Source organism: Xanthomonas prunicola, assembly GCF_002846205.1.
In the GTDB taxonomy this organism is placed as follows: domain Bacteria; phylum Pseudomonadota; class Gammaproteobacteria; order Xanthomonadales; family Xanthomonadaceae; genus Xanthomonas; species Xanthomonas prunicola.
This window is the reverse complement of record NZ_PHKV01000009.1, coordinates 56,858-113,284: the sequence shown is the minus strand read 5'-3', so window position 1 is coordinate 113,284 and position 56,427 is coordinate 56,858. Positions and strand designations below refer to the sequence as shown.

53 protein-coding genes and 3 tRNA genes (2 of these 56 only partly in view) are annotated in these 56,427 nt (G+C 64.1%); 21 read left to right on the top strand and 35 right to left on the bottom strand.

The features are described from left to right. The 3 genes from XpruCFBP8353_RS19695 to XpruCFBP8353_RS19685 all read right to left on the bottom strand — a co-directional run. On the bottom strand, positions 1-2,497 hold the 5' portion of the coding sequence (locus XpruCFBP8353_RS19695; RefSeq protein ID WP_101364733.1) for a TonB-dependent receptor. The gene continues 224 nt to the left of window position 1, outside the view; 2,497 of the gene's 2,721 nt are visible here — the first part of the coding sequence; the start codon lies at positions 2,495-2,497; its stop codon lies off the left edge, out of view. A 339-nt stretch (positions 2,498-2,836) separates the two neighbouring features. Beyond that, positions 2,837-5,773: a TonB-dependent receptor gene (locus tag XpruCFBP8353_RS19690; protein ID WP_101364732.1), complete on the bottom strand. Its 2,937-nt coding sequence runs from the start codon at positions 5,771-5,773 to the stop codon at positions 2,837-2,839. Between the two features lie 255 nt (positions 5,774-6,028). Further along, positions 6,029-7,000, bottom strand: a complete 972-nt coding sequence (locus tag XpruCFBP8353_RS19685; RefSeq protein WP_101364731.1) for a LysR family transcriptional regulator — start codon at positions 6,998-7,000, stop codon at positions 6,029-6,031. A gap of 409 nt (positions 7,001-7,409) precedes the next feature. Between XpruCFBP8353_RS19685 and XpruCFBP8353_RS19670 the strand changes: the two genes are divergently transcribed. The 5 genes from XpruCFBP8353_RS19670 (at position 7,410) to fdxA (ending at position 11,374) form a co-directional block, all read left to right on the top strand. Further along, positions 7,410-8,042, top strand: a complete 633-nt coding sequence (locus tag XpruCFBP8353_RS19670) for a 2-dehydro-3-deoxy-6-phosphogalactonate aldolase (protein ID WP_101364729.1) — start codon at positions 7,410-7,412, stop codon at positions 8,040-8,042. Continuing rightward, positions 8,039-9,187 (top strand): galactonate dehydratase, encoded by a 1,149-nt coding sequence (dgoD, locus tag XpruCFBP8353_RS19665; RefSeq protein WP_101364728.1) that lies wholly within the window; start codon positions 8,039-8,041, stop codon positions 9,185-9,187. Before XpruCFBP8353_RS19670 ends, dgoD begins: the two co-directional genes overlap by 4 nt. Further along, complete coding sequence (locus XpruCFBP8353_RS19660) at positions 9,181-10,092, top strand: SMP-30/gluconolactonase/LRE family protein (protein ID WP_101364727.1); 912 nt, start codon at positions 9,181-9,183, stop codon at positions 10,090-10,092. Before dgoD ends, XpruCFBP8353_RS19660 begins: the two co-directional genes overlap by 7 nt. After that, positions 10,089-10,967 (top strand): 2-dehydro-3-deoxygalactonokinase, encoded by an 879-nt coding sequence (locus tag XpruCFBP8353_RS19655; RefSeq protein ID WP_101364726.1) that lies wholly within the window; start codon positions 10,089-10,091, stop codon positions 10,965-10,967. The genes XpruCFBP8353_RS19660 and XpruCFBP8353_RS19655 overlap by 4 nt, the downstream gene beginning before the upstream one ends. Before the next feature lie 83 nt (positions 10,968-11,050). Beyond that, on the top strand, positions 11,051-11,374 hold the full coding sequence (gene fdxA / locus XpruCFBP8353_RS19650) for a ferredoxin FdxA (RefSeq protein WP_006453280.1): 324 nt from the start codon (positions 11,051-11,053) through the stop codon (positions 11,372-11,374). Positions 11,375-11,508: 134 nt separating this feature from the next. Here fdxA and XpruCFBP8353_RS19645 read toward each other — a convergent pair whose 3' ends face one another. Both XpruCFBP8353_RS19645 and dapA read right to left on the bottom strand, forming a co-directional pair. After that, on the bottom strand, positions 11,509-12,027 hold the full coding sequence (locus XpruCFBP8353_RS19645) for a hypothetical protein (RefSeq protein WP_101364725.1): 519 nt from the start codon (positions 12,025-12,027) through the stop codon (positions 11,509-11,511). Positions 12,028-12,043: 16 nt separating this feature from the next. After that, positions 12,044-12,952 carry a 4-hydroxy-tetrahydrodipicolinate synthase gene (dapA, locus tag XpruCFBP8353_RS19640; protein ID WP_101364724.1) on the bottom strand — a complete coding sequence of 303 codons (909 nt, stop codon included), beginning with the start codon at positions 12,950-12,952 and terminating at the stop codon, positions 12,044-12,046. Between the two features lie 93 nt (positions 12,953-13,045). Here dapA and XpruCFBP8353_RS19635 point away from each other — a divergent pair, with 93 nt between their 5' ends. From XpruCFBP8353_RS19635 to XpruCFBP8353_RS19590, 10 genes are all read left to right on the top strand, one after another. Beyond that, on the top strand, positions 13,046-13,672 hold the full coding sequence (locus XpruCFBP8353_RS19635; RefSeq protein ID WP_002813792.1) for a glycine cleavage system protein R: 627 nt from the start codon (positions 13,046-13,048) through the stop codon (positions 13,670-13,672). A gap of 11 nt (positions 13,673-13,683) precedes the next feature. After that, entirely contained in the window at positions 13,684-14,034 is a 351-nt protein-coding gene (locus XpruCFBP8353_RS19630; RefSeq protein WP_101364723.1) for a ribonuclease E inhibitor RraB, read from the top strand. Between the two features lie 37 nt (positions 14,035-14,071). Further along, the gene (locus tag XpruCFBP8353_RS19625; protein ID WP_101364722.1) at positions 14,072-14,554 is read left to right on the top strand and encodes a peroxiredoxin; all 483 of its coding nucleotides are present in this window, start codon (positions 14,072-14,074) and stop codon (positions 14,552-14,554) included. A gap of 82 nt (positions 14,555-14,636) precedes the next feature. Continuing rightward, positions 14,637-16,034 carry a PhoH family protein gene (locus XpruCFBP8353_RS19620; protein WP_101364721.1) on the top strand — a complete coding sequence of 466 codons (1,398 nt, stop codon included), beginning with the start codon at positions 14,637-14,639 and terminating at the stop codon, positions 16,032-16,034. After that, positions 16,034-16,516 carry a hypothetical protein gene (locus XpruCFBP8353_RS19615; RefSeq protein ID WP_101364720.1) on the top strand — a complete coding sequence of 161 codons (483 nt, stop codon included), beginning with the start codon at positions 16,034-16,036 and terminating at the stop codon, positions 16,514-16,516. Before XpruCFBP8353_RS19620 ends, XpruCFBP8353_RS19615 begins: the two co-directional genes overlap by 1 nt. 6 nt (positions 16,517-16,522) lie before the next feature. After that, a complete protein-coding gene (locus tag XpruCFBP8353_RS19610; protein ID WP_101364719.1) occupies positions 16,523-17,194 on the top strand; it encodes a YoaK family protein in 672 nt (223 codons plus the stop codon). Positions 17,195-17,231: 37 nt separating this feature from the next. Then, complete coding sequence (thiD, locus tag XpruCFBP8353_RS19605) at positions 17,232-18,041, top strand: bifunctional hydroxymethylpyrimidine kinase/phosphomethylpyrimidine kinase (protein ID WP_162301126.1); 810 nt, start codon at positions 17,232-17,234, stop codon at positions 18,039-18,041. Next, complete coding sequence (locus XpruCFBP8353_RS19600) at positions 18,038-18,919, top strand: alpha/beta hydrolase family protein (protein ID WP_101364718.1); 882 nt, start codon at positions 18,038-18,040, stop codon at positions 18,917-18,919. The genes thiD and XpruCFBP8353_RS19600 overlap by 4 nt, the downstream gene beginning before the upstream one ends. Before the next feature lie 40 nt (positions 18,920-18,959). After that, positions 18,960-19,036: transfer RNA gene (locus tag XpruCFBP8353_RS19595), tRNA-Arg, on the top strand. A gap of 95 nt (positions 19,037-19,131) precedes the next feature. Continuing rightward, positions 19,132-19,208: transfer RNA gene (locus XpruCFBP8353_RS19590), tRNA-Arg, on the top strand. Positions 19,209-19,373: 165 nt separating this feature from the next. Here the strand turns inward: XpruCFBP8353_RS19590 and XpruCFBP8353_RS19585 are convergent. Both XpruCFBP8353_RS19585 and XpruCFBP8353_RS19580 read right to left on the bottom strand, forming a co-directional pair. Beyond that, complete coding sequence (locus XpruCFBP8353_RS19585; protein ID WP_101364717.1) at positions 19,374-20,363, bottom strand: DedA family protein/thiosulfate sulfurtransferase GlpE; 990 nt, start codon at positions 20,361-20,363, stop codon at positions 19,374-19,376. Positions 20,364-20,407: 44 nt separating this feature from the next. Continuing rightward, entirely contained in the window at positions 20,408-21,352 is a 945-nt protein-coding gene (locus XpruCFBP8353_RS19580; protein WP_101364716.1) for a LysR family transcriptional regulator, read from the bottom strand. Between the two features lie 136 nt (positions 21,353-21,488). On the opposite strand from XpruCFBP8353_RS19580, the gene XpruCFBP8353_RS19575 reads away from it, so the two are divergent. Further along, positions 21,489-22,190 carry a pirin family protein gene (locus XpruCFBP8353_RS19575; protein ID WP_101364715.1) on the top strand — a complete coding sequence of 234 codons (702 nt, stop codon included), beginning with the start codon at positions 21,489-21,491 and terminating at the stop codon, positions 22,188-22,190. A 363-nt stretch (positions 22,191-22,553) separates the two neighbouring features. Here the strand turns inward: XpruCFBP8353_RS19575 and XpruCFBP8353_RS19570 are convergent, their stop codons facing one another. The 15 genes from XpruCFBP8353_RS19570 to rlmE form a co-directional block, all read right to left on the bottom strand. Then, a complete protein-coding gene (locus XpruCFBP8353_RS19570; RefSeq protein WP_207759692.1) occupies positions 22,554-24,512 on the bottom strand; it encodes a methyl-accepting chemotaxis protein in 1,959 nt (652 codons plus the stop codon). 936 nt (positions 24,513-25,448) lie between these two features. Beyond that, a tRNA-Ser gene (locus XpruCFBP8353_RS19565) sits at positions 25,449-25,541 on the bottom strand. A gap of 83 nt (positions 25,542-25,624) precedes the next feature. After that, positions 25,625-25,837, bottom strand: coding sequence for a carbon storage regulator CsrA (gene csrA / locus XpruCFBP8353_RS19560; protein WP_003481884.1), 213 nt, complete (start codon positions 25,835-25,837; stop codon positions 25,625-25,627). 139 nt (positions 25,838-25,976) lie between these two features. After that, positions 25,977-28,625, bottom strand: a complete 2,649-nt coding sequence (gene alaS / locus XpruCFBP8353_RS19555; protein ID WP_101364713.1) for an alanine--tRNA ligase — start codon at positions 28,623-28,625, stop codon at positions 25,977-25,979. A 101-nt stretch (positions 28,626-28,726) separates the two neighbouring features. After that, entirely contained in the window at positions 28,727-29,215 is a 489-nt protein-coding gene (recX, locus tag XpruCFBP8353_RS19550; RefSeq protein WP_101364712.1) for a recombination regulator RecX, read from the bottom strand. A 286-nt stretch (positions 29,216-29,501) separates the two neighbouring features. After that, positions 29,502-30,536: a recombinase RecA gene (recA, locus tag XpruCFBP8353_RS19540; protein ID WP_101364710.1), complete on the bottom strand. Its 1,035-nt coding sequence runs from the start codon at positions 30,534-30,536 to the stop codon at positions 29,502-29,504. Between the two features lie 172 nt (positions 30,537-30,708). After that, a complete protein-coding gene (lexA, locus tag XpruCFBP8353_RS19535) occupies positions 30,709-31,350 on the bottom strand; it encodes a transcriptional repressor LexA (RefSeq protein ID WP_101364709.1) in 642 nt (213 codons plus the stop codon). A 91-nt stretch (positions 31,351-31,441) separates the two neighbouring features. Further along, on the bottom strand, positions 31,442-33,118 hold the full coding sequence (gene ubiB / locus XpruCFBP8353_RS19530; RefSeq protein ID WP_101364748.1) for a 2-polyprenylphenol 6-hydroxylase: 1,677 nt from the start codon (positions 33,116-33,118) through the stop codon (positions 31,442-31,444). Between the two features lie 474 nt (positions 33,119-33,592). After that, positions 33,593-34,087 (bottom strand): CinA family protein, encoded by a 495-nt coding sequence (locus tag XpruCFBP8353_RS19525; protein WP_162301125.1) that lies wholly within the window; start codon positions 34,085-34,087, stop codon positions 33,593-33,595. 409 nt (positions 34,088-34,496) lie between these two features. Continuing rightward, the gene (hflX, locus tag XpruCFBP8353_RS19520; RefSeq protein ID WP_101364708.1) at positions 34,497-35,816 is read right to left on the bottom strand and encodes a ribosome rescue GTPase HflX; all 1,320 of its coding nucleotides are present in this window, start codon (positions 35,814-35,816) and stop codon (positions 34,497-34,499) included. Positions 35,817-35,830: 14 nt separating this feature from the next. Beyond that, the gene (gene hfq, locus XpruCFBP8353_RS19515; protein ID WP_101364746.1) at positions 35,831-36,106 is read right to left on the bottom strand and encodes an RNA chaperone Hfq; all 276 of its coding nucleotides are present in this window, start codon (positions 36,104-36,106) and stop codon (positions 35,831-35,833) included. Between the two features lie 77 nt (positions 36,107-36,183). Then, positions 36,184-37,167, bottom strand: coding sequence for a tRNA (adenosine(37)-N6)-dimethylallyltransferase MiaA (gene miaA / locus XpruCFBP8353_RS19510; RefSeq protein ID WP_101364707.1), 984 nt, complete (start codon positions 37,165-37,167; stop codon positions 36,184-36,186). Beyond that, positions 37,167-38,069 carry a dihydropteroate synthase gene (gene folP, locus XpruCFBP8353_RS19505; protein ID WP_101364706.1) on the bottom strand — a complete coding sequence of 301 codons (903 nt, stop codon included), beginning with the start codon at positions 38,067-38,069 and terminating at the stop codon, positions 37,167-37,169. The genes miaA and folP overlap by 1 nt, the downstream gene beginning before the upstream one ends. A 420-nt stretch (positions 38,070-38,489) precedes the next feature. Next, the gene (gene ftsH, locus XpruCFBP8353_RS19500; RefSeq protein ID WP_162301124.1) at positions 38,490-40,430 is read right to left on the bottom strand and encodes an ATP-dependent zinc metalloprotease FtsH; all 1,941 of its coding nucleotides are present in this window, start codon (positions 40,428-40,430) and stop codon (positions 38,490-38,492) included. 60 nt (positions 40,431-40,490) lie between these two features. After that, the gene (gene rlmE / locus XpruCFBP8353_RS19495) at positions 40,491-41,123 is read right to left on the bottom strand and encodes a 23S rRNA (uridine(2552)-2'-O)-methyltransferase RlmE (RefSeq protein ID WP_101364704.1); all 633 of its coding nucleotides are present in this window, start codon (positions 41,121-41,123) and stop codon (positions 40,491-40,493) included. Positions 41,124-41,189: 66 nt separating this feature from the next. Here rlmE and yhbY point away from each other — a divergent pair, with 66 nt between their 5' ends. Next, entirely contained in the window at positions 41,190-41,495 is a 306-nt protein-coding gene (gene yhbY / locus XpruCFBP8353_RS19490) for a ribosome assembly RNA-binding protein YhbY (RefSeq protein ID WP_010365692.1), read from the top strand. Between the two features lie 15 nt (positions 41,496-41,510). After that, positions 41,511-41,885, top strand: coding sequence for an Mth938-like domain-containing protein (locus XpruCFBP8353_RS19485; protein WP_101364703.1), 375 nt, complete (start codon positions 41,511-41,513; stop codon positions 41,883-41,885). A 226-nt stretch (positions 41,886-42,111) separates the two neighbouring features. Here the strand turns inward: XpruCFBP8353_RS19485 and XpruCFBP8353_RS19480 are convergent, their stop codons facing one another. The 4 genes from XpruCFBP8353_RS19480 to surE are packed head-to-tail and all read right to left on the bottom strand — an operon-like array spanning position 42,112 to position 44,968. Continuing rightward, a complete protein-coding gene (locus XpruCFBP8353_RS19480) occupies positions 42,112-42,885 on the bottom strand; it encodes a peptidoglycan DD-metalloendopeptidase family protein (RefSeq protein ID WP_162301123.1) in 774 nt (257 codons plus the stop codon). Then, positions 42,882-43,496, bottom strand: coding sequence for a YqaA family protein (locus XpruCFBP8353_RS19475; RefSeq protein WP_101364702.1), 615 nt, complete (start codon positions 43,494-43,496; stop codon positions 42,882-42,884). The genes XpruCFBP8353_RS19480 and XpruCFBP8353_RS19475 overlap by 4 nt, the downstream gene beginning before the upstream one ends. A gap of 18 nt (positions 43,497-43,514) precedes the next feature. Then, a complete protein-coding gene (locus XpruCFBP8353_RS19470; RefSeq protein WP_101364701.1) occupies positions 43,515-44,192 on the bottom strand; it encodes a protein-L-isoaspartate(D-aspartate) O-methyltransferase in 678 nt (225 codons plus the stop codon). After that, a complete protein-coding gene (surE, locus tag XpruCFBP8353_RS19465; protein WP_101364700.1) occupies positions 44,189-44,968 on the bottom strand; it encodes a 5'/3'-nucleotidase SurE in 780 nt (259 codons plus the stop codon). The genes XpruCFBP8353_RS19470 and surE overlap by 4 nt, the downstream gene beginning before the upstream one ends. 99 nt (positions 44,969-45,067) lie before the next feature. Here surE and XpruCFBP8353_RS19460 point away from each other — a divergent pair, with 99 nt between their 5' ends. Then, a complete protein-coding gene (locus tag XpruCFBP8353_RS19460; protein WP_162301122.1) occupies positions 45,068-45,607 on the top strand; it encodes a Smr/MutS family protein in 540 nt (179 codons plus the stop codon). A gap of 270 nt (positions 45,608-45,877) precedes the next feature. Here the strand turns inward: XpruCFBP8353_RS19460 and truD are convergent, their stop codons facing one another. From truD to XpruCFBP8353_RS19415, 9 genes are all read right to left on the bottom strand, one after another. Next, positions 45,878-46,987 carry a tRNA pseudouridine(13) synthase TruD gene (gene truD / locus XpruCFBP8353_RS19455; RefSeq protein ID WP_101364698.1) on the bottom strand — a complete coding sequence of 370 codons (1,110 nt, stop codon included), beginning with the start codon at positions 46,985-46,987 and terminating at the stop codon, positions 45,878-45,880. A gap of 120 nt (positions 46,988-47,107) precedes the next feature. Next, positions 47,108-47,599, bottom strand: a complete 492-nt coding sequence (gene ispF, locus XpruCFBP8353_RS19450) for a 2-C-methyl-D-erythritol 2,4-cyclodiphosphate synthase (protein ID WP_101364697.1) — start codon at positions 47,597-47,599, stop codon at positions 47,108-47,110. 15 nt (positions 47,600-47,614) lie between these two features. Then, a complete protein-coding gene (gene ispD / locus XpruCFBP8353_RS19445) occupies positions 47,615-48,418 on the bottom strand; it encodes a 2-C-methyl-D-erythritol 4-phosphate cytidylyltransferase (protein ID WP_101364696.1) in 804 nt (267 codons plus the stop codon). Continuing rightward, complete coding sequence (gene ftsB / locus XpruCFBP8353_RS19440) at positions 48,415-48,780, bottom strand: cell division protein FtsB (protein WP_101364695.1); 366 nt, start codon at positions 48,778-48,780, stop codon at positions 48,415-48,417. The genes ispD and ftsB overlap by 4 nt, the downstream gene beginning before the upstream one ends. A 3-nt stretch (positions 48,781-48,783) precedes the next feature. Beyond that, entirely contained in the window at positions 48,784-50,076 is a 1,293-nt protein-coding gene (eno, locus tag XpruCFBP8353_RS19435; RefSeq protein WP_101364694.1) for a phosphopyruvate hydratase, read from the bottom strand. Between the two features lie 52 nt (positions 50,077-50,128). Next, the gene (locus XpruCFBP8353_RS19430) at positions 50,129-50,488 is read right to left on the bottom strand and encodes a hypothetical protein (protein WP_341475819.1); all 360 of its coding nucleotides are present in this window, start codon (positions 50,486-50,488) and stop codon (positions 50,129-50,131) included. 71 nt (positions 50,489-50,559) lie between these two features. Continuing rightward, on the bottom strand, positions 50,560-51,390 hold the full coding sequence (gene kdsA, locus XpruCFBP8353_RS19425) for a 3-deoxy-8-phosphooctulonate synthase (RefSeq protein ID WP_101364693.1): 831 nt from the start codon (positions 51,388-51,390) through the stop codon (positions 50,560-50,562). Positions 51,391-51,596: 206 nt separating this feature from the next. Next, on the bottom strand, positions 51,597-53,261 hold the full coding sequence (locus XpruCFBP8353_RS19420) for a CTP synthase (protein ID WP_101364692.1): 1,665 nt from the start codon (positions 53,259-53,261) through the stop codon (positions 51,597-51,599). Between the two features lie 176 nt (positions 53,262-53,437). After that, complete coding sequence (locus XpruCFBP8353_RS19415; protein WP_101364691.1) at positions 53,438-53,680, bottom strand: hypothetical protein; 243 nt, start codon at positions 53,678-53,680, stop codon at positions 53,438-53,440. 164 nt (positions 53,681-53,844) lie between these two features. On the opposite strand from XpruCFBP8353_RS19415, the gene parE reads away from it, so the two are divergent. Together parE and XpruCFBP8353_RS19405 are read left to right on the top strand one after the other, a co-directional pair. Continuing rightward, positions 53,845-55,734 (top strand): DNA topoisomerase IV subunit B, encoded by a 1,890-nt coding sequence (gene parE, locus XpruCFBP8353_RS19410; RefSeq protein ID WP_101364690.1) that lies wholly within the window; start codon positions 53,845-53,847, stop codon positions 55,732-55,734. Between the two features lie 374 nt (positions 55,735-56,108). Then, positions 56,109-56,427: the start of a S10 family peptidase gene (locus tag XpruCFBP8353_RS19405; RefSeq protein WP_101364689.1), read on the top strand. The gene runs 1,181 nt beyond the window's last position; only the first 319 of its 1,500 coding nucleotides appear in the window; its start codon is at positions 56,109-56,111; its stop codon lies off the right edge, out of view.

Below are 56,427 nucleotides of genomic sequence, written 5' to 3'. Positions count from 1 at the left end.
TCACCAGCCAGTCGCTACGCCAGTTGTAGGCCACACGGCCCTGGAAGCGCGAGGTTTCGTAGCTGAGGATCGCGTTGTAGCTGTTCTTGGACAGCCCTTCCAGCGGCACCGTCAACGACTGGCCATTGGTGTCGGTGGCAGTGGGGCTCGGCGCCTCGCTGTCGACATAGGTGTAGTTGGTCTGCAGACCGAAGCCGCTCAGCCAGGCTGGCAGGAAGTCGAAGAACTGCGTGTAGCCCAGTTCCGCACCGCGGATCTTGCCGGCATCGCCGTTGACCGGACGGGTGATCTGCCACACCTGGCCGTCGTACACCTCGTTGAAGACGGCGTTGGCGATGAAGCCTTCCACCTTCTTGTAGAACAGGGTGCCGTACATCATCGACCCCTGGCCGAAGTACCACTCCAGCGCGGTATCGAACTGGTCGGCCTTGACCGCTTCCAGGCCCGGGTTACCGGCGGTGCCGGTAAAGGTCGAGGCGCCGTTCGAGCTACCGGTGCTCAGGCTCAGGTTCGGGTTGAGCTTGTCGAAGGTCGGGCGCGAAATACCGCGCGAGGCGGCAAAACGCCACTGCAACTGATCGCTCAGCATCCAACGCAGGTTCAAGCTGGGCAGCACGTCGGTGTAGGTCTGCTGCGCATCCACCGGAATCAGGCCGCCACCTTCGGCATCGGTGCCGGTGCGCACGCCCTGCGAGCCCACTTCGGTCCGTACCACGCGCACGCCGATGTTGCCATCGAACGGAATGTTGCCATCCACGCCGAAGCGCAGCACGCCGTATGCCGCGTAGGTCTTCTCGTTCTGCGTATTGATGTTGTTGGGCGCAAAGTCCAGCGGGCTGGCACCGAAGGCCGCCAAGGTCTGCCGATAGTTCGCCACTGCGGCATCCGATGCCGTCAGGGTCGGCCCGAAGGCATGACCTTCACCGCGGAAGAAGTCGGTGATCGGATTGGTCACCACGCCGACGCTGGGGTACTGCGAAAACGGTGCGCCCGCGCAGTTGTTGATGCACATGAAGCGGTAGATGTTGCCCTTGGTTTCGGCATCACGGTCGGTGTAACGCACACCGGCCTTGAAGCTGCGCACGAAGTCGCTATCGAAGGCCAGATCCATATCGGCACGCCAGGCGAATTCGGTGCCCGTGTTGTCGTCCTTATTGTCCAGGTGATAACGCCAACCGCTGTAGTTGTTGACGTCGGCCAGATAGCCTTCCGCGCCGCTGGCATCGGTCACCGACAGGCGTGGCAGATCGCCACGGAAATCGACATTGAACTGCGGGCTGGTGGTCTGACCGGTGGACAGGATGTAGCGCGTGCCGGTGGTGGTGGCATCCACGTACTGGAAGTCGGTACTCAGGGTCAGCTTTTCGTTGACCGTCCACTTGGCGCCCAGCGCGTAATCGGTGGTCACCGAATGCCGCTCGGTCAGGCTGGTGTTGGATTCGGTCGGCACATTCTGGAACGAGCCGTTGACGAACTCGTTGCGGTTGTTGACCTGGATGCCGGGCAAGCCCTGCATCGGGTTGGCACCGGTGAGCGCGAAGAACGAGTAATCGTGCCAGCTGAAGTCGTAGTCCGAACGCAGCACCTGCGTATACACCTCAACTGCATCGTTCGGCCGCCACTGCATCGCAAACGCACCGGTCTTGCGCTCGCGCTCGCCGACGGTGGTGTTGATGCCGGCGCCGTGCGGCACCGACACGCCCTGGCCTTCATAGCCCGGCAGATCGGTCTGCGTGTACCACGGCTCGATCGAGATGGTGTCCTGGCGGAACGGGCTCTTTTGCTGCGAGTAGTTGACCAGGATGCCGATCTCGCCGATGCCGGTCTGCCAGCGATCGCTGAACAAGCCCGAGAACGCCGGCTTGCCGTCGTCGGCGAGGTCGTAATCGTTGTACTGCACGCTGCCGGCGATCTTGCGGCCGTCGTAATCGAACGGCAGACGCGTGCGCAGGTCGACGGTGCCGCCCAGGCCACCTTCGATCATGTCGGCCGACGGATTCTTGTAGACGTTGACGCCGCCGAGCAATTCGGCAGAGACGTCTTCGAAGCTCAGGCCACGGCCGTCGTTGGCGGTAAAGATGTCGCGGCCATTGAGTTCGGTGCGCACCTGGGTCAGGCCGCGGATCGCGATCGAGCTGCCTTCGCCATAGTTGCGCGAAATCTGGATGCCGGAGATGCGCTGCAGCGCCTCGGCCACGTTGTTGTCGGGCAGTTTGCCGATGTCTTCGGCAACGATGGAATCGACAATCTGCTCGGCATTCTGCTTGACCAGCTGTGCTTTGGTGACGCTGCTGCGGGTACCGGTGACCTGCACGGCGTCCAGCTGTTGTGTCGTCGAATCCGATGCCGGCGTAGCAGTGGTGGTCGCATCCTGCGCATGGGCCTGCGCGCTCAGCAGCGTGGCCACACTGATGGCCATCACGGAGCGGCGGAAATCACGGATCGAACGCTGGCCCACAATCCGGCCTGCCGGAATGTGGCGATGTTGCACTGACATGGTGCTCCCTCCCAGGACGCATGTACTTCTAGTTTTTAGCGGGCCTGTGCGTGAACGCACTCCCCGTCGTTGGTGCTGGCTTGGCATCCGCCTCCGACAAGGGCCGGGGCTGCGTGGATGCGATGTAATCCCGAGTGGGCTTACCTGGTAGCAACGGCCGGAGCATAGGGCGCGGCCGTCATGCCAGACCAATGAAATATTCCTGGAAAGGTATTCGCTAAACCTATAACAACACTAGAAAACCCGGTAACTCTGGCATCGCAAGGCCAGAGCGCCGGGTTAGGCGTGGCGGGCTCAACTCTGGGAGCCCGCGCACGTTGACTGCGTGATTGCGCACACTTACCAGTTCATGCGCAGCACCAACGAGTAGCGCCGGTCGTTGACGAGCCAGCTGCGTGTGTACAGATGGTTGTCCACCTCGCCTCCGGTATAGGACGTCGGCCCCATCAACACCTTGGTCACTGTGTTGGTCAGATTGTTGGCCTGCACGCCGAGCTGCACATGCGGAGTGAACCGATAGAATGCCGAGGCATCGAGTTGGCCGTAATCGTCCGACCAGGTCGGCAACTTGGTCGAGACGTCGCTGGCGGTCAGCAGGTAACGCGAACGCCAGTTGTAGGCCAGGCGCAGAGAGAGCGGTCCCTTCTCGTAGATGCCGGCAAGGTTGTAACTGCGCCGCGACAGACCCTCCAGCGGCAGGCTCACACCCGTGACGGTGGTCTGCGTGTACGGGTCGGTGGCCGTGTTTACGCCGCCGCTGCTGTCGACGAAGGTGAAGTTGGCATTGACGCCGAAGCCGCTCAACCAACCTGGCCAAGAATCAAAGAACTGCGTATAGCCGTATTCGAAACCGCGGATACGCCCCTTGTCCATGTTGTACGGACGCGTCACCAGCCAGTCCTGCCCACCGTAGTTTTCGGTGACCGTCTGATTGGAGAAGTAATCCTTGACGCTCTTGTAGAACAGCGTCAGGTACATCATGTCGCTGGTGTCGAAGTACCACTCGAGCGCGGTGTCGTACTGGTTGGCCTTCATCGGCTGCAGATTCGGATTACCGGCCGTACCGGTCCACCTGGAGACTGTGCCATTGGACTCGGTGTTTGCCGCCAGCAGCAGGTAAGGCTGCAACTGGGTGTAGTCCGGACGTGCCATCGCCTTGGACGCGGCGATGCGCCACTGCAGTGCATCGGAGAATTTGAAGCGCATGTTGAAGCTCGGCAGCACGTTGGTATAACTGCCCTTGGCATTGTTGGCGAAATACTGCCCGGTGTACTGCTCCCGCAGCTCTTCCGAACCCGCGCTTCCCGACAGGTCGGGGAACTGGCCGTAGCCATTGGCCTCGGTCCTGGTCTGCACGATGCGCACGCCGATGTTGCCGTCTACCGGCACGCCCAGCGCGTCGTCATTGCCGAAGTACAACACCGCATAGGCGGCTTGAGTGCGTTCGAACTGGCGATTGATGTCCTGCAACTGATACTTGTCCGGCGCCCAGCCCGATCCGCGCAGCGCCACGATCTGCTCGATCATCTTCGAGGTGCCGGCGTAATCCTTGACCGCAGCAGTGCTCGGAAAGTACAGGCTGTTGGGCACATCGATCTTGCCGCGGAACAGATTGGAATACGAATACAGCTGCGAGGAGCTGGTCATGTAGGTGGCCAGATCGGCCAGGCCGGTCCCATTGGCGGTACCGGGAATCTGCGCCCAGTTATCGCTGATCACGCCCCAGTTGTAGCCGGAGTTCTTGTTGATCTGGGTGCGGTCGGTGGCGCGGATGCCGGCACGGAACGTGCGCAGCCAGGAACTGTCGTCGAACGCGTATTCCAGGTCGAAGCGCGTGGCCAGCTCGCGGCCGCGATTCTTCGCCAGATGGTCCATCGCCGCACTCCAGAAATAGTTGGAGGGGTTGGTGATGTAGGTGCTGTCGGCAATCGCCACCGACGGATATTTGCCGCTCAGATCGACATTCAGGCCCGGCAGATAGATCGAATCGAACAGGGTGAAGTCCAGCGAATCACTCTCCGAGCGCACCAACTGCATATCGCCGCGCACGGTGAGGTTGCTGGTGAGCTTATGGGTGAAGCCGCCAGACAAGTCCGAGGTGGTCGTGCTCTGCTGCGAGTAGCGGTTGTTGGTATAGAAGCGCACGCCATCGTTGCCGGTGACGTTGCCACGCCAGGAACTGGACGTCGGCGCGCCGCTGACGAAGCGGCCGTCGGCATCGTAGCTAAACTGGGTACCGGGCGCCGGCGCAATCGCGTTGGTGTCGTCGTTGAAAAACGCTGCGCGCTCCTGCCAGTTCATGTCGTAGCTGGAGCGCATGTATTGCACATAGATCTCGGTGTCGTCGCTGGGACGCCACTGGAACGCGCCCGCCACGCCGTTGCGCTTGCGCTCGAAATCGAGCTGGCGCCAGTTGACGCCACCGGGCACATAGACCTTGTCGAAGTTGGTGCCCTCCAGCAGCGCCGCATCGGTGCGACGCACGAACGGCTCGACCTGGATGCCATCGCTGCGGGTGGCCAGTTCCGAATGCGCCACGTCCACCATCACGCCCATCTCGCCGAGGCCGGTATTCCAGCGATCGCTGAATAGAAACGAGCCCGACGGCTTGTAGGTCTTGCTGAAATCGCCGTAGTTCTCGTCGGCGGTAACGCCGATCACTCGCCCCGGCTGGTCGAACGGCATACGCGTGCGCAGGTTGACCGTGCCGCCAAGACCGCCTTCGATGATCTCGGCCGACGGATTCTTGTAGACGTCCACGCCCGCCATCAGTTCGGCAGGGACATCCTCGAAACTCAGACCACGGCCACTGGCGGCGCTGAAGCTGTCGCGGCCATTGAGTTCGCCGCGCACCTGGGTCATGCCGCGAATCATCACGCCGCTGCCTTCGGCAGAAAAATGGTCCGGATCGTTACGCGCCATGAAGTGATCGATGGTCACGCCGCTCACCCGTTGCAGGGTTTCGGTGACGCTGCGGTCCGGCAACGCGCCGATATCCTCGGCGCTGACCGAATCGACGATCTGTTCGGCATCGTGCTTGATCGACTGCGACTTGATCAGGCTGGCGCGCACGCCGCGCACTTCGACCGCATCCAGGTCGGTGGCGTTGCCCGCACTGCGCGAGGAGGCATTCTGGGACGACTGCGTCTGCTGCGCATAGACCGGCGCAGCGAGCAAGAGCCCGATGCTGACGGCCATGGCGGAATAACGCAACGAAGGCAAACGACGGGCGAGCACGCCCGTACCTGCCGAGGCATGGCTAGAACACTGGTACATCTGAATCCCTCCCAGGACGCAAGACGATTGAAACGGGTTGTCGCGGCACAGACGCGCCGCGTGATCACGCAAAAAACGGGCGATGTCGCCCGTGATTTCCCTATGGCAAGCGGCTTGGCCGCCGATCGCGTGCCCGACGTTACGTGCGCTTCAGCGTGCGATCTCGCTCAGAGATATAGGCGTGCAGCGCACCGCCAGCCAATGAAAAATTCACAAGCTGCTATTCCAAGGAGGAATAGCAATGGAAGAGCTTGGTCAGACAGGGGATTCTGGGCCGCGCAGAGCGGGATACAAACGTCGGGCAGTGGTACGCAACGCCTGCAAAATGCGCTCGGCACCCGGCGGCAGGATGTAATCGCGCCGACGGATGATGCCGAACGACTCCATCCGCACACCCAGTTCGATCGGCAGCACGGTGAGCAATTTGGCCTGGATCAGCGGCGCCACCGATTCCACCGGCAAGGCGGTCAGCATGTCGGTGCCGCGCAGCAAGGTCGAGGTCACCGGCAGCGAGGAGGTTTCGATGGCATTGGTCGGCGTCTGCACGCCATGCTCCATGAACATCGAATCCAGCCGCGCACGCAGCACGCTGTCGGCTGGCGGCAAGATCCAGCCATACCGCACCAGATCGGCATGCTGCAGGCCGGCGCGGCTGGCCAGTGGGTGGCCGGCGCGCGCAATCACCGAATGCGGCTCGTCGGCGAGTGGTTCGAACTCCAGTTCGCCCACCCCTTCCGGCCCCAGGATGCGGCCGATCACGATGTCCAACTGCCCATCCAACAACTTGGCCACCAGCGGGCGGCTGTAGTCCATTTCCACCCGCACCAGGATGTCCGGGAACTCGCGCTTGACCTCGGCGATCGCTTGCGGAACCAGGTTGGTGCCCGGATTGACCACCGTGCCGATCGAGGCCTGGCCCATGCGCCCGGCGCGCAAAGCGGCGATTTCTTCCTGCGCCCGGCCGATCTCCGACATCGCTGCGCGCGCGCGCCGAATCAACACGTGGCCATACCAGGTCGGCTCCACGCCGCGGGCGTGCCGCTCGAATAATTTCACGCCCAGCATGTCTTCCATTTCCGCCAGCAGCTTGGACGCCGCCGGTTGCGTCATGCTAGCGGCCTCAGCCGCGCGCAACACCGAGCGCTGTTCGTGCAAATGCAGCAGTAGCAAGAGCTGGCGGGTCTTGAGCCGGGCGGCGTTGAACCAGGGAGTACTGGAATTTGCCATAGCGTGCGGTTGCGGCCGTGTATTCGTCGGAGGAATAGAATATGCCGAAAATTTCATTTGCAGCACATATCTCCCCGCGCGAGGCTATCGAACGCCGCAGCAGGAGTTCCTACCTCCCGGGCGCGGTGAGAACAGACGTGACCTGCCCGTCCTCGGGCGGCAACACGCACGCCAATATGCGGAGGTGGACGACGATGACGGCATCTTGCCCGCCAGATGCAGGCCGTGAGACAGCGCACGCGGATTCATGCGGCACACCCGAGGGCCGGACTCCATGACCTTTGCCGCCTACCGTGCTCATCTCGACCTGCGCGTCAGGCGTGTGACCGCCACGCAATTGCGCCCTCCCCGTCGGTTGCTGCCCACCCGGTCGCCAACCGCCGCTTTCCGCTCTACCGCGAGTAACCGCATGACGTCAGATACCACCGCCAGCCCGTTCGCCCTGCCCCTGATCGCCATCCTGCGCGGCATCACGCCGGAAGAGACACTCGACCATGTCGGCGCGCTGATCGAGGCTGGTTTCGATGCGATCGAAATCCCGCTCAACTCACCGCGCTGGGCCGAGAGCATCGCGCTGGCCCAGCAGACCTTCGGCGAACGCGCCTGGATCGGTGCCGGCACCGTGCTGCGCAACGAAGACGTCGATACCCTGGGCGAGATCGGTGCGCGCTTCATCGTCACCCCCAACACGCGCCCGTCGCTGATCCGTCATGCAGTGTCGCGCGGCTTGACCGTCGTGGCCGGTTTCGCCACCGCCAGCGAGGCGTTCGACGCCATCGACGCTGGCGCGACGATTCTCAAGCTGTTCCCGGCCGCCACCTATGGCGCGGCGCATGTGCGCGCCCTGCGCTCGGTGCTGCCCGCCCACATCCCGGTCTACGTGGTCGGTGGCGTCAGCCCGCAGACCCTGGCCGGCTTCCTCGCCCAGGGCGCCGCCGGCGCCGGTATCGGTGGCGAACTGTACAAACCGGCGCAATCGCTCGAAACAACCCAGACGCATGCACGCGCCTTCGTGCAGGCCTACCAGGAACTGCAAGGATGAAGATCACCCACCTCACTACCTACCACGCTGCGCCGCGCTGGTTGTTCCTCAAGGTCGAGACCGACGAGGGCATCACCGGCTGGGGCGAGCCGGTCATCGAAGGCCGCGCGCGTTCGGTGGAGGCCGCCGTGCACGAACTGGCCGGTTATGTCGTCGGCAAGGATCCGGCGCGCATCAACGACCTGTGGCAGACCATGTACCGCGCCGGTTTCTACCGTGGCGGCGCCATCCTGATGAGCGCCATCGCCGGTATCGACCAGGCGTTGTGGGACATCAAGGGCAAGGCACTGGGCGTGCCGGTGTACCAGTTGCTGGGCGGGCTGGTGCGCGACCGCATGAAGACCTATCGCTGGGTTGGCGGCGATCGCCCGGGCGCCATCATCCAGCAGATCACCGACTACCGCGCGCTGGGCTTTGACACCTTCAAGTTCAACGGCACCGAAGAAATGAAGCTGATCGACAGCGCGCGCGCCGTCGACGCTGCGGTGGTCAAGGTCGCTGAAATCCGCGAAGCCTTCGGCAACACCATCGACTTCGGCATCGACTTCCATGGCCGCGTCGGCGCGCCGATGGCCAAGGCACTGCTGCGCGAACTCGAGCCGTTCAAGCCGCTGTTCGTCGAAGAACCGGTGCTGGCCGAACAGGCCGAGTATTACCCGCGCCTGGCCGCCAGCACCTCGATCCCGCTGGCGGCCGGCGAGCGCATGTTCTCGCGCTTCGAATTCAAGAACGTGCTGTGCGCCGGCGGTATCGGCATGGTGCAGCCGGACCTGTCGCATGCCGGCGGCATCACCGAATGCGTCAAGATCGCCGCGATGGCCGAAGCCTACGATGTCGGCTTCGCCCCGCACTGCCCGCTCGGCCCGATTGCGCTGGCTGCATGCCTGCACGTGGACTTCGTCTCGCACAATGCCGTGCTGCAGGAACAGAGCATCGGCATTCATTACAACGAAGGCGCCGACCTGCTCGATTACGTCATCAACAAAGACGATTTTCACTGCGTGGATGGCAGCATTGCCGCCCTGCCCAAACCCGGACTCGGTGTGGAGATCGACGAAGAGATGCTCAAGCGCGCAAACGAAAACCCGCCCGACTGGCGCAACCCGGTGTGGCGTCATAGCGATGGCAGCATCGCCGAATGGTGAACACGCCCGAACACACCGCCGTGCTGGCGGTCGACAGCCGCTGCACACATGGCGAGGGCGTGCTGTGGTGCGCACAGCGCCAGGCGCTGTATTGGGTCGACATCAGCGAAAAACGCCTGTGGCGGCATCATCCGGCCACTGCACACACACACTACTGGACACTGCCCGACCGCCCCGGCTGCATCGGTCTGATGGACGATGGTCGCATCCTGATCGCACTGGCCAAGGCGATCGGCATCGTCAATCCGGACAACGTCAAGGAAGACGTGCTGCCATTCGAAAAGCTGGCCGATGTGGAAGCGGACAACCCGCTCACCCGCAGCAACGATGGCCGCGCAGATCGCAACGGCAACTTCGTGTTCGGCACCATGGATGAGCACGACACCAAGGCCGCGCGCGGGGCGATGTATCAGTTCTCGCTAAAACACGGCTTGCGTGCATTGCCGCTACCGGGCGTGTCCATCCCCAACTCGATCTGCTTCAGCCTCGACGGCCGTACGCTCTATTACTGCGATTCGGTGCGCCCGCACATCCTGTGTTGCGATTACGACGCGCAAACCGCGCAGACCAGCAACACGCGCGTGTTCGCCACGCTGGACCGCGACGATGCCGAACCGGACGGTTCGATCATCGATGCCGAAGGTCATCTGTGGAATGCGCAATGGCGCGCGTGGCGCGTGGTGCGCTATAGCCCCGATGGCAGCATGGAGCGCATCGTGCAACTGCCGGTCAAGCACCCCACCTGCAGCGCCTTCGGTGGCGTGGCTCTGGATCGCCTGCATGTGATCTCGTCACGCCTGGACCATAGCGCCGAAGAACTCGCGGGCATGCCCCAAGCCGGCAGCCTGTTTGTCTGCGACGTCGCCATCGCAGGCCTGCCAGAGAGCCTGGTGGCCAGCGCGTGATCGCCATCGACTGGGGCACCAGCAGTCTGCGCGGCTATCTGCTCGATGCCGACGGCAAGGTGCTTGCGCAGCGCCGCGGCAGCGACGGCATCCTGGCCTGCCAGGGACGCTTCGCCGAAGTGCTGGCTGGCTTGGTCGACGGCTGGGACGGCCCGCTGTTGCTCTCGGGCATGATCGGTAGCCGCAATGGCTGGAGTGAACAAGCCTATCTGCCCTGCCCCGCAGACATTGACGCGCTCGCCCAGGCGATGCGCCGCCATGACGACCTGCTGCCCGGTCGCACGCTGTGGTTCGTGCCCGGCATCAGCACCGACGAACAGGCCGGCGTGCCGGATGTGATGCGCGGCGAAGAAACCCAGTTGGTCGGCCTGATGAGCGCACTCGGCGATGGCGCGCATGTCGCCTGCCTGCCTGGCACGCACAGCAAATGGGCGCGGATCGACAACGGTCAACTGACCGGTTTCGCCACCGTCATGACCGGCGAGCTGTACGCCGTGCTGCGTCAACACAGCATCCTGGGCAAGCTGATGGATGACACTCGCGCCGAGCTGGACAGTGCAGCATTCCTGCAAGGTGTCGACCGCAGCAGCGAGCCCGGTGGACTGAGTCACCACCTGTTCGGCGCCCGCACGCTCGGCCTGTTCGAACGGCTGTCTTCCGCAGCGCTGCCGTCTTACCTCTCGGGCCTGCTCATCGGCCACGAACTGCGCGAGCACCGCGGCGACCACGCTACCGTGCACCTGGTCGGCAGCCCTGGTCTTGCGCAACGCTACGCATTGGCGCTGCAGCACGTGGGCGTCGAACGCCAGCTGCATCCGGAAGATCTGGCTGCGACGGGGCTGTTCGCATTGGCCAGGCAGCGCGGGCTGGCCTGACAAGCCAGCAGCAAAAACATCGACAACCCCACACCCATCACGCGACTGCTTTAGAATTGGAAGGCTAAACGCCGGATTCCGCCATGCCTTTTGTTGTCACTGAAAACTGCATCAAGTGCAAATACACCGACTGCGTCGAGGTCTGCCCGGTGGATTGCTTCCACGTCGGCCCGAACTTTCTGGTCATCGACCCGGACGAGTGCATCGACTGCACCCTGTGCGAACCGGAATGCCCGGCCAACGCGATCTACCCGGAAGACGACGTACCGGCAGGCCAGGAAGGCTTCGTAGCACTCAACGCTGAACTCGCCAAGGCCTGGCCAGTGCTGACCGTGCGCCAAGAACCGCTGCCCGATGCCGCCGAATGGGATGGCAAGCCGAACAAGTTGCCATTGCTGCAGCGCTGAACTGAGCTGCACACCCAGACCCGGCGCGTTTACACCGCCGCGCGCGTCCTGCAGCGCAATTGCAAGCAGTGCCGTACGAACGCGAAACGGGCGCCCCAAGCGCCCGTTTTGCTATCCAGCAAAGTGAACCGGCCTCAGCCGCCCAGCTTGCCCTTGAGCGCGGTGATCACGGCCACCGGCGCTGCCGCCGTCGCCGGCATGCCACGCGGATCCACTGCCGAGACATAGCTGCCCGCCTCGACCTTGACCACACGCACCAGGAAGCTGGAACCCTCGTAGCTCACGTCATAGGAACCGAGCATCTGCGCCTTGCTGGCGATGGTCAGGCCGGGGATGTCGGCCAGTGCCGTGCCGACTTTGCCGAACACCTCATCGCGCTCGCCTGGCACGGTGAACCCGCTGTTGGCGCTCGCCGATGGCGGCGTGTTGGCCTGCCGCTGCGTGGTCGACGCCAGCGTCGGCACCTTCATTGCACCGGAGGTGTCGGGCAGATTCAGATCCGGCGGTACTTCCAGCGGACGGGCTTCCGGGGCCAGCGCATAGTCGCCGCGCGCGCCCTTGTGAAACCAGCTGCAACCGCTCGTGGCAGCGACAGTGGCGGTCGCCAGCAACGCGAGCGACAGCACGCGGACGGGGGAAACGGAATGACGCATCGATAGATCTCCTGGGTCAGGCCGCGAGCATTTCGCGGCTGGAAAGCGCTTCCAACGCAATGGCGTCGGCGGCAAGGCGGTCGGCGGCAGGCTGGTGCGCCGCAGAAAGGGGTAACAGCGGCAAGCGCAGGCCATGGCCGATCCCGGCGCGCTGCAGCAGCGCCTTGACCGGGATGGGATTGGATTCGATCCCGCAGAAGCTGTGGTATTCGCTCAGACGTGCGTCCCACGCAGTGGCAGCGTCACGCTGGCCATCGCGGGCCAGATCGCACAGGCGCCGATACGCCGCCGGCAAGGCATTGGAGGCCACCGAAATCAGCCCGGCAGCGCCGGACAGCATCGATTGCGCAGCGCTGCCATCGTCGCCACTCAGCACCACAAAGCGATCGCTGCGCAGCGCCACCAGTGCGGCCACGCGCTCGGGCTCGCTACGCGCTTCCTTGATGCCGACAATATTCGGATGACCCGCCAGCTCGGCGACCGTCTCCGGCAACAGGTCGCAGCCGGTACGGCCCGGCACGTTGTACAGCACCACCGGCAGGCCACCGTTATCGGCGACCGCCAGAAAGTGCGCCTTTAATCCGGCTTGGGTCGGACGCACATACGGCGGCGTCACTACCAGCGCGTACTGCGCGCCCAGCGCCGCGGCGCGACGGGTCTGCGCAATGGTCTTTGCAGTGCCGGACAAGCCGGTGCCGGCCAGCACCGGCACGCGGCCGGCTACCTGTGCCACCGCAGCACGCAACAGCGTGTCGTATTCGTCATCGCTCAGGGCGGCGGCTTCGCCGGTGGAGCCGGCGACCACGATTCCCTGAACGCCACCGTGCAACTGCTGCTCCAGCAGCCGCCGCCAGGCATCCAGGTCGAGTGCGCCGTCTGGCCCGAAGGGGGTCGCCAGCGCGGTGATGATGCCGGAAAGGGACAAGATTCTGCTGCTCTTACGTGACAGGAAAAGGCCCGCACGGGCGCGGGTTGAAACCACCTGCATGTTACTTGCGGCGCGAAACCACGGGCAAGTATGCTGGTCACCGCCAGGGCGCCTGCCCGGGCGGCCATTCAGCCTGATGCAATGCCGGAAGCCCCTTTGACTGACTCTACACCCCGGCCTTCGCCGACCGAAAATCACCTCCTGATCAACGCCTATACGACGCATCCGGAGTCCCCCCTGTTGCCCGTCACCCGCCGCATCGCCGATAGCGGCTGCAATCTCGTGGACGCTCGCCTGGCCACGGTGGGGCGCGATGTCTCGGTCACCGCGCTGGCGACCGGCTCCTGGGATTCGGTCGCCAAGCTCGAAGCCATGCTGACCCGGCTCGAACGCGAGGAAGGCCTCAAGCTGGTGTGGTACCGCACCGGCCCCAAACAGACCCAATCCAACCTGCTGCCCTACATCGTCGAGGTCATCGCCGCCGACAAGCCGGGCATCCTGTTCCAGCTGGCCGATTTCTTCGACCGCCAGGGCATCACCATCGAAAACCTGCAGAGCACGCGCTACCGCGCCATGCAGACCGGCGCGGAGATGTTCTCTGCGCAGGTGACCATCGGGGTGCCGGCCAACATGCACATCGCCGCCTTGCGCGATGATTTCCTGGAATTCTGTGATCACCTCAATCTCGACGCGATCATGGACCCGATGAAGTTCTAAGGCACCCATCAATGGCCATCGCGATCTCCGCGCTGAAACAGATGTTCGACCACATCCGCTCCGAGACCGACTGGAATCTCGACGGCCCCTTGCGCTGGGAATATTTCTTCGCCGACCCTGCGCAGGAACCGCTGCAGAAACTCGCCGAGCAACTCACCCAGGACGGCTACCGCGTCATCGACATCTTTCTCGGCGAACGCGACGAAGACGATGGCGACGATGAAGCGTCGTACTTCCTGCATGTGGACAAGAAAGAGCATCACACCATCGAGTCGCTGAATCAGCGCAATGCGCAATTCGACGCACTTGCCAAACGTTTCCATGTGGCTGCTTATGATGGGATGGACGTCGGCCCGGCATGACCGCGCCGTACGCCCCTCCACTTTGGGCTGAGCAACGATGACCGACGCTGTACTGGAACTACCCGCTGCAACATTCGACCTGCCGCTAGCGCTGTCCGGCGGCACCCAGACCACGCTGCGCAGCTATGCCGGCAAGTGGGTGGTGTTGTACTTCTACCCGAAGGACAGCACGCCCGGCTGCACCACCGAAGGCCTGGACTTCAACGCATTGCTGCCGCAATTCAAAAAAGCGGGTGCAGCCGTGCTGGGCGTCTCGCGCGATTCGGTGAAATCGCACGACAACTTCTGCGCCAAGCAAGGCTTCACCTTCCCGTTGATCAGCGATGGTGATGAAGCGCTATGCCGCGCCTTCGACGTGATCAAGGAAAAGAACATGTACGGCAAGCAGGTGCTCGGCATCGAGCGCAGCACCTTCCTGCTCTCGCCCGAAGGGCATGTCGTGCAGGCCTGGCGCAAGGTCAAGGTCGCCGGCCATGCCGAGGCCGTGCTGGCCGCAGTCAAGGCGCACGCCAAACAGTGACGCCCCTGAGTTCCCGTGTCCTCCATCACCCTGCAGTTGCAGGCGTGATGGCTCGCCCCTGCTCCATCACTTGGAAGACCCAATGACCCGAGGCAAGCGCATCTACGTGCTGGACACCAACGTGCTGATGCACGATCCCACCGCGCTGTTCAAGTTCGAGGAACACGATGTGTTCCTGCCGATGCAGGTGATCGAGGAGCTCGACAACGCCAAGAAAGGCACCTCCGAAGTCAGTCGCAATGCACGCCAGGTCAGCCGTTTCCTGGACGAATTGCTGGAAAACACCAACGCCGAGCAGATCCAGGCCGGCATCCTGCTCAGCCATCCGCAGGGCATCCAGCTCAAGGGCCAGGCGGCGATCGGCCGGCTGTATTTCCAGATCCACCCGATCGATCCGGGCCGCACCTTCGGCGCGATGCTGCCGGACAACAAGATCCTGGCCTCGGTGCTGGCGCTGCGCGAAGAAAATCCGGACGTGCCGGTCATCCTGGTGTCCAAGGACATCAACCTGCGCATCAAGGCCTACATCAGCGGCCTGGTCGCCGAGGACTACCAGAACGACCGCGCGCTGGACGATTTCAGCCTGCTGTTCACCGGCGCCATCGAGCTGCCGGAAGACTTCTGGGAAAAGCACAACGAGGACCTGCGCAGCTGGAACGAGCGCGGCCGCACCCATTACGAAATCGTGCTGGCCGACGATGAAGATTGGTACCCGAATCAGTACCTGTACCTGCCCGGCGAAGATGAGGTCGAGCTGCGCGTGGCCAAGGTCGGCGGCGGCAAGGCCACGCTGTGTCTGGTCGACGACTTCCGCAACACGCAGCACGCGGTGTGGGGCATTGCCGCACGTAACCGCGAGCAGAATTTCGCGCTCAACGCCCTGATGGACCCGGAAATCGACTTCGTCACCCTGCTCGGCACCGCCGGCACCGGCAAGACCTTGCTCGCACTGGCCGCCGGCCTGGCGCAGACGATGGACCAGCAGCGCTACCGCGAAATCATCATGACCCGCGCCACCGTCAGCGTGGGCGAAGACATCGGCTTCCTGCCCGGTACCGAAGAAGAAAAGATGACCCCATGGATGGGCGCGCTGACCGACAACCTGGAAGTGCTCACGCACAACCAGGAAGGCGGCTCGTGGGGCCGTGCGGCCACCAACGACCTGCTCGCCAGCCGCATCAAGATCCGCTCGATGAACTTCATGCGCGGCCGCACCTTCCTGTCGCGGTATCTGATTCTGGACGAGGCGCAAAATCTCACCCCCAAGCAGATGAAAACGCTGATCACCCGCGCCGGTCCCGGCACCAAGATCGTGTGCCTGGGCAACGTCGAGCAGATCGACACGCCCTACCTCACCGAAACCACCTCGGGCCTGACCTACGCGGTGGATCGCTTCAAGGCGTGGCCGCATAGCGCGCACATCACGCTGCGTCGCGGCGAGCGTTCGCGTCTGGCCGACTTCGCCTCAGAGGTGTTGTGATGCGCGCCCGTCGCGGCGCGGTGGCGCTTGCCGTGATCGCACTGGCTGGCTGCGCCACCACACGGGGGCCAGCCAGCGTGCCCACCAACCTCAAGAACGGGCAGTCGTGGATCATCACCCGGCAAGGCGTCGCCGAGCAGGTGCTGCAAACCTGTTCGCGCGACAGCCCGGCCAAGCATCCAGGCCAGATCAGCGGCTATTGGGCACCGAGCCATCAGCAGGTCGAACAACTCGAAGCGTGGCAGGACGCGTTGACGCCCACCATTGCCGAGCCCCGCGAGTTCGACCGCCAATACGTGGGTGTGGTGATCCAGGGCCAGCAGTTGATCTACATCAATGCCTTCAGGCTGCCGAATACGCCGGAAGTGAAACCGGCCACCGAGGCGATCCAGGTCTGCGGCGGTGGCGGCATGTTCTGGGGCGCGCTGTACGACCCGCAGACCGGTGCGTTCTCGCAGATTGCCGTCAACGGCAACCCCTGACCCACGATGGGCCTGCTGCTGCCGCGCTGGGTCTGGATTGGCGCGGTGGCATTGTCGAGCGTGGCGGGCATGGTCAACGTGGTCGGCTACCTGGGCTCGGAGCACCAGGTGGTCAGCCACCTCACCGGCACGACCAGCCTGCTCGGCGTGGCACTAGTGCAAGACAGCGCGCCGGAGATCGGCTTTCTCTGGGGAATCCTGATCGCGTTCTGCGCAGGCGCCACGCTCAGCGGCCTGATCATCCAGGACGATGCCTTGCGGCTTGGACAGCGCTACGGTGCGGCGCTGCTGATCGAGGCACTGCTGTTGCTGGCCGCGATTCCGCTGTTCAAGCTGCATCATGTCGGCGGCGCACTGTTCGCCGCTGGCGCCTGCGGCCTGCAGAATGCGATGGCGACCACCCTCAGTGGCGCAGCGGTCCGCACCACGCATTTGAGCGGCATGTTCACCGATCTGGGGATCGGCCTGGGGCACCTGTTGCGCGGTCGCCCGCTGCAAGTGCGCCGACTCACACTGAGCGGGCTGATCATCGGCGGCTTTCTTGGCGGCAGCATCCTCGGCACTGTGCTGTTCCAGCGCTGGCAGTACGACGCGCTCTACCTGCCGGCCATCCTCACAGGATTGGCCGGTGCCGGCTATATCGCCTATGTGCAATGGCGTCACTGGCGCGCAGCATGATGCGCACATCCTGCAGGTAGCAGTGCAGAATCGGCACATGACCACGCCCAGCACGCTGTCTGCATTGACCATCGCCGGCTCGGACTCCGGCGGTGGCGCCGGTATCCAGGCCGACCTCAAGACCTTCGCCGCACACCGGGTGCACGGGTTGTCGGCGATCACCGCATTGACCGCACAACACACCCGCGCCGTCACCGCCGTGCACATCCCCCCCCTGCACTTTCTGCAGGCACAGGTGGATGCCTGCTTCGCCGATTTCCAGATCCAGGCGGTCAAACTCGGGATGCTGGCCAATGCCGACGTCATCCAGTGCGTGGCCGATCTGCTCGAACGGCATCGCCCACCATTCGTCGTCCTCGATCCGGTGATGGTGTCCACCAGTGGCGCACGCCTGCTCGAAGATGCGGCACTGGAGGCGCTGCGCACGCGTCTGCTACCGCTGGCGACGCTGATCACGCCCAATACGCCCGAAGCCGAATTATTGATCGGCCGCCGCATCGACAGCGCCGATGCCGCCGAACGCGCCACCGCTGCCCTGCTCGATCTGGGCGCGAACGCGGTGCTGCTCAAGGGCGGTCATCTGCCTGAAGGCGCACGTGTACTCGATCGCTTCGATGATGGCGTGACCCAGGATGTGTTCATGCATCCTCGCCTGCAGGTGGATGCGCATGGCACCGGCTGCAGCCTGTCGGCGGCGATTGCCGCGCAGTTGTGTCAGGGCCTGTCGTTGCTCAATGCCTGCGAAGCGGCGATCGATTACGTTGCACGCGCCATCCGTCTGGGCCAATGCCCCGGCCATAGCGATGTGCTGGTGCTCGACCACTTCGGCGCCGCGACCAGCGCATGAGCGTGCAGACCGATACCTTGCTCGCCAGCGTTGCAGATGGACATCGCTGGCAAGTGCTCCGCTGCGCGCCACCGCAACCAGCTGTCAGCCTGCTGTGGCTACCCGCGTTGGGCGTGGCAGCGCGGCATTACCAACCCTTCGCACAGGCACTCGCGTCCACCGGCGTGGCGGTATATCTGCACGAATGGCGAGGTAATGGCAGCAGCACGCTGCGCCCGTCGCGTGAGCACGACTGGGGCTATCGCACGCTGCTTGCCGACGATCTCCCGGCCAGCCAAGCCTTGCTCGATCTGCACGACCGGCAGCGACCTCGCGTCATCGGCGGATACAGCCTTGGCGGTCAGCTCGCGTGTTGCCATGCCGCACTGCATCCGGCGCAATTCGCCCAGCTCTGGCTCGTAGCCAGCGGCTCGCCGTACTGGCGCACGTTTCCCCCGCCGATGCGCTACGGCCTGCCCGTGGCATTGCGGTTGTTGCCGTGGCTGGCGCGCCTGCAAGGCGTGCTGCACGGGCGCAAGCTCGGCTTCGGCGGCACCGAAGCACGCAGCCTGATTGCCGATTGGGCGCAGGTCGGCCGCAGCAATCGCTATCGCGCGGCGGGCGCGCCATGGGATCTGGAACGGGCACTGGGCCAACTGCGCGTGCCGATCCGCGCGGTGACGCTTGCACGCGACAAATTGGGTCCGGCAGGTGCGCTGCGTGCATTGCTCGAGAAAATGCCGCAGGCACGCGCGCAGCAGGTGACGTTGGACGATAGGCAACTGGGGACGCGTAGCGATCATTTCGCCTGGATGAAAACTCCTGCGGCCGTGGTCGCTGCGCTGCGCAGTGCGCCTGACGATGCCATCAATGACGATCGAATTTCACAAAGGGATTGACGGGCCCGTCGCTCATCCGCATAATTCCGCTCCTGACGAGGCGCCCGTAGCTCAGTTGGATAGAGTACCTGGCTACGAACCAGGCGGTCGGGAGTTCGAATCTCTCCGGGCGCACCATCTTCAGAACAATAAAAAGACAGCATTCAACCGCTGTTTTTTCAGTTAAAAAGATCCGATCGCACTGCGTAAGATCTGCAAGTTAAACAAGATATGCGCCCGTAGCTCAGTTGGATAGAGTACCTGGCTACGAACCAGGCGGTCGGGAGTTCGAATCTCTCCGGGCGCACCAATCTTGAAGAAAATGGCCAGCTCGCTGGTCTTTTTTTTGCCTGTCGTTTTTGCGGATGCAGATGATGGCGCGCATCGCGCTGCATCCCAGTGTCGCTCCATCGGGCGATGACGATCGCTCAGCGCAACGCTCGCCGACGCCACCGCTGGCACCGCACACGTGCAATCAGGCCGTGGCGGCAACGCTGGCGTCAGCAGCCACGACCACCGGCACCAGCGATGTCACAGGATGCCCTGCATCGCGCCATGCATCCAGGCCGCCCAGCAGTGGCCGCACATCGCGATATCCGCGCTCGCGCATCCGCGCGGCCAACCACGCTGCAGACACTTCGTCCGGACACGCGCAGTAGATCACCACGCTGCGATCGCGTGGCACGCTGGCAAGAATCTGCGCCAGCTGGCGCTCGTCGGCGAATACGGCGCCAGGAATCGTGTAGGGCTGCAGATCGCGATGGCCAGGCGCACGGATATCCAGCACGGTCGGGCGCAGGCTCTGCTCGCCATCCAGCAACGGCACCAGCTCGTCCACCGCGATGCGCGCATGCTCCAGCGATCGCAACAGGCTGTGCCGCCGCCACCAGCGCCAACCGACATAGCCGGCCAGCAACGCCGCCAAGACCACGGCAGCGCCCGAGCCAAGTTCGGACAGAAAGGCGAGCACGTCCCGCACTTGATGCGCGAACACGGCCCCCACACTCAAGCCGACCAGCGCCCACAGTGATGCACCGAAGGCGTCGTAACGCAGGAACGCTGCAGGGCGCACCCGCATCGCGCCGGCCATCGGCACCGACACCATCGACAAACCCGGGACGAACTTGGCGACTGCCAGCACTCGCACGCCCCAGCGCGAAAAAAAGCGCTCGGTCTGCTTCATGCAGCTATCGCGCGACAGCGACAGTCGACACAGCGACTGCAAGGTGCGATTGCCGAAGCGGCGACCAGCCAGATACCACGCCAGATCACCCAACAAACTCGCCGATACAGACACTGCCAGCGCCGCAAGCCCGGCCAGCCAGGTATCGCTACCGCCCTGCAACGCGTAGCTGGCACCGACCAGCACCAGGGTCGGCAACGCCGGCACCGGCAGCCCGAGCGACAACGCCAGCACATTGGCGAACACCAGCGCCAATCCGTACTGTTCGATCAAGCCTTGCATGCGACGACCCTGCGCGACGGCGAGCGGCCATTATCCGCCTTCGGTCACAGCGGCGACTGCCCGGCAGCGACGGAACGATACGTTGCGGCCAAGGCGTGCAACCAGCTGTCGAACAGGCCTTCGCTGCGCAAGGCACGTCGCCACCAGCCCAATGCCTCACCCTCCTCGCCTGGCCGCCACGCCAGGTAGAAGGTTTCGTCGGGCTTGTGCGTTTCCACCTGCACCTCGCGCAAGCGGCCGTCCTGCAGCGCCCCGCGTGCGTATGGCTCGGGCAGGAAGCCGTAGCCGGCGCCGGTCAGTTGCAGCAGCAGCTTGGTGCGCATATCGGGCACAGTCAGGACATCGCGGCCGGACAGCAGCCCAACCGTGCGCGGCAGCAAGCGCCGCGCCGAGTCCGCCACGGCGATCGCACGGTGGTCGGCCAGTTCGGCGACGCCCAGCAGGCCCGCCGTCGCCAGTGGATGCGTGGATGCCACCGCAAACACGAAGCGCAGGGTACCGATGGGCTCGGCCACGTATCCACCGCCACTGGGTCCCTCGCCAGCCGCCACGATCAGGTCCACGCGCCTGTCGAGCAGCGCCTCCCAACTGCCTGACAACGACTCGCTGAGTACGCGCAGCCGGGTGCTGTCGGCCACGGTGTAGAAGTCCAGGATCTGCGGCTGCAGCAAGGCCGCAGGCAGCACCGCATCCAGCCCGATCGCAAAGTCCGACTCCCAGCCCGAGGCCACGCGCCGCACGCGCACCTCCAGCTCTTGTGCGGCACGCAGCAGATGGCGCCCTTCGCGCAGCAGTTCGCGGCCCGCCTGCGTGGGCGTGGCCTTCGGCCCGACCCGCTCGAACAGCTGCACGCCCAGATCCTCCTCAAGCTTGGCGACCGTGTAGGAAATCGTAGACGGCACCTTGAACAGCAGCTTCGCGGCGCCAGCGAACGAGCCACGGCGGTCGATGGCATCGAGAATCTGTAGCGCTTCCAGGCTGATCTTCATTGTTCGAAATTTTCGATGGTAGCGTCCGAATCTACTCGCTTTTTCTTGCGAACGCAGAGGTGGAGACTACGCATCAAGCCGCTGGGACACCGATTCAACCCCAAGCGCCAATTCGAATCTTTTAGGGAGAAGCAGCATGTTGAATGTCCGCAAGAGCGAAACCCGTGGCCGCGCCGAGCATGGCTGGCTGTCCTCGCGCCATACCTTCTCCTTCGCCAGCTACCACGACCCGCGCCATATGGGCATCGGCCCGCTGCGGGTGATCAACGAAGACAAGGTGACCCCGGGCGAAGGCTTCGGCACCCACGCCCACCGCGACATGGAGATCATTTCCTACGTTCTGGGCGGCGCGCTGGAGCACAAGGACAGCATGGGCACCGGCTCGGTGCTGCATTACGGCGATGTGCAGCGCATGAGCGCCGGCAGCGGCGTGACCCATAGCGAGTTCAATCATTCGTCCAGCGAGCCGGTGCACTTCCTGCAGATCTGGGTGATGCCCGAGCGCGCCGGCATCGAGCCGAGCTACGAAGAAAAACACTTCGATGCCGACAGCAAGCGTAACCAGTTGCGCCTGATCGCCTCGCCGGGTGGTGAGAATGGCTCGCTGCGCCTGCACCAGGATGCTCGCCTGTACGCCTCGATCCTCGATGGCGAGGTGCGCCTGCAGCAGCCGCTGGCCGAAGGCCGCATCGGCTATGTGCAGGTGGCCCGCGGCAGCCTGAGCGTCAACGGCCAGACGCTGTCAGCCGGCGACGCGGTGCAGGTCATTGGCGAGCCGGACATCGTCCTGGCCGATGCACGCGATGCCGAAGTGCTGGTATTCGACCTGCCGAAGTAATCGCCAAAAGCTGGATGGATGGCGTACAGCGCAGCACTGGTGCGCAATGCGCTAGCTAGCGCAGACACAGACAAAGCCCGCTCACGCGGGCTTTGTCTGTGTGCGAACTTTTCAGAGGACTGGGCAGCGGCGACGTCGCGGCGAGTTGTCGCTGATGGCTTTCGGCTTTCGGCTGACAACTGACGACCTGCTGCATGCGGTAGCGATTAGCATCGCCTTGCCGCCCTGCGTGTCATCCCGAGCGGCACTGATAAGCGACTGCATCTCCCTGCACGCCAGGCAGGTCAGAGCAGCTTTCACCCGCAGGCAACCACGCGATCAACCGGACGTTACTGCACCACGCACGATGTTCGTGCAATCCAGTCACGCCACCTGCGCTGGAGCGTGCCGCGCAGCCTGCGCATCGACCTGCGCGACAGCGCGATCCGACGCGCCATTGGCGTCACCATTGACCAACGCGAACAGCGCATCCGCATCGCCTTCCAGCACGCGCGCCGAGCGCGCCAGGTCGTCGACCATCCGCGCCTGGTCGCGCGCCTGCACACCGATCGACTGCAATGCGACATTGGCGGTGGAAATATCCTGGTCCTGGTCGTGGCTGGCAGCGGCGATCTGCTCCACGGTGGCAGTCACGCGCAGCACCGAGGTCACCATGTCCTGCATCACCACGCCAGCTTGCTCGGCCAGGCGTGAGCCATCGCCGACCTGATCGGTTGCATTGTCGATCAAGGAGCGAATCTCCTTGGCCGAGACGCTGCAACGCTGCGCAAGACTGCGCACTTCGGTGGCCACGACGGCGAAGCCACGCCCCTGCTCACCGGCGCGCGCCGCCTCCACCGCAGCGTTCAGGGCCAGGATATTGGTCTGGAACGCGATGCCGTCGATCACCTCGATGATCTGGCCGATGCGGTCGGTCGCCGAACGGATGCCGGCGGTGGTCTTCACCACGTCGGCAATAACATCCGCGCCTCGCCGCGCCACCGCGGCCGAGTCTTCGGCCATGCGCCGCGCGGAACCTGCATTCTCGGAATTGGTGCGCACGGTTGCGGCCAGTTGATCGATCGTGCTCGAGGTCTGCGCCACCGCAGCAGACTGCATGGACACACGGCTGACCAGTTCCTGGTTGCTCACCGAAATATGGTGCGCCTCGCGCTGCACGTTCTGCGCAATGCTCATGGTCTGCAGCATCAAATCGCGCATACGCTCGGCCGAACGCACCTGGTCGGTGACGTCGGTTGCGTATTTGACCACTTTGTACGGTCGTCCGGAGACATCCAGGATCGGGTTGTAGGAGGCCTGGATCCACACCGCACTGCCATCCTTGCGCAGTCGGCGATAACGTCCCGCATCGAACTGGCCGCTTGCCAGCTTGGCCCAGAACTGCCGGTACTCCTCGGACGCGCGATAGGCCGCATCGACGAACACGCTGTGGTGCTGCCCGATCGCCTCGGCAGCCGGATACCCCATGATTTTCAGGAAGTTTTCGTTCGCACCGAGCACGTTCCCTTTCAGGTCGAACTCGATCACGCCCATCACCTTGTCGATCGCCCGGATGCGCCCGTCCGCATCGGCCGAATCGATCACCTGACAGGTCACGTCGGTGGCGTACTTGACCACCTTGTACGGGCGCCCGTGCTCGTCCAGCACCGGGTTGTAGGACGCCTGGATCCACACCTCTCTGCCGTCCTTGCCGATGCGCCGGTAGCGGCCCGCATCGAAGGCACCGCGCCCAAGCGAATCCCAGAACGCGCGATATGCGGCCGACTGACGCGTCGTCGTATCCACGAACATGCCGTGGTGCTTGCCGCGAATCTCCTCGAGCCGATAGCCCATCACTTGCAAGAAATTCTGGTTGGCCGCGAGTACCGTGCCGTCCAGCGAGAATTCGATGACTGCCATCACCTTGTCGATGGCGTCGATACGCCCTTCGAAATCAGCGGTCTGGCGCACCTGCGCAGTGATGTCGGTGGCGTACTTCACCACGCGATACGCCTTACCGGATCGATCCAGCAACGGGTTGTACGATGCGTTGATCCACACCTCGCGCCCCTGCTTGTCCAAGCGGCAGAAGCGCCCGGCATTGAAGTCGCCGCGACGCAGCGTCTCCCAGAACTGCCGATAGCTTTCGCTGTCGCGATCGGCGGGAGTCACGAACATGCGGTGATGCTGGCCAACAACCTCGTCCAATCGATACCCCATCAACCCCAGGAAATTCGGGTTCGCATCCAGAATGCGGCCGTCCAGATCGAACTCGATCACCGCCATCACACGGTCCACCGCCGTGGCCTTGTGTTGCAGCCCACGGCCGCCGAAGGAGAACACGCGTCCAAGCAGGTGCGATAGGCGCATCACGTCGAAATCCGAGCTTTAGTTCAGCTATTTAGCGACCCATGCGCCGGTTACTTGACCCCGACCGTGTGCGCCATCTCCAAGGCGGTTCAGATGGCGTCATGGAGCGGCGACGCACCGTGATGCGAGGAGCTACCGACACCCGCTCTGAGCCTCTTTGTCGACGACCGACCCCGTGAAACGACAGCGCAGCCATGTGCCCCCGCGTATGCGCAGGACAGGAAAAGCCAGCAGCACCCAAGACACCATGGATCCGACGCGCTATCTCTTCCGCCGATCCGTTTCGCTCGATGCGTCATACGGCACGCTTGCGCTCACGCGAGTTGGTGGAGCGTCGTCCTGGGTTGCGTGCATGCCTGCATGCGCGTGCCACGCGCATGCGGATGTCATGGCACATTGCATGCGTGCGCCGGAACCCGACGGACTTGCAGGACGCAATCAGTCAAGACCGCTTGCAACGCAAAAACGCAGCTCGCAATTGCAATGCAGATGCGCGTAAACGATTAGCGCTCGTTCGTTCCGACGAAGCGAGCAAGCCAAATACCCACGCCGCAAGCCAGGTCTCATTCTTGCGATATGCGCTCGTTCGATGCGCTAAAACTCGTGGCGTGCCGGCGATGTCGCCAAGCTCGAAAGACGACCTCTCCTCAGGCACTGTCGACATGGACCACGCATGGACAGCGCGCAGCCCTAGCTGCACACACCGCCGGCTGACACTGAGCGCTTTTAGGAACGCATCTGCGACGGCGAGCCACTGCCAGCCCGCATCAACGGATCCCGCGGGCGCTCAAGCAATGCTTATGGTTGCAGCGGCCAAACGCCGATATCAGCCGACTTCGTTGAGCCAAGGGCCGCAGCAACAAAAATAAAAACGCCCGCAAATCAATGATTTGCGGGCGTTCAGAACACTGGCGGAGCGAGAGGGATTCGAACCCTCGATAGAGCTTTTGACCCTATACTCCCTTAGCAGGGGAGCCCCTTCAGCCGCTCGGGCATCGCTCCAGTTTTTGCTGCCTGCCGCGATGTCCGTGGCAGGCCGCGAAGAATACCGGGTAAGAGGGGCTAACGTAAACCCTTTACAACGATCAATTCGAAGAATCGTCCCCGTGATGTGCGCCGGAAGCGACCGGCTCATCCCCACGCTGGATGCGCTGATAGATTTCTTCGCGATGCACAGCGACATCCTTGGGTGCGGTGATACCGATACGCACCTGATTGCCCTTGACGCCGAGAACGGTCACGGTGACCGAGTCGCCGATCATCAAGGTTTCGCCTACCCGGCGAGTGAGGATCAACATTTTGCAAATCTCCTGGAACCGATGGATTTCCCACCGGCATCGACGGCCTCCTGAGTGAGACGCGCCCTACGTAAAGGGAATAGACCAGAAATGGTAGCGGGACATCCTGCTAGCCAGCAAGGCATAGCAGGACAAGTGTTCAGCCCAAGTGTTGCTTGACCCAGAGGGGCACACCGTCGAGTGCGGTCGCAAGGGCGGGCCCGTCCTCGCCACCACCCTGGGCGAGATCCGGACGGCCACCGCCCTTGCCGCCGATCTGACTGGCGATATGACCGAGGAGTTCCCCTGCCTTCACCTTGCCAGTTGGGCTACCGTTCACGCCGGCGACAAGCGCAACTTTGCCGCCTGAAGCGCCAGCCAGCACGATCACCGAGTCACCGAGCTGTTGCTTCAGGCGATCCATCGCATCGCGCAGCGCCTTGGCATCGAAGCCTTCCAGACGCACCGCCACCACCTTGACCCCGGCCACGTCGATCGCACCAGCGCCCAAATCGGCCGTTGCGCCTGACGCCAACTTGGCCTTAAGCGATTCCAGCTCGCGTTCCAGCCGCTTCTGACGCTCGGTCAATGCGCGCACCTTGTCCACCACCTCGGTCGCATTGCCGCCGAGCAGAGTGGCGGCCTCAAGCAAGCGACGCTCCTCGTCGGCCACATAGTCCAGCGCGCCCTGCCCGGTCACCGCTTCGATACGGCGCACGCCCGAGGACACACCGCCTTCGGAGGTGATCTTGAACAAGCCGATGTCGCCGGTGCGGGTGACATGGGTGCCACCACACAACTCCGTGGAATAGCCGCCCATCTTGAGCACGCGAACGTTTTCACCGTATTTCTCGCCGAACAGCGCCATCGCGCCAAAATCCAGCGCCTCCTGCATCGCCATGTTGTGCACTTCCACGCCATGGTTGGTGCGGACTTCGGCATTGACCTTGCGCTCGATCACAGCGAGCTCATCGGCGGTGATCGGCTGGAAGTGCGAGAAGTCGAAGCGCAGACGATCCGGCGCGACCAGCGAACCCTTCTGCTGCACATGCGTTCCCAACACTTCGCGCAACGCGGCGTGCAGCAGATGGGTCGCCGAATGGTTGAGGATGGTCTTGCCGCGACGTTGCGTATCGATCCCACCGGCAAGCACATCGCCAAGCGCGAGCGCGCCTTCGCTGATGCGGCCCACATGGCCATGAAACTGACCGGCGAACTTCTGCGTGTCGGCGACTTCGATCGACACACCCGGGCCGCTCAGCTGGCCGCTGTCGCCAACCTGACCACCCGACTCAGCATAGAACGGGGTGCGGTCGGTGAACACGATGACCTCGTCGCCAGCTTCCGCACGTTCGACCGGGCGCCCCTGTTTGAGCAGTGCCACGACCTTGAGCGCATCGGCATCGTACGCTTCGTAACCGAGGAACACGGTTGGCGACATACTGGCGACCAGATCGGCCGGCAATGCCACGCCGCCGCCGAACTTGCCCGCCGCACGCGCGGTCTCGCGCTGACGCTCCATGGCGAACTCGAAGCCCTCCATGTCCACGCGCATGCCACGCTCGCGTGCGATGTCGGCGGTCAGATCGACTGGGAAACCGTAGGTGTCGTACAACCGGAACGCATCGGCACCGGGAATGATCTCCTGCGAGCGCGATGCGACCTCGTCGAAGATCTTCATGCCGGCGTCCAGCGTCTCGGCAAAGCGCTCTTCTTCGGCCAACAAGGCGCGCGCGACGGTCTCGCGTGCGACCACCAGTTCGGGATAGGCCTCGCCCATCAGTTCGACCAGGGTCGGCACCATCTTGCTGAAAAACGGCTGGCGCACGCCCAGCATCCAGCCATGCCGCAGCGCACGCCGGATGATCCGGCGCAGCACATAGCCGCGCCCTTCGTTGGAGGGCAGCACGCCATCGACGATGAGGAACGAACAGGCGCGGATGTGATCGGCGATCACCCGCAGCGACTTGTTTTCCAGGTCGGTGATGCCGGTCAGCGCGCTGGCTTTGCCGATCAGGGCCTGGAACAGATCGATTTCGTAATTGGTGTGGACGTGCTGCAGGATCGCCGCAAGACGCTCCAACCCCATACCGGTATCCACGCACGGCGCCGGCAGCGGCACCAGGGTGCCGTCGGGCTGGCGATCGAACTGCATGAAGACCAGGTTCCAGATCTCGATGAAGCGGTCGCCATCTTCATCCGGCGAGCCAGGCGGACCACCGGCGATGTGATCGCCGTGATCGAAGAAAATTTCGGTACACGGGCCGCAGGGGCCGGTGTCGGCCATCTGCCAGAAATTGTCCGAGGCGTACGGCGCACCCTTGTTGTCGCCGATGCGCACGATGCGACTTTCCGGGATGCCGATCATGTCGCGCCACAACGCAAAGGCTTCTTCGTCGGTGTGGTAGACGGTGACCAGCAGGCGGTCGGCCGGCAGCTTCCAGACCTGGGTCAGCAGCTCCCATGCCCAGGCGATGGCGTCCTTCTTGAAGTAATCGCCGAACGACCAGTTGCCGAGCATTTCGAAGAAGGTGTGGTGGCGTGCGGTGTAGCCCACCGAATCCAGATCGTTGTGCTTGCCACCGGCACGCAGGCAGCGCTGCACGTCTGCGGCACGCACGTAACTGCGTTTCTCCGCGCCAAGGAAGACGTCCTTGAACTGGACCATGCCGGAGTTGGTAAACAGCAAGGTGGGGTCGTTACCTGGCACCAGCGGCGCGGATGGCACGATGGTGTGGCCCTTCCCCTCGAAGAACGCGAGGAAGTCACTACGGATCTGGGAAGTGCTGAATTTGGCAGGTGCGTTCATGTGCTGGCATTGGGCGGGCGGCAGTCCCGGTCACCCAATGAGATGTGGGCGCAGATGAGCGGAACAACCTTAAACCACGAAGGGTAGCAGGCCTGACGCCCTCAGTCCTCAAGGTCGAAGCGGGTCGCGATGCGAATGCTGTTGCCGTCGAAACCACGCCGGGCCAGCAAATCGGCGGCCTTGCGCCGCTGTGGAAGGTCCACTGGGCCTTGCTCGCCGAAACGACGGCGGATCAGGTCCCGCGCGTTTTCGGTCCAATCGCCTTCAAACGTCGCCATGGCGGCACTGATGGCCTCGCTATCCAGACCATGGGTTCCGAGTTCGGCACGAATATGCAGCGGACCGTAGCCGGAGCCGGCGCGATTGCGCACCACGGCAGCAGCGAAACGGGTGTCGTCTTGCCAACCCTCACCGGTGAGACGATCAACAGCAGCTTGCGCCGCATCTGGCTCGATCCCGCGGGCCAATAGTTTGCGGTTCAATTCCTTGCGCGAATGTTCGCGCCGCACCAATAGACCGAGTGCGCGCTGGACCGGCGTCTGCTCCTTGAACCGGCGCCCCCGCTTTGGTGCGGGCTCTTGCTCGTCCATCGTCAGGTGTCCTGAAGCACTAAAATCGCATTGCATCAAATGCGCCGTCCATGGCGCCTGCCCTCCTGGCCTTCGATAGATCTACCGCGAGAAGCGACGGCACTGACTCCGCCGTCCTCGCGATAGAAAAACTTCAACCGCACTTGGACCTGTTGTGCCTCCACCGGGCGAGCGCGGGCGGTGCTAGGGTCGTCGCGTACCACGGGCACGCGACGGTCCATCCATCGCTTACTGACAGCAACACCATCACCTAATCCGACAACCGGCGATGGTGTGCAGCTGCGACTTATTCCTTCTCTTCGTCATCGCCGGCTTCACGCGGCGCTTCGGAAGGCTGGAACTTCTCGCGCAGCTCGGCTTCCAGCCGGACGGCAACCTGCGGGTTATCGCGCAGGTAGGTGCGCGCGTTGTCCTTGCCCTGCCCGATGCGCTCATCGCCGTAGCTATACCAGGCACCGGCTTTGTCGACCAGCTTGGCTTCCACGCCCATGTCGATCAGTTCGCCTTCGCGGCTGATGCCTTCGCCGTACAGGATTTCGGTCACGACCTGCTTGAACGGAGGCGCCAACTTGTTCTTGACCACCTTGATCTTGGTCTGGTTGCCGATGATCTCGTCGCCCTTCTTGATTGCGCCGATACGACGAATGTCCAGACGTACCGAAGCGTAGAACTTCAGCGCATTGCCGCCGGTGGTCACTTCCGGGCTCTGGCCCGGCATCATGACGCCGATCTTCATACGCAGCTGATTGATGAAGACCACCAGCGTGTTGGAGCGCTTGATGTTGCCGGTGAGCTTGCGCAGCGCCTGGCTCATCAGGCGAGCCTGCAGGCCCGGCAGCTGGTCACCCATTTCGCCTTCGATTTCTGCTTTCGGGGTCAGCGCGGCAACCGAGTCAATCACCACGATGTCCACCGAGCTCGAACGCACCAGCATGTCGGCAATTTCCAATGCCTGCTCGCCGGTATCCGGCTGCGACAGCAGCAGATCGTCGACGTTGACACCCAGCTTGGCCGCATAGATCGGGTCCAGCGCGTGCTCGGCGTCGATGAAGGCTGCGGTGCCGCCCAGCTTCTGACACTGGGCAATCGCCTGCAGTGTCAGGGTGGTCTTGCCCGAGGATTCCGGCCCGTAGATTTCGACTACGCGACCCTTGGGCAGGCCGCCAATCCCCAGAGCGATATCCAGCATCAGCGAGCCGGTCGGAATGACTTCGACCGCTTCGATGACACGGTCGCCCATGCGCATGACCGAGCCTTTGCCGAATTGCTTTTCGATCTGGCTCAGTGCGGCGGAAAGGGCGCGCTTCTTGTTCTCGTCCATCTGGGTGATCCTCGTCAGTGATTTCGGTATGGGACTAATGTAGCGGCGGTGTATCGCACAAGCTGAGACTGCAGGCGACACACTCAGATTAGGGAGACGACATGTCCCGTGGCAGCGGGGAATCCTGCGATGCCGGCTCGGGAAAAAGCCAGCACGACCATCGGCACAGCCCTCAGCGGTTAGGCCTCAACAGCCCGCAATACAGGCCTTCAATCGCGAAATCCTGATCCGGCAGCACTTCGATGGGCGCGTAGTCCGGGTTGCGCGGCAGCAGTCGGATCCGGTCCTTGCCAATCTTCAGCAGCTTGACGGTGATTTCCTCATCGATCCGCGCCACCACGATCTGCCCCGAGCGTGCGTCGCGGGTGCGGTGCACACCGATCAGATCGCCATTGAAGATGCCTTCGTCGCGCATCGAGTCGCCTTGCACCTTGAGCAGGTAGTCTGGCGAGGGCGAGAAGAACACGCGATCCAGCACTACGAAGTCGTCCGATCCGATATCGGCACCGATCGGCAGACCCGCCGCCACGCGACCCAGCACCGGCAGACGCAGCACATCGTCCCGGACGGGCTCGCTCACCGCCGCTACGCGCGTCTGTGCACCCTGTCCGGCCAGCCGGATCCCGCGCGCCTGGCCTGGGACGCGACGGATCGCACCGGCTTGCTCCAGTGCCTCCAGGTGATACTGCGCGGCGCGCACGCCCTTGAAGCCGAACGCGCGCGCGATTTCGGTCTGCGACGGCGGGACGCCATCGGTGTCGATGCGCTCGGCGATCAAGGCCAGGATAGCTTGCTGGGTATCGGTCAGGTCCATGGTTAGTAGTATTACTACTAACGGGCGCTTGCGCAAGCGCTTCGCAACACCTCGACCGCAACGCCGTCACGGGTGCCGCGCGCGCGATGCGCTAGCGCCGGCTGCGCCAGATCGAGAACAGGATCCAGATGCCGCACAGCGCAGCGCCGATGAAGCCACCCACCCCCAGCGCGAGCAACCAGCGGCTGGCACTGCCGCCGACGCTGTTCATGACGATCGAGGAGCCGATCACCAGCGCGGCAGTGACAATGCCCATCGTGAGCCGGTTGGCTGCGCGGTCGACCTGCTCGCCGAACTCGCGCAGTGCGCGTGTTTCGATCTGCAGCTGCAGCTTGCCGCGGCGTGCGGCCTGCAGCAGGCGCTTGAGGTCGCGCGGCAGATCGCCGATCAGATCGATTGCGCCAGTGACGGTACGCCGGCCACGCCGCACGATGGCGCGCGGTGCATAACGCTGCTGCACCACGCGCTCCAGATACGGGCGCGCCTCGCTGGCCATGTCGAAATCCGGATCGAGCTGGCGCCCCATGCCTTCCAGGGTGAGAAAGGCCTTGATCATCAGTGCCAGATCCGACGGCAGCGTCAGCCCGTGGTCGCGCAGGATCGAGGTCACGTCGCCCAGCATTGCGCCGATACGCAGCTCTTTCAGCGGCACGCCGCGATACTCGTCGACGAACGCGCCGATGTCCTGCTGCAGACGTGGCTCGTCGATTTCCAGACTGGTGCCGGCCCATTCCAGCAGCACATCGATTACCGCTTCGGCGTCGTGGCTGACCATGCCGTGCAGCAATTGCGCGACCTGAAATCGACGGTGCTCGGAGACGCGCCCCACCATACCGAAATCAATGACGGCAATGCGGCCATCGCGCAGATAGAAAATATTGCCGGGATGCGGATCAGCGTGGAAGCAGCCGTCCTGCAGCACCATCTTCAGCACGATGCCGGCGCCGGCGCGTGCGAGCACCCTGCGGTCCAGACCGGCCGCATCGACGGCAAGCAGATCGCGCCCGGGAATGCCATCGATGAAGTCCTGCACGTTGAGCGACTCGCAGGTCCACTCCCAGTACACGGCAGGCACCACCACTTGCGCGTCGTGGGCGAAGTTGGCGGCGATGCGTTCGGCATTGCGCCCCTCGGCAGCGAAATCCAGCTCGCGTCGCAGCGAGACGGTAAATTGTTGCACCACCTCGGCGGGACGATAGCGCTTGAGATCCGGCGCGCGGGTCTCGATGATTTCGGCAAGCCGCGCCAGCAAGCGTAGGTCGGCATCGATGGTGTCGCCGATACCGGGACGGCGGATCTTCAACACCACCGGTGTGCCATCGACCAACCACGCGCGATGCGTCTGTGCCAGCGATGCGGCCGCCAATGGCTGTTCGTCCAGACGCGCGAACACGCTCTCCGACTCCATGCCCAGCGCGGCAACCAGTTGTGGGCGAATCTGCTCGAACGGCAGCGCCGGCACGGCGTTCTGCAGCTCGCTCAATTCTTCGATCCACTCCGGCGGCAGCAGATCCACGCGCGTGGCCAGCACTTGCCCGAGTTTGACGAAGGTGGGCCCGAGCTCTTCCAGTGCACGCCGCACGCGCAATGCCGCGGACATGCGCAAGCGGCCCTCGGCGTTGCTCCAATGCAGCAACCTGCCAGCGCGCTCGAGCACATCGGCCATGCCGATCCGACGCACCACATCGCCGAAGCCGTAGCGAATCAGAACCGAGGCGATTTCCTGCAGCCGCCCAAGATCACGCACCGTGCCAAGTGCTTCCCACATCAGTGCACCGCCCGCGCGCATGCGGCGCTCAGACGCCGCGTGACACCGCACTGCACAGCGGCCTGCAGCGCTGGGGAGGATGAGACAGACGCAAGGAGCGAACGCATTGGCACACTAGGCGGTGACGAGACCTTGTTTGTAGCCGATCTGCCCGCCGCTGTCGCGCCCTCGGCCGCTCGAAGCTCAGCGCAGGTTGCAACGCGCTGCAGAGCGCATGCGGAAGATGCAGTGTGCTCGCGTCAGGTGCATGCGCCTCAATCCCGCAGTCACAAGGTCAAACCATCCCTGCGCGGCGGCCCCGGAAACGCGTTCGGCAAACCGTCTTTACAGCGACGTGTCGATGACGATCTGCCAATAGTTTTTTGGGCACGACGCACTGCTACAGCATTTCGATTGCGCTGCCGCGCGCCATCATGCTGCACATCGTGGACGAGGCACCTGTCACCGAACGCCATCCGGCAGACCTGCGGGCAGCTAAAGCAACGCGCTCAACCCACGCAGTGCTGCAGCCACGGTCTGACGCCGTACTGCATCGCGGTCGCCGTTGAAGTGAACGAGTTGCGCCGTGGCATAACCGCCACGCCGTTTCCAACCGATCCAGACTGTGCCGACCGGCTTATCGTCGCTGCCGCCGCCGGGTCCGGCAATGCCGGTCACCGCCACCGCGATGCTTGCGCCGGAATTGACCAGCGCGCCAGAGACCATTTCGATCACGGTTTCGCGGCTGACCGCTCCATGCACTTCCAGGGTCTGCGGGCGGACGCCGAGCAATGCCTGTTTCGCCTCGTAGCTGTAGGCGGCCATGCCGCAGTCGAACCAGTGCGAGGAACCGGCGACATCGGTCACCGCCTTGGCGATCCAGCCACCGGTGCAGCTCTCGGCGGTAACCAGGCGCTCGCGCGCGGCAAGCAATTGCTGCCCGAGGGCTTCGGCCAGCTGCTGCAGTTCGGAATCGGCGGACAAGGACATGGGCACGACGACAAGGGAGCAGCCGACGTTTTAGCCCAATTCGCCGCCCCTGTCTGCGGTCGGCGCCGATTCCGGCTGGACGTGAGGTGGCCGAGGTTCAGTGGCGATGTGTAGCCGACCTGCGGTGCCTCGGGTCTGGATCGGCCTTGGATGTGCAGCAATTTGCCAGCCGCACACCGTCAACCTGCAGCACCTTCCAGATCACCTGAACACCGCAACTAGGGCACCGCGTTACCGAGGAGAGATGTGGTGCAAGGCGTCAGCTCACGACTGCGATCTACCGCAGCCCTCATGCCATCGCGCAGGTTTGGATACACGTCACCGCTGCCGTACAGCGACACCGCACGCCTGCCTCGCTGTTGTGTTGGAGCAGCAGCACAGTCGCGCCATGCCGACTGTGCTGTTTGCATCAGGCTTCCCAGTCTTCGCGGCGATCCGGCAGCATCGCGCGCAGTGGCGCACCGTCCTCGCCGGCGGCCAACCGCTCGGCTTCGACCATCGGCAGATCGACCTCGAGCAACCAGCCGTCCTCGTCGGATTGCTCGTTGCGCACCACTTCCAGCTGATGCAGTCGGGAACGCAGGCGGCCGGCCGACGGCGGCAGCCGCAACTGGCCGGTCAGATGACGCAGGTCCAGTCGTTGACCGAGCGCATGCTGCAATTCTTCCAGTCCGCGCCCATCGCGCGCCGACACCCACACACGCTCGCGGCGCGCCGGGTCTGGAATGCCGTCTTGCGCATCGTGGCGCACTTCGGCACCGTCGATCTTGTCGATCTTGTTGAACACCAGCAGCTGCGGCAGATCGCCGGCGCCGACGGCCTGCAACACTTCATCGACCTGCAGGATGCGCTCTTCGCGCAGCGGGTCGGCCGCATCGACGATATGCAGCAACAGATCGGCATCGCGCGCTTCGGACAAGGTCGAACGGAACGCGGCGACCAGTTCGTGCGGAAGATCGCGTACGAAGCCGACCGTGTCGGCAAGAATCGCGCTACCACCCGGCAACGCGATGCGCCGCACGGTGGGATCCAGCGTGGCGAACAGCTGATCGGCCACGTAGGCCTCCGCGCCGGTCAACGCATTGAACAACGTCGATTTGCCGGCGTTGGTGTAACCGACCAAGGCAATCCGCGGCAATTCGCTGCGCATCCGTGCACGACGCATCTGGGTGCGCTGCACCTCGACTTTCTCCAGCCGCTGCTGCAACTGCTCGACGCGCTTTTGCAGCAGGCGACGGTCGGTTTCCAGCTGGGTTTCGCCGGGGCCGCGCAGGCCGATGGAGCCGCCGCGCTGGCGCTCCAAGTGGGTCCAGCCGCGGACCAGCCGCGTGGCCATGTGACGCAACTGGGCCAGCTCCACCTGCAGCTTGCCTTCGTGGCTGCGCGCGCGTTGCGCGAAGATATCCAGAATCAACCCGGTGCGGTCGATGACGCGCCGCTCCAGATACTTCTCCAGGTTGCGCTCCTGGCCGGGCGACAAGGTGTGATTGACCAACACCAGATCTGCACCGGTGGCCTCGGCAGCCGCCTTGACCTCTTCCAGCTTGCCGCTGCCGATCAAGGTCGACGGGCTGGGTTTATCGATGCGTGCGGTGAGCGTGGCGGCCACCGTGGCGCCCGCCGACTTTGCAAGGTCGGCGAACTCCTCCATCACATCGTCTTCGGCAGGCCCACCGGAGTGGGTCTGTATCAACAACGCGTGTTCACCCTTGCGGGACCGATCAAACACGCACTACTCCGTTACTACTCGACGTCGTCATCTTCCGCCTGATTGCCTTCATTGGATTGCACATACCCACCACCCGGTCCCACGCGCACATTGCGCGCCGGCACTACCGTGGAAATGGCGTGCTTGTACACCATCTGACTCACGGTATTGCGCAGCAGGACCACGAATTGGTCGAACGACTCGATCGTGCCCTGCAGCTTGATGCCGTTGACCAGATACACCGACACCGGAACCCGCTCGCGCCGCAGCGCATTGAGGAATGGGTCCTGTAAAGATTGCCCCTTAGCCATCGAAAAATCCTCTTCATTATTGTTCTTATTGTCCCGGTCGACACCTGCCATCCCCAGCCGGTCCCGGAAATGGGATGTTACACGCCTGAAGCCTGCCGCACAGCGGAACGATCACCGAGGAAGCCGACAAGTGCGCGCTCCAATTGATGACGGTCACGCTCCGGGTCGAACCAGCGCGCGTCGAGCTCACCACGCAGCCAGGTGAGCTGCCGTTTGGCCAGTTGCCGGGTCGCCTGGATCGCCTTGTCGCGGAACCCGGCCAGGCTGCCAGCCCCGTCCAGATACTCCCAGGCTTGCCGGTAGCCGACCGCGCGTACCGCCGGCAGATCCAGTGGCGCTGCCACCGCCTGCATCTGCGGCAGCGCCCGCAACTGCTGTACCTCTGCAAGAAAGCCCTGTGCAAGCATCGCGTCCAGGCGCCGTTCGATGCGTCCATGCAGCACCGCGCGCGCGTGTGGTGCCAGTACCACCTTCAACACACGCACCGGCAGGCGCGGCCCTGGCGGTAGCGCCTGCCAGTAACTGATCGGCCGCCCGCTGATGCGGTACACCTCCAGTGCCCGCTGGATCCGTTGCGGGTCGGTCGCATGAATGCGCGCGGCTGCAACCGGGTCCACGACTGCCAGCTGCGCGTGCAAGCCCGCCCAACCGAGCTGCTCGGCTTCGGCCGCAATGGATGCGCGCACGGCTTGGTCGGCCTCGGGTAAGTGCGACAAGCCTTCCAGTAGCGCACGAAAATACAGCCCGGTGCCGCCGGCGAGGATCGGCAACTTGCCGCGCGCCACGATCTGCGCAATCGCCTGACGCGCATCGTTGGCGAACTCGGCTGCCGAATACACCTGCCAGGGATCGCGCAAGTCGAGCAGATGATGTGGCACCGCCGCGCGCATCGCCGCGTCCGGTTTGGCTGCGCCGATCTCCAGACCGCGATACACCAGCGCCGAATCGACGCTGACGATTTCTCCGTTCCAGCGCTCTGCAACCTCCAGCGCCAGCGCAGTCTTGCCGCTTGCGGTAGGACCCATCAGGGCGATCGCCAGCGGACGTTGGTCGGCGGGCATCAGTCCTCGTCCGGCCAGCGGATCGTCGGTGCGGCCGGTGCGCTGACACGCGGGACGGGAATCGCCGCCATCGCATTCCACACCTTCAACGCATCCACGGTTGCCGCCACATCGTGCACGCGCAACAGCAGCGCGCCATGTTGGGCGGCAATCAAATGCGCAGCCACCGAGCCATGCACCCGTTCGGCGGCGACCTCGCGCCCGGTCAGCTCGCCGATGCTGCGCTTGCGCGACAGCCCCGCCAGTACCGGCAAGCCGAATTCCTGCAGGCGCTGCAGCTGCGCAAGCAGAGTGAGGTTGTGCGTGGTGGTCTTGTCGAATCCAAAGCCCGGATCCAGAACCAGCCGGCGTTTGTCGATGCCGGCCATTTCGGCGGCAAAGATGCGCTCGGCGAGAAACCGGTGCACTTCACCGACGACATCGTCGTAATGCGGCGCGTCTTGCATGGCGTGCGGCGCGCTGCATGCGTGCATCAGCACCACTGGCACGCCCAGTTCGGATGCTGCGTCCAGCGCGCCGGGCGAACGCAACGCGTAGACATCGTTGATCATGCCGGCACCGGCCGCGACCGCTGCGCGCATCACCTCAGGCTTGAAGGTGTCCACGCTGATCGGCACGTCGGTCTGCTGCATCAGTGCCTGGATCACCGGAATGACACGCTGCAATTCGTCTTCCAGCGAAACTGACGTGGCACCGGGACGGGTGGATTCGCCGCCGATGTCGAGCACCGCAGCGCCCTGCTCCACCAGCCCCAGCGCGTGCGCGATCGCCGCTTCGCAGGTCGCGTGCTGGCCGCCATCGGAGAACGAGTCCGGCGTGACGTTGACGATTCCCATCACCTGCGGCGCATCCAGTCGCAAGCTGCGACCGGCGCAATCCAGCTTGAGCGCGGTATCGAACATCGGTTGTTTCTCCTGAAGCGGATGAAAGAGTGCGTGACCGGGCGGGTTGGTGCCCACGCAAGCGATTGCCAACCGATTGGGTTGCACGCAGAACATCGCGATCGACCACGACGCCTGCGCAAACCCGGGACGACCGGCGCTAGCGGATGCTTCCCATTGCCACGACACCGCTCATTGTCGCGCAGCCCGCCACGTGTCGCATCCGGTGCGTTGAGACTTCGATGCCACACCCGACACCGGACTGCTGCACCAACGGCGTCCGGCGACTCGACAGGAAACGCGTCACCGATTGCATCCGACGGCAACACACACCACGCTCGCCACCGGCAGATCGATCACGGTGTCAATGCTGCGCAACGCAACGGGGCCAGGAATCGCTTCCTGGCCCCGCTGGATCATCTGCAATCGTCAATCGTCGGCTTAGATCTGCTCAGCCGGTCCTGCGATCGGCGGCAACGGACGCGGGCTACCCTTGTCGTTGTTGTTGCCACCGTCCTTGTCGGACTTGCCCCAACCGGCCGGCGGCGGCGGATCGCGACCTTCCATGATGGCGTCGATCTGCGGCACGTCGATGGTTTCGTACTGCAGCAGCAACTGCGACATCGCATGCAGCTTGTCCAAGTTCTCGGTGAGGATGGTCTTGGTCTTGCTGTAGGCCTTGTCCAGGATCGAACGCACCACCTCGTCGATCTTGCGCGCGGTCTCGTCGGAGACATTCTTGTGCTGGGTCACCGAACGGCCCAGGAACACCTCGTCCTCCTCCTCGCCGTAGGCCACCGGGCCGAGCTCGTCGGACAAGCCCCACTTGGTGACCATGTTGCGCGCCATCTTGGTGGCCCGCTCGATGTCGTTGGACGCACCGGTGGTGACCTTGTCGCCGCCGAAGATCAACTCCTCGGCAACGCGGCCGCCATACAGCGAGCACAGCTGCGATTCGATCGCCACGCGATTCATCGAGTAGCGGTCGCCTTCCGGCAGATACATCGTCACGCCGAGTGCGCGGCCGCGCGGAATGATCGTGACCTTGTAGACCGGATCGTGCTCCGGCACCAGGCGGCCAACGATGGCGTGTCCTGCCTCGTGGTACGCGGTCAGCGTCTTCTCGTCTTCGCTCATGGCCATCGAGCGACGCTCGGCACCCATCAGGATCTTGTCGCGGGCACGGTCGAAGTGGTCCATACGGACTTCCTTCTCGCTGCCACGCGCGGCAAACAACGCCGCTTCGTTACACAGGTTAGCCAGATCGGCGCCCGAGAAACCCGGAGTACCGCGGGCGATGACCATCGGCACGACGTCATCGGCCAGCGGCAGCTTGCGCATGTGCACACGCAGGATCTGTTCGCGCCCCTTGACGTCCGGCAGCCCGACCACGACCTGGCGGTCGAAACGGCCCGGACGCAGCAGCGCCGGATCCAGCACGTCGGGACGGTTGGTGGCCGCGATCACGATCACGCCTTCGCCGCCTTCGAAGCCGTCCATCTCGACCAGCAACTGATTCAGGGTCTGCTCGCGCTCGTCATGCCCACCGCCGAGGCCGGCGCCGCGATGACGGCCCACCGCATCGATCTCGTCGATGAAGATGATGCACGGCGCATGCTTCTTGGCCTGCTCGAACATGTCGCGCACGCGGCTGGCACCGACGCCGACGAACATCTCGACGAAGTCAGAACCGGAGATGCTGAAGAACGGCACCTTGGCCTCGCCGGCGATCGCCTTGGCGAGCAGGGTCTTGCCGGTACCCGGCGGGCCGACCATCAGCACGCCGCGCGGGATCTTGCCGCCCAGCTTGGTGAACTTGGTCGGGTCGCGCAGGAAGTCGACCAGCTCGCTCACTTCTTCCTTGGCCTCGTCGCAACCGGCGACGTCGGCGAAGGTGATCTTGACCTGGTCCTCGCCCTGCAGCTTGGCGCGCGACTTGCCGAAGCTCATCGCCCCCTTGGCACCGCCGCCACCGCCCTGCATCTGGCGCATGATGAACAGCCAGAACCCAATGATGAGGATGACCGGCAGGAAGTTGAGCACCAGCGACCAGAAGCCCGGCCCGGTGGACGGCTTCTGGCGGGTCATTTCGATGTTCTTGCTGTACAGCACGTCGACCAGCTTGTCGTCGCGCGGGCCGTAGACGGTGGCTTCGCTGCCGTCGGTGCGCTTGAAGCGGATCGCGTTGACCGCGAGGTTGGTCTCATCGGTGTAATCCACCGATTTGACGCGCCCGGAGTCCACTTCTTTCAGAAACTGGGTATAGGTGATCGAGTCGGCGCCGACGCCACCCGCCATCCGCGGCGAGAAGCTCTGGAAGACGACCATCAGCACAACCGCGACGACCACCCACAGCAGCAGATTCTTGGTCAAGTCGTTCATCCTCATTGGCTCCGGTGCCCTCTACTCTTCAATTCTTGAAACACGGTGGTCATTGGCAGCTTACTTGATCTGGACACGCTTGCCCTGACCGAGCGCATAAACTTCCGGGGAACGCTTGCGCGAGGCCGCCGGCTTGCGAATCGTCACCTTCTCATAGCGGCGGCGAAGCTCACGAATGTAGTCGTCGGACCCAACACCCTGGAACAGCTTGATCAGGAACGCCCCGCCCGGTTTGAGGTGGGTGTCGGCAAATTCCATCGCCAGTTCTGCCAGGTGCATCATCCGCGGTTGATCGACCGCATCCATGCCACTCTTGTTGGGGGCCATATCGGACAGAACAAGGTCCACCGGCACATCGCCCAGCATCGCTTCGAATTGCGATAGGACGGCCTGCTCCCTGAAGTCGCCGTGAAGGAACTCCACCCCCGCCAGGGCCGGCATGTCCAGAATGTCCAGCGCCAGGACCCGGCCGCTGTCGCCCATGGACTTGCGCACCTGCTGCGACCAGCCGCCCGGTGCCGCCCCCAGATCGACCACCACCATGCCTGGCTTGAGCAGGCGGTCGCGTTGCAGCAACTCTTCCAGCTTGTAGGCCGCGCGTGAGCGCATGCCCTCGGCCTGGGCCTTCTTCACGTAAGGGTCGGCGAAGTGTTCCTTGAGCCAACGTTGGCTGCTTTTACTGCGGGAAGGCATTGGCAACGGGGGTCCGAACGGGTCGCCATGATACCCTGAACACCCTTTGCTTCCCTTCGATCCTGCATGTCCATTGTTCTCACCTCCGCCCAGAACCGTTTCCTGCGCGGCCAGGCCCACGATCTCAAAGCCTTGCTGCAGACCGGCGGCAAAGGGGTCACGCCGGCATTTCTGGCCGAACTCGAGGAAGTGCTCGAGCGCCACGAACTGATCAAGGTGAAGGTGGCCTCGGAGGATCGCGAGACCCGTGATGCGCTGATTGCCGAGCTGATCGAGCAGACCGGCAGTGCGCTGGTGCAACGCATCGGCCACGTCGCCATCCTGTACCGCCCCAGCAAGGAAAAGCGCCAGATCGTGCTGCCGCGCGGCTGAGCCAACGAGTTCGTCATGCCTCTAAGTCAGGAACACCCCGATTACGCTTACGCGCTGCGCGCGGCCGACGGCCGCCATGCCAAGGTCAACGACCAGATCCTGCAGCAGAGCTTCATCCTGATGCCGGATGAACTGGTGGAACGCTGGCCGGTGCAGGGTCTGGACCATCTGCAGGCAAGCCACATGGACGCGGTGCTGGCGCTGGCGCCAGCGGTCATCCTGCTGGGCACCGGCGAGCGCCAGCGCTTTCCGAACGCACAAGTGCTTGCCGCGTGCCTGACCCGTGGGATTGGCCTGGAAGCGATGACCAATGCCGCTGCCGCGCGTACCTATAACGTGCTGGCCAGCGAAGGCCGCCGTGTTGCGCTGGCGATGGTGCTGCCGGGCTGAATCGGGAATCGGGAATCGGGAATCGGGAATCGGGAATCGGGAATCGGGAATCGGGAATCGGGAATCGGGAATCGGGAATCGGGAAAGCAGGCCGAAGCACGCTTTCGCTGTCAAGCAGAACTTGCGCAGACAGGATCAGTGAACGCTTGCCCTCACTGCCCCCGCTCCCAGATTGCCGAAGCGCAGGGCTGTTCCTATTCCCGATTCCCTACTCCCAATTCCCGATTCACTTCTTCGGCAAATACAGCAGCGGGTCAACCGGCTTGCCGTTGTAGCGGATCTCAAAGTGCAGCATGTCGCGGGAAGCACCGCTGCGACCCATCTCGGCGATTTGCTGCCCGGCCTTGACGCTCTGGCCTTCGTTGAGCAGACGCTTGCGGTTGTGCCCGTACGCGGATAGCCACTGATCGTTGTGCTTGATGATGATCAGTTCGCCATAGCCGACCAGGCCGGCGCCGGAATACACCACCACGCCATCGGCGGCGGCACGCACGGCCTGGCCGCTGGCACCGGCGATGTCCACGCCCTGCTTGGTGGTTTCGCCAGTGACGAAGGTGCCGACGACCACGCCATCGGCCGGCCAACGCCAGGAAAACCCACTACTGACCGGTGCGGCGATTGGCGCAGTCGGACGCGGCGGAGGCACGGTACCGGCCACCGGCGCACTGCTGCCGGGCTTGCTGGCACCGGGCGGATACAACTTGAGGGTCTGGCCGGGATAGATGGTGTTTGGCGACGACAGGCCGTTCCAGGCCGCCAGGTCCGGCGCAGTAATATTAGTGCGGCGCGAGATCGCGTAGAGGGTATCGCCGCGCTGGACGGTCACCGTGGCCCCCGGGCGCGGCACCGACGGACGGGGCGCCGTGCTTGGACGCGACGACGCGCCACCGCTGGCGCCAGGCGAACGCACCACCGTGGCGCTGCTGCAGGCGGTGAGCCCGATGGCCACTGCGAGCATGACTGCTGTCTTGCGTACCGAATTCATCTGCGTCTTGCTCATCCGTTCGTTGTCTTCCACACCAGCCACCCTGCACCTACTGCCAACACCGCCATCGCAACCCAGCCCAGCGGCTCGATCCAGCGATGCAGCGCCGCTTCGGCACGCGCACCGCCCAGGCGGATCGCACCGGCAACCAGATACACGCGCTTGCCGCGTCCTACCAACATGCTGGCAATGAACGGCAGGATCGGCACCCCAACCACGCCCGAGGCCCAGGTGAAGATCTTCAGCGGGATCGGAGTGAACCCCACCAGGACCAGTGCCCAGAACGCCTTCCACGGCGAATCGGCCACCAGCGTGCGCAGGGTTTCGATCTGATGCTGGATCTTTGCGCCCCAGCCCAGCCACTCGATCAATGGCTGCAACGCCGCAAACGCGAAATGGCCGAGCAGATAACCGACCAGTGCGCCGCAGATCGAGCCTAGCAGGCTCAAGGTGGCGAACCACAACGAGCGCTTGGGCTCGGCCAGCGACATCGGTGCCAGCATCACTTCCGGCGGCACCGGGAAGATGAAGCCCTCCACGAAGCTGAGGCCGGTCAGCAGCGCGGGTGCGCGGCGATGGCGCGACCAACGGATGGCCACGTCGTACAACGGCCCGAAAATCTTCATCGAGAAACTCTCATTTATTCAATCCAGCATGCCCGACAACAGCGGGACGAACGTGACCGGCGCCAGAACCTGTTGTTCGATCGCGCCATCGGCACCGCGGGTGAGTTGCACCAACGACTGCGAGGAAGCGCCCCCGACCGGCGCGACCAAGCGCCCGCCGACGGCCAGTTGATCGACCAGCGCATCGACCAACGCCGGTGCCGCCGCGGTCACCACGATCGCGTCGTAAGGGCCGTGCTCGGGCCAGCCGATACGGCCGTCGTCGTGCTTGCTGCGCACGTTCATGCCCAGGTGGCGGAAGCGCTTGCGCGCCTGCCGCAGCAGGTCGCCGATACGCTCGACGGTGTACACCTCCAGCCCCAGCGCAGCCAGGATGGCGCCCTGATAGCCCGAGCCGGTGCCCACTTCCAGCACCTTGGTCGGCGCCACCTGCAGCACTGCTTCGGTCATGCGCGCCACCACCCATGGCTGGGAAATGGTCTGGCCGTGGCCGATCGGGAGTGCGGTGTCTTCGTAGGCACGCGAGGCGAGCGCTTCATCGATGAACAAATGCCGCGGCACGGTCCGCATCGCGTTGAGGGTGGCCTCGTCCTGGATGCCGGCCTCGCGCAGCCGTTCGACCAGGCGGTCGCGCACGCGCTGCGAGGTCATGCCGATCCCGACCGATTCCGGTTGCAGGCGCAGCCTCGGCGTCATGCCGGGCCGTCCAGCGCTGCGGTCAACCCGCTGACCCAACCAGCCACGGTGTCCAGTGCCTGGTAACGGGTGAGATCGACGTGGATCGGGGTGATCGAGATATGCCCGGTGCGCACGGCGTGGAAATCGGTGCCGGCGCCGGCATCCTGCTCCGGCCCGGCTGGGCCGATCCAGTACACGGTGCGGCCGCGCGGGTCCTGCTGCGGCACGCAGGGCTCGGAGCGATGCCGGTTGCCGAGCCGGGTGACTTCGAAACCGAGCACATCCGACCACGCCAGATCCGGCACGTTGACGTTGAGGATGGTGTCGGCCGGCAGGGGATCGGCCTTGAGCCGCGCCACGATTTCCACCGCAGCGCGCGCAGCGGTTTCGTAGTGATGCGCTTGGTGATTGTGCGTGACCAACGACACCGCCACCGCCGGCAAGCCGAGAAAGCGGCCTTCCATCGCGGCGGACACGGTGCCCGAATAGATCACGTCGTCGCCCAGATTGGCCGAGTTATTGATGCCGGAGACCACGATGTCGGGGTCGTAATCGAGCATGCCGGTGAGTGCCAGATGCACGCAGTCGGTCGGTGTGCCGGCCACTGCGCAGGTCTGTGCGTCGATGCGGCGGGTGCGGATCGGCACATCCAGCGTCAGCGAATTGCTGGCCCCTGAACGGTCGCGGTCGGGCGCGACCACCATTACTTCATGACCGGCATGGCGCAGCGCCTCGGCCAATATCTGGATGCCGGGGGCGTCGACACCGTCGTCGTTGCTAACCAGTACGCGCATGAGACTCCTCGGAAAACCGGGCCATGATACCGGATGCGTCCGGCGCCTTCGCGCTTGATCTTCGCGTGCGTCTGCGCTTGGACCGGGTACGCTATGCGGATGTCGCATCCTGAAGACGAAGACGACGGCGCGCTGTTCCGCGCGGCGATTGGCGCAGTCAAGCCGATTCGTGAAGTCGCCCCACCGGCCAATGCCAAGCCGCGCCCCAAACCGCGCGCGCGCATGGCCGAGCGCGACGATGCACAAGCGCACACCGAATTTGCACGGCTGTTACGCGACAGCGCGCCGCTGGAAGCGGGCGATACTGCCAGTTATCGACGCGAGAATCTTCCCACCCGATTGTTTCAGCGGCTCAAGCGCGGGCAATTTTCGGTGCAGGACGAACTGGATCTACACGGTGCCACTGCGGCACAGGCCGAATCGTTGTTGCGCCAGTTCCTGTTGGAGGCGCATGCGCACGACTATGGCTGTGTGCGCATCATCCACGGCAAGGGCCTGCAGTCGGACAACGGTGCGCCGGTGCTGAAGAACCTGATGGACCGGCTGCTGCGTCAACGCAACGATGTGCTGGCGTTTCATTCGGCGCCGCCGACGCAGGGCGGCACCGGGGCGCTGCTGGTGTTGCTGGCGCGGCGATAGGCGGATTGCGGCGAGCACATGACACGCGGCGTTGAAGTGCAATCGCATGCGTCGATGCGTCGATGCGTTGACGGGAAGGTCTGTCGCATGCCGGTAGCCACTCCGCGAGGTGTTGGGTGTCTGGCAACCTTGCACCACAGAATCCTGGTCAGTGCCGCCGCTCTCCGCATCACGATGGCGCCCGTCGCGGCCAAGGCCGCTCCTAGGCAAGCAACGGCAGTAGATCGCCATCGACGCTGTGCGATGCGACCGACCGGCAGCCGCATGCAGTCATTCTTCAGAACGCACGCTGGCGTTGAAACGGCCTGCGTCGGTGACTTCACCCAACTCCCACAACACTGCGGTGGCGTAGCAGCCGGGCGGCAGCGCGAAGGCGAGCTGCATGGTCTGCGGCTCCAGCCATTGGTAATCCAGCCCCTGCGGACGTAATCGCAGTGCGCGGCGCTCCTGCTTCAGTCCCGCTGCGTCCAGCCCCTGGCGCAGCGCTTTGGATTGCGGATCGGACAAGGCGCCCTGCTCCACTGCTGCCGCCTGGTCGGTCGAGCGCAACTCGCCAGCGCCCCACAACGGGCCACTGGGATGGATATCGAAACGCGCCAGTCGCTCGGCAAGCACCTCGTTCCACGGCTCCGAGCCGAAGACGCTACGCGAGCCGTCCAGCATCCACGCCTCACCCTCCAGCGCGCTATCCCAGCTGCCCTGGGCGACGCGCGTACTGAGCACGCGATTGAATAGGGCCGAGCGCGCCGCCGACAGCAGCATCGAGCGCTGATCTTGGCGCAGCCGCCGCTTGGATGTCGGCGCCGGCAGCAAGGTTCCGTCGGCAGCTTGCACATGACCAAACATCGCCAACGCAGCCGCCACGTTTCCGCCATCGCGACCGAAGCGTTGTTCGCCAAACCAGTTGGGGATGCCGCGTGCAGCGATCGCCTGCAACCGGTGCTCGATCGCGTCGCGTCCGCCTTGTACCTGGCGCAGCGTCAACACAAAACGGTTCCCGTGCAGCGCACCGCGTTGCAGCTTGCGGTTGTGCCAGGTGCTGTCGACCACCTGCATCTCGGTATCGTCCAGCGCAGTGATATCCGGGGCGATGCGCTTTGGCAGATGTACGCTGAAGCGCTGAGTGGTCACGGCATGGCGATCTTTCAAACCTGCATAGCTGACACCCATTTCGGCGATGCCGGCCCAGTGCGCGAGCTTTTTGGCGATGTAAGCCGTGTTCTGACCACGCTTGCGCACGGTGAGCAGCAGATGCTCGCCTTCGCCGGATGGCTCGAATGCCGGGAGTTCGTCGACCTGAAAGTCGTCCGGCGTGCTGCGCATCGCCGCGCTGAGCACGGCAGCGCCATGCGCACGTGGCAGCAGAGAGGTCTCGCTCATGGTGTGGCTCGCCTTCGCGCCGGAGGTGGCGCGCTGTGCGCCGAATCTCTCGGCGTGGTGATGACATCTCGCTGCATCGGCGCCGGTCCCGGCGCGCAGCGCTGCGTGTGTTGCTGCCGCTTATGCAGCGATTCTGCCCAGCAGGACTGCGGCCTGTGCAGCGATACCTTCGCCGCGGCCGGTGAAGCCCAATTGTTCGCTGGTGGTGGCCTTGACGCTGACCGCATCGAGTTCGATCGCCAACAGGCCGGCGATACGCTCGCGCATGGCCACCGCATGCGGACCGACCTTGGGGCGCTCGCAGATCACGGTGATGTCGGCATTGCCGACTCGCCAGCCGCGCTCGCGCAGCAAGCTATCGCAATGCTGCAGAAACTGCGCGCTGTCGGCGTCCTTCCAGCGTTCGTCGGATGGCGGAAAATGCCGGCCGATGTCGCCCAGCGCCAACGCACCCAGCATCGCATCGCACAGTGCGTGCAACACCACGTCGCCATCGCTATGCGCGAGTACACCGTGACTGTGCGCAACGCGGACGCCGCCAAGCATCACGTGGTCGCCAGGGCCGAACGCATGCACGTCGTAGCCTTGGCCGATTCGGAAATTGAAGGACATGGAAACCCTGTGTTGTTAAGTTGCGTCGCCGACGCGGCTGGCCGTGGCGAGCTGCGCTGTAATCTCGCGCGCGCTGCTCTGCGCATCGGCGGCCTGCACCTCAAGCGCATCGGCATCGACTGCAATGCCGCGGCGCGCCAATTCGAATTCGAAGCGCGCCAGATCCGCAGGCGTCGTCACCTTGAAATTGTCTTCAGTGCCTTCCACCAGCAATGGTCGCAGCCCCATCCGCTCCATCGCCATCGCCTCATCGGTGACGTCCACACCGGCGGCCGAGGCTTCGGTGAGTCCACGGATCAGTTGATGGCGACGAAACAGCTGCGGCGTGAGTGCGCGCCACAAGCGTTCGCGTGGTTCGGTACCGTCGATGCCGCCATCGTCGCCGGCACGCTTGAGCGTGTCGCGTACCGGGGCGGCCAGGATTGCGCCGACCGGGTCGCCGCGGCCGATTTCCAGCAGACGATCCAGATCGGCCAGGGCCAGATTCGGCCGCGCGGCATCGTGCACCAGCACGAAATCGTCGGCGCGCACGCTTTCGGGCAAGGCCAGCACACCAGCCAGCACCGAGGATGCGCGCGTTGCGCCACCCAGGCAGGTGAGCACGGGTTTGGACTGCACGGCAGTCCAGCCCGGCCAATCGGCATCGTCAGGGGCGATCGCCACCATGATGCCGGCCAGCGCCGGATGCGCAGCCAGCGCCGCCAGCGTATACGCCATCAATGGCTGACCGCCGGCCTGGAGATATTGTTTGGGCAGCGGCCCGCCAAAACGCGTGCCGCGCCCTGCGGCCGGCACGATCGCCCAGATCGAACCGGTCATGGATGATCCACCGGATCGGTGGAGGTAGGCGTTTGCTGTGCGGGCGCCGCTGTTTCAGGCGATGCCGGTGCCGGCAACGGCGCATCTTCGACCACGCGATAAAACGTCTCGCCCGGTTTGATCATGCCCAACTCGCTGCGTGCGCGTTCCTCGATTGCCGCCTCGCCATCCTTCAAATCCTTCACCTCTGCTGCCAACGCCTGGTTGCGTTGGCGCAGACCTTCGTTGTCCTGTGTCTGATGCGCGACCTGGGCTTCCAGCATCATGACTTCACCGGAATTCCCAGGCCCGAACCAGAAGCGGTACTGCAGCCAAGCCAGCAGCACCGCCAGCACCAGCAGTAGCCAGCGCCAGTTGCGCACGGCTTATCGCTTGATCGAAACGAACGCGTCGCGGCCGGCGTAACGCGCGCCGGAACCCAACGCCTGCTCGATGCGCAGCAACTGGTTGTACTTGGCCACACGATCGCTGCGGCACAGCGAGCCGGTCTTGATCTGGGTGGCGGTGGTGGCTACGGCGATGTCGGCGATGGTGGTGTCTTCGGTTTCGCCGGAACGGTGCGAGACGATGGACGCGTAATTGGCCGCATGCGCCATGGCGATCGCTTCCAACGTCTCGGTCAGCGTGCCGATCTGGTTGACCTTGATCAGGATCGCATTGGCGGTGCCCGAGTCGATGCCCTGCTTGAAGATCTTCGGGTTGGTGACGAACAGATCGTCGCCCACCAGCTGCACCTTCTTGCCGACGCGGTCGGTGAGCAGCTTCCAGCCGGCCCAATCGTCTTCGGCCAGGCCGTCTTCGATGCTGATGATCGGGTACTGCGCGACCCAGTCTGCCAGGAAGTCGACGAACTGCTCGCTGGTCAGGCGCTTGTTCTCGCCCACCAGATTGTACTTGCCGTTGTCGTAGAACTCGCTGGAGGCCACGTCCAGGCCGAGCAGCACGTCTTCACCAGCGGTGTAACCCGCCTTGCCGATCGCCTCGAGGATGGTGTCCAACGCTTCGACGTTGCTGCGGAAGTCCGGCGCAAAGCCGCCTTCGTCGCCCACCGCCGTGCTCAGGCCATGCCCCTTGAGTACCGACTTGAGCGAATGGAAGATTTCGGTGCCGGCGCGCAGTGCTTCGGAGAAAGAGCTGCAACCGACCGGCAACACCATGAACTCCTGGAAGTCGACGTTGTTGTCGGCATGCGCGCCGCCGTTGATGATGTTCATCATCGGCACCGGCAATTGCACATCGGCTTCGGTGATGGTCGACAGGTACTGCCACAGCGGCTGCTTGCGCGAGGCGGCAACCGCATGCGCGGCGGCCAGCGACACACCCAGCAACGCGTTGGCGCCCAGGCGGCCCTTGTTCTCGGTGCCATCCAGGTCGATCAGGCGACGGTCAAGACCCTGCTGGTCGGCCGCATCGAAATCCTTGAGCGTCTCGGCGATGGTGCCGTTGACGTTGTCCACCGCATGGCGCACGCCCTTGCCCATGTAACGGGTCTTGTCGCCGTCGCGCAGCTCCACCGCTTCCTTGGTGCCGGTCGAGGCGCCCGAGGGGACAGCGGCGCGGCCGAATGAGCCGTCTGCCAGCGTGACTTCGGCCTCCAGCGTGGGATTGCCGCGGGAATCGAGGATTTCGCGGGCGAGGATCTTGGCGATAGTGGTCATAGGTCGATCGGTTACCAGTAAGGGGGAAGTACACCGGAAACAAGCTGCCGGATTATCGCTGCACACCGGTCCATTGCCAAATCGCCTGGAGCCGGATGAAGGCAGGGACGGCGCGATCAGGCGACGCGGCTCTCAAGGCCAGTAGCGACAAACCGAATAACAGCAGCAACAGCAGCAGTAACGTCAGAGCGATGGCTGCGGCGCCCGACTGGCGGCGCAGCGAGAACGCGACCGGACTGGCGACAAGACCGCCCAGCGTCAGCAATGCGCCTGTCAGTAGCGTCACGAGCATCGGCATGCGCGTGGCCTGCATCGCCTGGTTGCCGTCGCCCGGCATGCCGATGCTGGCGGTGAACAGCAGGGCCAGGACGGCCAGGCAGGCCCAGGCCGTCAGCGACAGGCCCAACGCCATCCAGCCCCATGGCCAGTGGCGCCAGTGCCGGCGTTGGCGATGCGATGCCGCCAACGCCGATGGCTCGGACCTCATGCGAAGCGCGCGAACCCGTGCTTCTTGGTCACCGCATCCAGTTCCATCAGCGTTTCGAGCAACTCCTCCATGCGGTCCAGCGGCCAGGCATTGGGACCATCGGACAGCGCCTTGGACGGGGCCGGATGCGTCTCGGCGAACAGGCCGGAGATGCCCACGGCCACCGCCGCGCGCGCCAGCACCGGCACGAACTCGCGCTGGCCGCCGGAGCTGCTGCCCTGCCCGCCCGGCAACTGCACCGAATGGGTGGCATCGAACACCACCGGGCAGCCAGTGTCGCGCATGACGCTGAGCGAACGCATGTCGCTGACCAGATTGTTGTAGCCGAACGAGGCGCCACGTTCGCAGACCATGATCTGCTCGTTGCCGGTCGACTTGGCTTTTTCGACCACCGGCTTCATGTCCCACGGCGCCAGGAACTGCCCCTTCTTGATGTTGACCGGCTTGCCGGCGGCGCAGACGTTCCTGATGAAGTCGGTCTGCCGCACCAGGAAGGCCGGGGTCTGCAGCACGTCAACGACGGCGGCGACCTCGTTCATCGGGGTGTATTCGTGCACGTCGGTGAGCACCGGCACGCCGATCTGCTGCTTCACCGCATCCAGCACCTTCAGCCCCTCTTCCAGGCCCGGGCCACGGAAGCTGGTGCCAGAGGTGCGGTTGGCCTTGTCGAAACTCGACTTGAAGATGAAGTTGACACCGAGCTTGCCGGTGATTTCCTTGAGCTTGCCGGCGACGTCGAGCTGCAGCTGCATCGACTCGATCACGCACGGGCCGGCGATCAGGAACAACGGCTGATCCAGACCAACTTCAAAGTCACACAGTTTCATCAGGTCACCTATGGATTAAAGCCCCTCTCCCATCGGGAGAGGGGTTGGGGGTGAAGGTAAGGTTGCGGGGCGCTTGTGAAGCCCCATGGCTTGCCCTGGCTGGCGCGTGGCGGCGCGTTCATCACAGCTGCCATCTTCCAGTGTGTTGCGGCGCACCTCATCCGTCCCCTACGGGGCACCTTCTCCCGAGGGGAGAGGGAAACAGCTCACGCACGCGCTTCCTTCAGCAGTTTTCCGCCCGCCTTCTTCTCGCGCGCAGCGCGCACGAAGCCGATGAACAACGGGTGGCCGTCGCGCGGGGTGGACAGGAATTCCGGATGCGCCTGGCAGGCCAGGAACCACGGGTGCGTTTCGCGCGGCAGCTCCACCACTTCCACCAAGGTGTCGTCCATCGACTTGCCGGAAATCACCAGACCGGCGTCTTCCAGCTGCGTGCGATAGCGGTTGTTGAATTCGTAACGGTGACGATGCCGCTCAGCCACCACGTCCTTGCCGTACACCTCGCGCGCCAGCGTGCCCGGCTTCAGGCGCTGCTCCTGCAGGCCCAGGCGCATGGTGCCGCCCAGGTCGGATTTTTCGTCGCGCTTTTCCACTTCGCCGGTGGCGGTGCGCCATTCGGTGATCAGGCCGATCACCGGGTGCGGCGACTGGCGGTCGTTCTCGGTGCTGTTGGCCGCATCCAGATCGGCCACATGGCGGGCATAGTCCACCACCGCCGCCTGCATGCCGTAGCAGATACCGAAATACGGCACCTTGTGCTCACGCGCATACTTGGAGGTGAGCACCTTGCCTTCGAAACCGCGGTCGCCAAATCCGCCCGGCACCAGGATGCCGTCGATGTCCTGCAACGCAGCCATGTCGCTGCCTTCCAGATCCTGCGCTTCCAGCCACTTCAGGTTGACCTTGGTGCGCTGACGCAGGCCACCGTGACGCAGCGCTTCGGCCACCGACTTGTAGGCGTCCTGGTGATCGACGTACTTGCCGACCACGGCAATGGTGACCTCGTCCAGCGGATGCTTGACCGCATCCACTACGGCAGCCCATTCGGACAGATCCGCCGCAGCCACCTTGTCGCGTAGCTTGAACTGCTCGATGACCAACTCGTCCAATCCCTGGCGCAGCAATTCCAGCGGCATGCCGTACAGCACGTCGATATCCGGGCAGCTGATGACCGCGCGCTCGGAGACATTGGTGAACAGCGCAATCTTGCGGCGCTCCGAATCCGGCACCGCCTGCTCGGACCGGCACAGCAGCACGTCCGGCTGGATGCCGATCGAGCGCAGTTCCTTGACCGAGTGCTGGGTCGGCTTGGTCTTCAACTCACCGGCCGCCGCGATGTACGGCACCAGCGTGAGATGCATGAACATCGCTTTTTCCGCGCCGCGCTCGGTGCGCACCTGGCGGATCGCCTCCAGGAACGGCAGCGATTCGATGTCGCCGACGGTGCCGCCGATCTCGATCAACGCGACATCGAAGCCGGCCGTGGCCTCGTCGATGCAACGGCGGATTTCATCGGTGATATGCGGGATCACCTGCACGGTGGCGCCCAGATAATCGCCGCGACGCTCCTTGCGGATCACGTTCTCGTAGATGCGGCCGGTGGTCACCGAGTTCTTGCGCGACAGGCGCGTGCGCACGTAGCGCTCGTAGTGGCCCAGATCCAGGTCGGTTTCGGCACCGTCGTCGGTGACGTAGACCTCGCCATGCTGGAACGGGCTCATCGTGCCCGGATCCACATTGATGTACGGGTCCAGCTTCATCATCGTGACCTTCAGGCCACGCGCTTCCAGAATGGAGGCAAGCGAAGCGGCGGCAATGCCCTTGCCTAGCGAGGACACTACGCCGCCGGTAACAAAAATCAGGGGGGTCATGGGGCTTGAAGCCTCCCGGAAAGCCATAGTTTAGCGGGTGACGGGCAAATGCCCAAGGGTTGCGTGGTGGCGAGGTCATTCCACGCTGAAAAAGTGCATGCTGCGTGGGCCGCAAATGCAGACGCCCCGGCCGGAGCCGGGGCGTCTGCGTGTCACTTGAGCGATGCGCAGAAGAATCAGCGCGCCGGCTTCTTTTCTTCCTCTTCCTCCCGCGGCGACACGTCGCCCTTGGGCTTCTGCGCGGCAGCGGCGGCGCGGCGTTCGGCCTTGCGCTCGGCTTCGCTCTTGGCCTTCGCGTCGTCGGCCTTCTGCGCGGTGGCGCCCTGCCCGGTCTGCTGCGGAGCGGCCTGAGCCATGGCGGGAAGCGCTGCGACTGCGGCCGCACCGAGGGTGAGCATCAGGATGTGCTTGAACTTCATGGCGTCCTCTTTAGCTTCGGTGACATCCTCAGGTGGGGACGTTTGGTTCCGAAACCAACGCCAGGGTATCCAGTGGCACCCAGCCCTGCACTGAACGCCTGTCGCGTGCAAAAAATCGTCCCAGCCCCCACACTTGCGCGTCGTTTCACGTGCCAACGAGATGCATGAACACCCGTTATAACGCCGCCGATATTGAAGTGCTGTCGGGCCTGGACCCGGTCAAACGCCGTCCTGGCATGTACACCGACACTGCGCGCCCGAACCATCTGGCGCAGGAAGTGATCGATAACTCGGTTGACGAGGCGCTGGCCGGCCACGCCAAGCAGGTCGAAGTTACCTTGTACAAGGACGGCAGCTGCGAGGTGTCCGACGACGGCCGCGGCATGCCGGTGGACATGCACCCGGAAGAGAAGATTCCAGGTGTGGAGCTGATCCTGACCCGGCTGCATGCCGGCGGCAAGTTCAACAACCGCAACTACACCTTCTCCGGCGGCCTGCACGGCGTGGGCGTGAGCGTGGTCAATGCGCTGTCGACCAAGGTCGAGCTGTTCATCAAGCGCGAAGGCAGCGAGCACCGCATGGAGTTCCGCGACGGCAATGCCGCTTCCAAATTGGAAGTGGTCGGCACCGTGGGCAAGAAGAACACCGGCACGCGGCTGCGGTTCTGGGCAGACCCCAAGTATTTCGATACGCCGAAATTCAACGTGCGCGCACTGCGGCATCTGCTGCGCGCCAAGGCGGTGCTGTGCCCCGGCCTGACCGTGAAGCTGCACGACGAAGCGACCGGCGAGCAGGACAGCTGGTATTTCGAAAACGGCCTGCGCGATTACCTGAAAGGCGAGATGGCCGAGCACGAGATGCTGCCGGCCGAGCTGTTCGTCGGCACTCTGAAAAAAGACACCGAAATCGTCGACTGGGCCGCGGCCTGGGTGCCGGAAGGCGAGCTGGTGCAGGAAAGCTATGTCAACCTGATCCCGACCGCCCAGCACGGCACCCACGTCAACGGTCTGCGCTCTGGCCTGACCGATGCGCTGCGCGAGTTCTGCGATTTCCGCAATCTGCTGCCGCGTGGGGTCAAACTGGCGCCGGAAGATGTGTGGGATCGGGTCACCTTCGTGCTCAGCCTGAAGATGACCGACCCGCAGTTCTCCGGGCAGACCAAGGAGCGCCTGTCCTCGCGTCAGGCAGCCGGCTTCATCGAAGGTGCTGCGCACGATGCCTTCAGCCTGTATCTCAACCAGAACGTGGAGATCGGCGAGAAGATCGCGCAGATCGCCATCGATCGCGCCAGCGCACGGTTGAAGACCGAAAAGCAGATCGTCCGCAAGAAGGTCACCCAGGGCCCGGCCCTGCCCGGCAAGCTGGCCGATTGCATCAGCCAGGATCTGTCGCGCACCGAGCTGTTCCTGGTGGAAGGCGACTCGGCCGGCGGCTCGGCCAAGCAGGCGCGCGACAAGGATTTCCAGGCGATCCTGCCGCTGCGTGGCAAGATCCTCAACACCTGGGAAGTGGCATCGGGCAGCGTGCTGGCCTCCGAGGAAGTGCACAACTTGGCCATTGCGATCGGCTGCGACCCAGGCAAGGACGACATCACCGGGCTGCGCTACGGCAAGGTGGTGATCCTGGCCGACGCCGACTCCGATGGCCTGCATATCGCCACGCTGTTGACGGCGCTGTTCCTGCAGCACTTCCCCGCGCTGGTGGCCGCCGGCCACGTGTTCGTGGCGATGCCGCCGCTGTTCCGCGTGGACGTGGGCAAGCAGGTGTTCTATGCGCTGGACGAAGAAGAAAAGACCACGCTGCTGGACAAGATCGCGCGCGAGAAGATGAAGGGCCAGATCAGTGTCACCCGCTTCAAGGGCCTGGGCGAGATGAACCCGCAGCAGTTGCGCGAATCCACCATCCATCCGGACACGCGCCGGCTGGTGCAGCTGACCATCGACGATGGTGAGCAGACGCGTTCGTTGATGGACATGCTGCTGGCCAAGAAGCGCGCAAGCGACCGCAAGCAGTGGCTGGAAACCAAGGGCGATCTGGCGTCGCTGGAAGTCTGAACACTGGAGTGTTAGACGCCTCCAAAGTTAGACGCCTCCAAAGCGAGAACCCCTCTCCCGTCGGAAGAGGGGTTGGGGTAGTGAACATGACGCCATCGATTCACTCAGCTGGCGCGTGGGGACACGTTCGCCATTGGCGGCGATGATATCTCCCTGAGGCGCACCCTCATCCGCCCCTGCCGGGCCCCTTTTCCCGATGCGAGAAGGGGATGCTGCACATTTTTCCGAAGCGGCGTACTTTCAGACCGCTCATTCTGAATTTCTTTGTAGAGACTGAAGGCTGCGGTCCGCGCGACACCCGTGCCTTCTTGCACATTCACCGGGCTCTGCAGCGGGCTAGCATCGGGCGCTTCCCTGCCCCGAAGTCGTTGCCCATGCCCTCCATTCTTCGTGCCTGTCTGCTGGCGTGTGTGTTACTCAGCGGGACGGCGCTGGCCGATGCGCCAGATAAAGCCGATAAAAGCGATGCCAAACCCGAGGCTGCCGCCGCCAAACAGGCGCCTCTGCCCGCCGATGCCAGCGTGCGTCAGAGCACGCGCGTGGCCGGCCGTAGCCTGAGCTACACCGCCACGGTCGGCACGTTGCCGGTGCGCGATGCACAGGGCAAGACCACGGGCGAAGTGGTATTCACCGCCTACACCGTCGACGGCAAGGACCGCCCGGTCACCTTTGCGTTGAACGGTGGACCGGGCG

Coding starts and splice junctions, on each gene's coding strand:
- XpruCFBP8353_RS19485 (WP_101364703.1), top strand. CDS start 41,511: ATGCCTCTAAGTCAGGAACACCCCGATTACGCTTACGCGCTGCGCGCG.
- parE (WP_101364690.1), top strand. CDS start 53,845: ATGAACACCCGTTATAACGCCGCCGATATTGAAGTGCTGTCGGGCCTG.
- XpruCFBP8353_RS19620 (WP_101364721.1), top strand. CDS start 14,637: ATGACCCGAGGCAAGCGCATCTACGTGCTGGACACCAACGTGCTGATG.
- dgoD (WP_101364728.1), top strand. CDS start 8,039: ATGAAGATCACCCACCTCACTACCTACCACGCTGCGCCGCGCTGGTTG.
- XpruCFBP8353_RS19600 (WP_101364718.1), top strand. CDS start 18,038: ATGAGCGTGCAGACCGATACCTTGCTCGCCAGCGTTGCAGATGGACAT.
- folP (WP_101364706.1), bottom strand. CDS start 38,069: ATGTTCGATACCGCGCTCAAGCTGGATTGCGCCGGTCGCAGCTTGCGA.
- XpruCFBP8353_RS19645 (WP_101364725.1), bottom strand. CDS start 12,027: ATGCGTCATTCCGTTTCCCCCGTCCGCGTGCTGTCGCTCGCGTTGCTG.
- alaS (WP_101364713.1), bottom strand. CDS start 28,625: ATGAACGCACCTGCCAAATTCAGCACTTCCCAGATCCGTAGTGACTTC.
- hfq (WP_101364746.1), bottom strand. CDS start 36,106: ATGGCTAAGGGGCAATCTTTACAGGACCCATTCCTCAATGCGCTGCGG.
- surE (WP_101364700.1), bottom strand. CDS start 44,968: ATGCGCGTACTGGTTAGCAACGACGACGGTGTCGACGCCCCCGGCATC.
- XpruCFBP8353_RS19690 (WP_101364732.1), bottom strand. CDS start 5,773: ATGTACCAGTGTTCTAGCCATGCCTCGGCAGGTACGGGCGTGCTCGCC.
- eno (WP_101364694.1), bottom strand. CDS start 50,076: ATGACCACTATCGCCAAGATCCTCGCCCGCGAAATCCTCGATTCCCGC.
- ubiB (WP_101364748.1), bottom strand. CDS start 33,118: ATGTGGGAAGCACTTGGCACGGTGCGTGATCTTGGGCGGCTGCAGGAA.
- csrA (WP_003481884.1), bottom strand. CDS start 25,837: ATGTTGATCCTCACTCGCCGGGTAGGCGAAACCTTGATGATCGGCGAC.
- yhbY (WP_010365692.1), top strand. CDS start 41,190: ATGTCCATTGTTCTCACCTCCGCCCAGAACCGTTTCCTGCGCGGCCAG.
- XpruCFBP8353_RS19575 (WP_101364715.1), top strand. CDS start 21,489: ATGTTGAATGTCCGCAAGAGCGAAACCCGTGGCCGCGCCGAGCATGGC.
- fdxA (WP_006453280.1), top strand. CDS start 11,051: ATGCCTTTTGTTGTCACTGAAAACTGCATCAAGTGCAAATACACCGAC.
- lexA (WP_101364709.1), bottom strand. CDS start 31,350: ATGGACCTGACCGATACCCAGCAAGCTATCCTGGCCTTGATCGCCGAG.
- XpruCFBP8353_RS19430 (WP_341475819.1), bottom strand. CDS start 50,488: ATGGCGTTGGGCCTGTCGCTGACGGCCTGGGCCTGCCTGGCCGTCCTG.
- truD (WP_101364698.1), bottom strand. CDS start 46,987: ATGAGCGAGACCTCTCTGCTGCCACGTGCGCATGGCGCTGCCGTGCTC.
- XpruCFBP8353_RS19470 (WP_101364701.1), bottom strand. CDS start 44,192: ATGACGCCGAGGCTGCGCCTGCAACCGGAATCGGTCGGGATCGGCATG.
- XpruCFBP8353_RS19585 (WP_101364717.1), bottom strand. CDS start 20,363: ATGCAAGGCTTGATCGAACAGTACGGATTGGCGCTGGTGTTCGCCAAT.
- miaA (WP_101364707.1), bottom strand. CDS start 37,167: ATGCCCGCCGACCAACGTCCGCTGGCGATCGCCCTGATGGGTCCTACC.
- ispD (WP_101364696.1), bottom strand. CDS start 48,418: ATGACCGGTTCGATCTGGGCGATCGTGCCGGCCGCAGGGCGCGGCACG.
- kdsA (WP_101364693.1), bottom strand. CDS start 51,390: ATGAAACTGTGTGACTTTGAAGTTGGTCTGGATCAGCCGTTGTTCCTG.
- XpruCFBP8353_RS19685 (WP_101364731.1), bottom strand. CDS start 7,000: ATGGCAAATTCCAGTACTCCCTGGTTCAACGCCGCCCGGCTCAAGACC.
- ftsH (WP_162301124.1), bottom strand. CDS start 40,430: ATGAACGACTTGACCAAGAATCTGCTGCTGTGGGTGGTCGTCGCGGTT.
- XpruCFBP8353_RS19460 (WP_162301122.1), top strand. CDS start 45,068: ATGTCGCATCCTGAAGACGAAGACGACGGCGCGCTGTTCCGCGCGGCG.
- recX (WP_101364712.1), bottom strand. CDS start 29,215: ATGGACGAGCAAGAGCCCGCACCAAAGCGGGGGCGCCGGTTCAAGGAG.
- thiD (WP_162301126.1), top strand. CDS start 17,232: ATGACCACGCCCAGCACGCTGTCTGCATTGACCATCGCCGGCTCGGAC.
- XpruCFBP8353_RS19610 (WP_101364719.1), top strand. CDS start 16,523: ATGGGCCTGCTGCTGCCGCGCTGGGTCTGGATTGGCGCGGTGGCATTG.
- XpruCFBP8353_RS19480 (WP_162301123.1), bottom strand. CDS start 42,885: ATGAGCAAGACGCAGATGAATTCGGTACGCAAGACAGCAGTCATGCTC.
- XpruCFBP8353_RS19525 (WP_162301125.1), bottom strand. CDS start 34,087: ATGTCCTTGTCCGCCGATTCCGAACTGCAGCAGCTGGCCGAAGCCCTC.
- XpruCFBP8353_RS19615 (WP_101364720.1), top strand. CDS start 16,034: ATGCGCGCCCGTCGCGGCGCGGTGGCGCTTGCCGTGATCGCACTGGCT.
- recA (WP_101364710.1), bottom strand. CDS start 30,536: ATGGACGAGAACAAGAAGCGCGCCCTTTCCGCCGCACTGAGCCAGATC.
- XpruCFBP8353_RS19625 (WP_101364722.1), top strand. CDS start 14,072: ATGACCGACGCTGTACTGGAACTACCCGCTGCAACATTCGACCTGCCG.
- rlmE (WP_101364704.1), bottom strand. CDS start 41,123: ATGCCTTCCCGCAGTAAAAGCAGCCAACGTTGGCTCAAGGAACACTTC.
- XpruCFBP8353_RS19630 (WP_101364723.1), top strand. CDS start 13,684: ATGGCCATCGCGATCTCCGCGCTGAAACAGATGTTCGACCACATCCGC.
- XpruCFBP8353_RS19635 (WP_002813792.1), top strand. CDS start 13,046: ATGCTGGTCACCGCCAGGGCGCCTGCCCGGGCGGCCATTCAGCCTGAT.
- XpruCFBP8353_RS19420 (WP_101364692.1), bottom strand. CDS start 53,261: ATGACCCCCCTGATTTTTGTTACCGGCGGCGTAGTGTCCTCGCTAGGC.
- XpruCFBP8353_RS19660 (WP_101364727.1), top strand. CDS start 9,181: ATGGTGAACACGCCCGAACACACCGCCGTGCTGGCGGTCGACAGCCGC.
- ispF (WP_101364697.1), bottom strand. CDS start 47,599: ATGTCCTTCAATTTCCGAATCGGCCAAGGCTACGACGTGCATGCGTTC.
- XpruCFBP8353_RS19415 (WP_101364691.1), bottom strand. CDS start 53,680: ATGAAGTTCAAGCACATCCTGATGCTCACCCTCGGTGCGGCCGCAGTC.
- XpruCFBP8353_RS19670 (WP_101364729.1), top strand. CDS start 7,410: ATGACGTCAGATACCACCGCCAGCCCGTTCGCCCTGCCCCTGATCGCC.
- XpruCFBP8353_RS19580 (WP_101364716.1), bottom strand. CDS start 21,352: ATGAAGATCAGCCTGGAAGCGCTACAGATTCTCGATGCCATCGACCGC.
- XpruCFBP8353_RS19475 (WP_101364702.1), bottom strand. CDS start 43,496: ATGAAGATTTTCGGGCCGTTGTACGACGTGGCCATCCGTTGGTCGCGC.